General features: G+C 34.0%; 45 protein-coding genes and 1 tRNA gene (2 of these 46 only partly in view). 30 read left to right on the top strand and 16 right to left on the bottom strand.

The window, feature by feature from the left end; translation table 11 throughout:
- The 7 genes from HHX25_RS16025 to HHX25_RS15995 all read left to right on the top strand — a co-directional run.
- On the top strand, positions 1–164 hold the 3' end of the coding sequence (locus HHX25_RS16025; protein WP_169675582.1) for a hypothetical protein. The gene continues 277 nt to the left of window position 1, outside the view; 164 of the gene's 441 nt are visible here — the last part of the coding sequence; the start codon falls outside the window, past its left edge; it ends in the stop codon at positions 162–164.
- Positions 165–368: 204 nt separating this feature from the next.
- Positions 369–800, top strand: a complete 432-nt coding sequence (locus HHX25_RS16020; RefSeq protein WP_169675580.1) for a hypothetical protein — start codon at positions 369–371, stop codon at positions 798–800.
- Complete coding sequence (locus tag HHX25_RS16015; protein WP_169675578.1) at positions 800–1,108, top strand: hypothetical protein; 309 nt, start codon at positions 800–802, stop codon at positions 1,106–1,108. Before HHX25_RS16020 ends, HHX25_RS16015 begins: the two co-directional genes overlap by 1 nt.
- 131 nt (positions 1,109–1,239) lie before the next feature.
- On the top strand, positions 1,240–1,818 hold the full coding sequence (locus tag HHX25_RS16010; RefSeq protein ID WP_169675576.1) for a hypothetical protein: 579 nt from the start codon (positions 1,240–1,242) through the stop codon (positions 1,816–1,818).
- Between the two features lie 550 nt (positions 1,819–2,368).
- Complete coding sequence (locus HHX25_RS16005) at positions 2,369–2,965, top strand: SRPBCC family protein (RefSeq protein ID WP_169675574.1); 597 nt, start codon at positions 2,369–2,371, stop codon at positions 2,963–2,965.
- 17 nt (positions 2,966–2,982) lie between these two features.
- Positions 2,983–3,732, top strand: coding sequence for a DUF1330 domain-containing protein (locus tag HHX25_RS16000; RefSeq protein ID WP_169675572.1), 750 nt, complete (start codon positions 2,983–2,985; stop codon positions 3,730–3,732).
- Positions 3,733–3,762: 30 nt separating this feature from the next.
- Positions 3,763–4,593 carry a helix-turn-helix domain-containing protein gene (locus HHX25_RS15995; RefSeq protein ID WP_169675570.1) on the top strand — a complete coding sequence of 277 codons (831 nt, stop codon included), beginning with the start codon at positions 3,763–3,765 and terminating at the stop codon, positions 4,591–4,593.
- 210 nt (positions 4,594–4,803) lie between these two features.
- Here HHX25_RS15995 and HHX25_RS15990 read toward each other — a convergent pair whose 3' ends face one another.
- Positions 4,804–5,184 carry a Fur family transcriptional regulator gene (locus HHX25_RS15990; RefSeq protein ID WP_169675568.1) on the bottom strand — a complete coding sequence of 127 codons (381 nt, stop codon included), beginning with the start codon at positions 5,182–5,184 and terminating at the stop codon, positions 4,804–4,806.
- Between the two features lie 190 nt (positions 5,185–5,374).
- On the opposite strand from HHX25_RS15990, the gene HHX25_RS15985 reads away from it, so the two are divergent.
- The 4 genes from HHX25_RS15985 (at position 5,375) to HHX25_RS15970 (ending at position 10,775) form a co-directional block, all read left to right on the top strand.
- A complete protein-coding gene (locus tag HHX25_RS15985) occupies positions 5,375–6,283 on the top strand; it encodes an NAD(P)/FAD-dependent oxidoreductase (RefSeq protein ID WP_240964556.1) in 909 nt (302 codons plus the stop codon).
- A 271-nt stretch (positions 6,284–6,554) separates the two neighbouring features.
- Positions 6,555–7,022, top strand: coding sequence for a GyrI-like domain-containing protein (locus HHX25_RS15980; RefSeq protein WP_169675564.1), 468 nt, complete (start codon positions 6,555–6,557; stop codon positions 7,020–7,022).
- Positions 7,023–7,326: 304 nt separating this feature from the next.
- Entirely contained in the window at positions 7,327–9,522 is a 2,196-nt protein-coding gene (locus HHX25_RS15975; RefSeq protein ID WP_169675562.1) for an imm11 family protein, read from the top strand.
- A gap of 191 nt (positions 9,523–9,713) precedes the next feature.
- Positions 9,714–10,775 (top strand): carcinine hydrolase/isopenicillin-N N-acyltransferase family protein, encoded by a 1,062-nt coding sequence (locus HHX25_RS15970; protein ID WP_169675560.1) that lies wholly within the window; start codon positions 9,714–9,716, stop codon positions 10,773–10,775.
- Between the two features lie 96 nt (positions 10,776–10,871).
- Here HHX25_RS15970 and HHX25_RS15965 read toward each other — a convergent pair whose 3' ends face one another.
- Both HHX25_RS15965 and HHX25_RS15960 read right to left on the bottom strand, forming a co-directional pair.
- Positions 10,872–13,067 (bottom strand): SulP family inorganic anion transporter, encoded by a 2,196-nt coding sequence (locus HHX25_RS15965; protein ID WP_169675558.1) that lies wholly within the window; start codon positions 13,065–13,067, stop codon positions 10,872–10,874.
- On the bottom strand, positions 13,064–13,912 hold the full coding sequence (locus HHX25_RS15960) for a universal stress protein (RefSeq protein WP_169675556.1): 849 nt from the start codon (positions 13,910–13,912) through the stop codon (positions 13,064–13,066). Before HHX25_RS15960 ends, HHX25_RS15965 begins: the two co-directional genes overlap by 4 nt.
- Before the next feature lie 176 nt (positions 13,913–14,088).
- Between HHX25_RS15960 and HHX25_RS15955 the strand changes: the two genes are divergently transcribed.
- A complete protein-coding gene (locus tag HHX25_RS15955) occupies positions 14,089–15,918 on the top strand; it encodes a cation:proton antiporter (RefSeq protein WP_169675554.1) in 1,830 nt (609 codons plus the stop codon).
- Positions 15,919–16,018: 100 nt separating this feature from the next.
- Here HHX25_RS15955 and HHX25_RS15950 read toward each other — a convergent pair whose 3' ends face one another.
- The 4 genes from HHX25_RS15950 to HHX25_RS15935 all read right to left on the bottom strand — a co-directional run bounded on the left by HHX25_RS15950 (position 16,019) and on the right by HHX25_RS15935 (position 23,163).
- Positions 16,019–18,421, bottom strand: a complete 2,403-nt coding sequence (locus tag HHX25_RS15950) for a glycoside hydrolase family 31 protein (RefSeq protein WP_169675552.1) — start codon at positions 18,419–18,421, stop codon at positions 16,019–16,021.
- A gap of 141 nt (positions 18,422–18,562) precedes the next feature.
- Complete coding sequence (glgB, locus tag HHX25_RS15945) at positions 18,563–20,470, bottom strand: 1,4-alpha-glucan branching protein GlgB (RefSeq protein WP_169675550.1); 1,908 nt, start codon at positions 20,468–20,470, stop codon at positions 18,563–18,565.
- A 3-nt stretch (positions 20,471–20,473) separates the two neighbouring features.
- Complete coding sequence (locus HHX25_RS15940; RefSeq protein ID WP_169675548.1) at positions 20,474–21,736, bottom strand: glucose-1-phosphate adenylyltransferase; 1,263 nt, start codon at positions 21,734–21,736, stop codon at positions 20,474–20,476.
- A gap of 23 nt (positions 21,737–21,759) precedes the next feature.
- A complete protein-coding gene (locus tag HHX25_RS15935) occupies positions 21,760–23,163 on the bottom strand; it encodes a glycogen synthase (RefSeq protein WP_169675546.1) in 1,404 nt (467 codons plus the stop codon).
- 558 nt (positions 23,164–23,721) lie between these two features.
- Here HHX25_RS15935 and HHX25_RS15930 point away from each other — a divergent pair.
- Positions 23,722–25,656, top strand: coding sequence for a tetratricopeptide repeat-containing sensor histidine kinase (locus HHX25_RS15930; RefSeq protein ID WP_169675544.1), 1,935 nt, complete (start codon positions 23,722–23,724; stop codon positions 25,654–25,656).
- Between the two features lie 5 nt (positions 25,657–25,661).
- Entirely contained in the window at positions 25,662–26,327 is a 666-nt protein-coding gene (locus HHX25_RS15925; protein ID WP_169675542.1) for a response regulator, read from the top strand.
- Here the strand turns inward: HHX25_RS15925 and lepA are convergent.
- A complete protein-coding gene (gene lepA / locus HHX25_RS15920; RefSeq protein ID WP_169675540.1) occupies positions 26,324–28,120 on the bottom strand; it encodes a translation elongation factor 4 in 1,797 nt (598 codons plus the stop codon). The two genes, HHX25_RS15925 and lepA, sit on opposite strands and share 4 nt — an antisense overlap.
- Positions 28,121–28,289: 169 nt before the next feature.
- Here lepA and HHX25_RS15915 point away from each other — a divergent pair, with 169 nt between their 5' ends.
- Both HHX25_RS15915 and HHX25_RS15910 read left to right on the top strand, forming a co-directional pair.
- Positions 28,290–30,239, top strand: a complete 1,950-nt coding sequence (locus HHX25_RS15915) for a sensor histidine kinase (RefSeq protein WP_169675538.1) — start codon at positions 28,290–28,292, stop codon at positions 30,237–30,239.
- Positions 30,240–30,243: 4 nt separating this feature from the next.
- A complete protein-coding gene (locus HHX25_RS15910) occupies positions 30,244–31,005 on the top strand; it encodes a LytR/AlgR family response regulator transcription factor (protein WP_169675536.1) in 762 nt (253 codons plus the stop codon).
- 13 nt (positions 31,006–31,018) lie between these two features.
- Here the strand turns inward: HHX25_RS15910 and HHX25_RS15905 are convergent, their stop codons facing one another.
- The 3 genes from HHX25_RS15905 to HHX25_RS15895 form a co-directional block, all read right to left on the bottom strand.
- Positions 31,019–31,222, bottom strand: coding sequence for a hypothetical protein (locus tag HHX25_RS15905; protein ID WP_169675534.1), 204 nt, complete (start codon positions 31,220–31,222; stop codon positions 31,019–31,021).
- A gap of 210 nt (positions 31,223–31,432) precedes the next feature.
- On the bottom strand, positions 31,433–32,827 hold the full coding sequence (locus HHX25_RS15900; RefSeq protein WP_169675532.1) for a radical SAM protein: 1,395 nt from the start codon (positions 32,825–32,827) through the stop codon (positions 31,433–31,435).
- Entirely contained in the window at positions 32,817–33,560 is a 744-nt protein-coding gene (locus HHX25_RS15895; RefSeq protein ID WP_169675530.1) for a prolipoprotein diacylglyceryl transferase, read from the bottom strand. The genes HHX25_RS15900 and HHX25_RS15895 overlap by 11 nt, the downstream gene beginning before the upstream one ends.
- A 54-nt stretch (positions 33,561–33,614) precedes the next feature.
- Between HHX25_RS15895 and HHX25_RS15890 the strand changes: the two genes are divergently transcribed.
- Together HHX25_RS15890 and dusB are read left to right on the top strand one after the other, a co-directional pair.
- Entirely contained in the window at positions 33,615–34,733 is a 1,119-nt protein-coding gene (locus HHX25_RS15890) for a T9SS type A sorting domain-containing protein (RefSeq protein ID WP_169675528.1), read from the top strand.
- A gap of 88 nt (positions 34,734–34,821) precedes the next feature.
- Positions 34,822–35,817 (top strand): tRNA dihydrouridine synthase DusB, encoded by a 996-nt coding sequence (gene dusB / locus HHX25_RS15885; protein WP_169675525.1) that lies wholly within the window; start codon positions 34,822–34,824, stop codon positions 35,815–35,817.
- 23 nt (positions 35,818–35,840) lie between these two features.
- On the opposite strand, the gene HHX25_RS15880 is transcribed toward dusB, so the two are convergent.
- Together HHX25_RS15880 and rbfA are read right to left on the bottom strand one after the other, a co-directional pair.
- Positions 35,841–37,046 (bottom strand): ABC transporter permease, encoded by a 1,206-nt coding sequence (locus HHX25_RS15880; protein ID WP_169675523.1) that lies wholly within the window; start codon positions 37,044–37,046, stop codon positions 35,841–35,843.
- Positions 37,047–37,090: 44 nt separating this feature from the next.
- Complete coding sequence (gene rbfA, locus HHX25_RS15875; RefSeq protein WP_169675521.1) at positions 37,091–37,486, bottom strand: 30S ribosome-binding factor RbfA; 396 nt, start codon at positions 37,484–37,486, stop codon at positions 37,091–37,093.
- Between the two features lie 112 nt (positions 37,487–37,598).
- On the opposite strand from rbfA, the gene mce reads away from it, so the two are divergent.
- The 4 genes from mce to HHX25_RS15855 all read left to right on the top strand — a co-directional run bounded on the left by mce (position 37,599) and on the right by HHX25_RS15855 (position 42,543).
- Positions 37,599–38,003 carry a methylmalonyl-CoA epimerase gene (gene mce / locus HHX25_RS15870; protein ID WP_169675519.1) on the top strand — a complete coding sequence of 135 codons (405 nt, stop codon included), beginning with the start codon at positions 37,599–37,601 and terminating at the stop codon, positions 38,001–38,003.
- A gap of 49 nt (positions 38,004–38,052) precedes the next feature.
- Positions 38,053–38,126, top strand: a tRNA-Ile gene (locus HHX25_RS15865).
- 246 nt (positions 38,127–38,372) lie between these two features.
- Complete coding sequence (locus HHX25_RS15860) at positions 38,373–39,758, top strand: hypothetical protein (protein ID WP_169675518.1); 1,386 nt, start codon at positions 38,373–38,375, stop codon at positions 39,756–39,758.
- Positions 39,759–39,888: 130 nt separating this feature from the next.
- Positions 39,889–42,543: a DUF5916 domain-containing protein gene (locus tag HHX25_RS15855; protein WP_169675516.1), complete on the top strand. Its 2,655-nt coding sequence runs from the start codon at positions 39,889–39,891 to the stop codon at positions 42,541–42,543.
- 268 nt (positions 42,544–42,811) lie between these two features.
- Here the strand turns inward: HHX25_RS15855 and HHX25_RS15850 are convergent, their stop codons facing one another.
- The 3 genes from HHX25_RS15850 to HHX25_RS15840 all read right to left on the bottom strand — a co-directional run bounded on the left by HHX25_RS15850 (position 42,812) and on the right by HHX25_RS15840 (position 50,148).
- Positions 42,812–45,376: an Ig-like domain-containing protein gene (locus tag HHX25_RS15850; RefSeq protein WP_169675514.1), complete on the bottom strand. Its 2,565-nt coding sequence runs from the start codon at positions 45,374–45,376 to the stop codon at positions 42,812–42,814.
- 81 nt (positions 45,377–45,457) lie between these two features.
- Positions 45,458–47,050, bottom strand: a complete 1,593-nt coding sequence (locus HHX25_RS15845) for a T9SS type A sorting domain-containing protein (protein WP_169675511.1) — start codon at positions 47,048–47,050, stop codon at positions 45,458–45,460.
- Positions 47,051–47,295: 245 nt separating this feature from the next.
- Complete coding sequence (locus HHX25_RS15840; RefSeq protein ID WP_169675510.1) at positions 47,296–50,148, bottom strand: T9SS type A sorting domain-containing protein; 2,853 nt, start codon at positions 50,146–50,148, stop codon at positions 47,296–47,298.
- A gap of 302 nt (positions 50,149–50,450) precedes the next feature.
- Between HHX25_RS15840 and HHX25_RS21450 the strand changes: the two genes are divergently transcribed.
- The 8 genes from HHX25_RS21450 to HHX25_RS15800 form a co-directional block, all read left to right on the top strand.
- Positions 50,451–53,288, top strand: a complete 2,838-nt coding sequence (locus HHX25_RS21450) for a sensor histidine kinase (protein WP_169675508.1) — start codon at positions 50,451–50,453, stop codon at positions 53,286–53,288.
- A gap of 45 nt (positions 53,289–53,333) precedes the next feature.
- A complete protein-coding gene (locus HHX25_RS21445; RefSeq protein ID WP_317169100.1) occupies positions 53,334–53,960 on the top strand; it encodes a response regulator transcription factor in 627 nt (208 codons plus the stop codon).
- Between the two features lie 89 nt (positions 53,961–54,049).
- On the top strand, positions 54,050–54,742 hold the full coding sequence (locus HHX25_RS15825) for an NUDIX hydrolase (RefSeq protein WP_169675506.1): 693 nt from the start codon (positions 54,050–54,052) through the stop codon (positions 54,740–54,742).
- 62 nt (positions 54,743–54,804) lie between these two features.
- Positions 54,805–55,659 carry a ribose-phosphate diphosphokinase gene (prs, locus tag HHX25_RS15820; protein WP_169675504.1) on the top strand — a complete coding sequence of 285 codons (855 nt, stop codon included), beginning with the start codon at positions 54,805–54,807 and terminating at the stop codon, positions 55,657–55,659.
- Positions 55,640–56,272 (top strand): DUF4291 domain-containing protein, encoded by a 633-nt coding sequence (locus HHX25_RS15815; RefSeq protein WP_169675502.1) that lies wholly within the window; start codon positions 55,640–55,642, stop codon positions 56,270–56,272. Before prs ends, HHX25_RS15815 begins: the two co-directional genes overlap by 20 nt.
- The gene (locus HHX25_RS15810) at positions 56,269–57,135 is read left to right on the top strand and encodes an MBL fold metallo-hydrolase (protein ID WP_169675500.1); all 867 of its coding nucleotides are present in this window, start codon (positions 56,269–56,271) and stop codon (positions 57,133–57,135) included. Before HHX25_RS15815 ends, HHX25_RS15810 begins: the two co-directional genes overlap by 4 nt.
- Before the next feature lie 4 nt (positions 57,136–57,139).
- The gene (locus HHX25_RS15805) at positions 57,140–57,610 is read left to right on the top strand and encodes a macro domain-containing protein (protein WP_205958053.1); all 471 of its coding nucleotides are present in this window, start codon (positions 57,140–57,142) and stop codon (positions 57,608–57,610) included.
- 8 nt (positions 57,611–57,618) lie between these two features.
- On the top strand, positions 57,619–57,671 hold the 5' end (the start) of the coding sequence (locus tag HHX25_RS15800; protein WP_169675497.1) for an ADP-ribosylglycohydrolase family protein. It continues 919 nt past the right edge of the window; 53 of the gene's 972 nt are visible here — the first part of the coding sequence; the start codon lies at positions 57,619–57,621; its stop codon lies off the right edge, out of view.

Genomic DNA, 57,671 nt, shown 5'->3' with positions numbered 1-57,671 from the left:
ATCCCAATTGGCCAAATGAACTTGAAATCGGAAATCTTAAAATAATTAATGCAATTAAAAAAACTATAGATGGTAATAGAAAAAAATTTAGCCATATAAGAAAATTATACTTCCATTATGTAGACAATTTTGATTTTGTTAAAATTATAGATAAAGCAGCTTAAGCAAAATTATTTATTTAACTGATTTGGATAAAGAAAACACCTTATAACACTATGTAAAAATGCATTAAAACGCATTTTACATTAAACGTTAGCGACAATTAGGTACGTTAAACAAACAACAATCGACAAGGTTAGAAACTATTTAGTGTAAACACATAAGCTTTAACTTGTGTAAACTATGTATCTTAACGAACATTGCAAGAAATGAAAAAAACGGATATTTCTATAAAAAATATAACTATCGCTTCAATAAAGAGGCATACTACACAACCCTTTGATTTTAAGTATTCAGATATTTATGAAAATGATAAAGTCATCTTAAATGAAAGAGTGGGAAACCAGATTAATTTTGAAGATGGAGAAGAATTAATTTGTTCAACTATAATTAATGACTCAATCTGGAGTGTTTTAACTACTCGAAGAATCATAACGCTAGAAGGAGTTGGTAAAGTTGAACATTATTTAAGTGGATTAAAAAGAAGAGATGCAGGAGATTTCAAAGGATATTCCAAACAAGAATACACAAAAGGTTTTTTGCATTTCGATGACGATAAAATTATACCATATTTCATAGAAACAGGTAAAGCATCTATGATTATGATTTATGGGGTAAATACCACAACTCAACAATTATAATGGAAATTAAATATTGCTGGAGATGTAAGATGGAAGTTCCTATGCTGAACAAAGAAGAATTTACAGTTGCCTATGAACTTTATGGAAAAGGATTTAAAAACTTGAAAAAAGACAGGCAAGAAAGGTTCAAAGAATTACTAGATTACTATAATGACTTGACTGGATTTGGAGAAACTGAACTGAATGCAATAATGCATCATTCACTTGAACAAATTGGACCTGATTGCGAAAAATGTGGAAAACCATACAGAACTCCAAAAGCTAAATTATGTGCGGCTTGTGGAAATAAAAGAATATTAACTGAATAAAACGCACTACAACAATTTGTATATTGCATGTGCCGCCTTCGGCAGGCAAACGCAACATACACGAAACGTTGTTGCAATTAGGAGTATTAAAAGCATAAATGAAATCTAAACGCTATTAAAATATGGGAGGAATGCTTCACCCCACAACTAAAGGAATACTTGATGGACGAATAATTGGTTTGAACAGTTCCGTTCATATTACCTCATATATTTTAAAAAATGGAATAAAGGATCCAAAAACTCCTAATTGCTATACATCAAATCAAATTAAATATTATGTTGGATTTGGTACAGGGTATGAACTGGGGCAAAAAATAAAAGTATTGTTAGAAAATGATACCAGTAGCAAAATACCTTTAAACGAGAAAATAGAATGCTTTTCATTTTTATTAGAGAAGCAAGAAATATGTAGAGAAGATTTAACGCAATCATTTTTAGATAATATTGAACATTGGGAAGCATCCAATATTCCATTGAGCGTTATTGAAAATATAAAAACGCTATTAAAAGAAAATAAAATCCAAAGATCGGTTGATACACTATTTTTACATTTCAAGGAAAATTTTAACTTAAGACCTTTAATGGAATTTTATAGAGTTTACGACAGATTAAAAAAGATTAGACAAGAGAAAAAAAATAATAAAGCATATGTTGTCGCAGATGAATTAGAAAAAGTAAAAGTTGAGGTACAAAATTGGATTAGCAAATAGAAACTATATGAACGGATTATCTTTCGCCTTGGTATTGACACCTGTTTTCCACATGCATATTGTAATTATCTAATAAAATACTCAGAAAATAAGCATATATTAAGGCTCTCAGTAAAATAGTAGAAATTATAATTTTTACAATACCTGCAATTTATTTTTGGTCATCACCGATTTTAAAATATCTTTTTTCATTCTAGTTTTAGTAGTCTCTATAATAACTTTATTAAATTATTTCTTTTTTGGCTAGTGGTCTAAAAAAACTCTACAAGTTACTTTCCGAGATATGTAAATGAATTTCTTGATAATCGCTATGCTTTTATAGCCAGAAGCATTTTTTTAAATACAAACTGTTAGTAGCAATTCTATTGGTATAAAAATAAAAACTTCACGAGCTAATTAAAAATAATCTATAGCAGATTATTGCACCATATTTTTCAAAGCTCTACGGCTTATTTCTTATTTGACACAAAATGGGCAATGATTGGCAAGAAATGCAAAAATAATGGTCTAAACCATTCCTTTCTTTGTCATAATAAAAAAATAAATCACAATGATGAAAAAAAGTAAAGTCACTCTAATGGTTTTGGTGCTAATCATTAGCTGTATTAGCAATCAGACTTTTGGACAAAAAAAAGAAAAAGAAATGAAATTAATGAACATTACACAAGAGGTCGTAGTCAATATTGCTCCTCAAAAAGCCTGGGACATTTTATCAGACTATGGAAATGTAGGTGCTTTTCATTCTAGTTTGAAAAGCTCTAAACCACTAAACGGAAGTACAAATGAAGCGGTATTGGGCTGTGAAAGAGAATGTATTATCCCTAATGGTAAAAAAGAAATCATGGTAAGAGAAAAAATTATTAACCTAGTAGAAGGGCAGTATTATACCTACGATGTGTATGAGTGGAAAAATTTTCCCCTAAAGAAAATGCTTATTACCTATGGTGTAAAAACAAATAGTTTAGGCGAAACTATTATTTACCAAAACTCACAGTACCGCCTAAAGCCTAGGTTTTTAACATGGCTTATGAAAGGAAAATTAAAAAGTGGGTCTAGAGAATCTCTGCTTGCATATAAACATTACATGGAAACTGGAGAGAAAAATGTAGCTCTGAAAATTTTAAAGAAAAAATATAAGAACTCTTAATCAAAAAATTTAAGCAGATGAAAACAAGCGTAAAATGGATTGTAAAGAGCTTTACTATGTGCCTCATGTTTATTACTTACGGACAAACACCAACAAAAATGAAAAAGGAAGTCACCTTTAAGGAAGGACATGTAATCGAAGCCATATTATTTTCACCTAAAGAACATAAAAAAGAAGCATTGGCTAGCTATCTTACCTCGGTAACACCCATTGCAAAAGAATACGGTGCTAATATTTTGATAAAATTTAAAGTAGAAAATAGTGTTGTAGGAAACAAAGCCGCTACTATGATCGCATTTGAAGCGTGGCCAAGTCTAGACAAAAAAAGAGCTTTTGAACAGGATGAAAGATATATAAAACTTCGAAACGATAAAATCAATTTATTGCACTATGTGGAGTCGGGATTGTTTCAAATTGAAGAAACAGTAACCGTTACATTTCATCATGACAAAGCCTATGATATTGCTGGAGTTTGGTTAAAAAAAGATGAGACAAGCCTTAAAAAATTCCAGAAATACTACGGCACGGTTGTTCCAGCGGCCATGAAAAATCACCAATATAGGCCCGTTGTAGGCTTAAAGGCCATTCCTAATGTGTTCGATAAAACGTATCACTCTACTTTATTTGGTGTTGGTGAATGGCCAAGTAGAGAGGCATCTGTAAATTTTGCTAATAGCGAAGTGTACCAATCTATAGTGCACTTAAGAACCGAATCGGTGGCCAACTTAGATATTTTTTTGGTAAAGCCTATTCTAGCAGATTGGTAATACAGCCAATAATCGCATATATTTGGTACTATGGATTTTGAAATTAAAACACTAAACTATCGGGATAAGATTGTTTTTGAGAAGGTAAAAGTGCGTTCCTTTCAACGATTGCCCAAACTCTATAGGGCAAATGAAGCGTGTTTCATGTTTGTAGAGTCGGGCGATTTGGTCATACGAACACCTAAGGAAGTATTAGTATTCGAAAAAAACGATGGTTTTCTAGCGAAGTGTATCAATTATTTCATTGAAAACAATCAGGATGAAGATCAGCCACTGGAATTAATTGGGGTACTTCTTTATCCTGACATTGTAAGGGAACTTTTTCCTTATAAATCCTCTAAAAAGATAAATAACAGCTACAATATAAATAGAGTAATAGTTGGTTCGCTGTTAATGAGCTTTAAAGAGAGCATTAAACTTTTGATAGAAAACCCAGCCCTTGCGGATGAAGAGTTGATTAAAAATAAACTGATAGAATTCATTCTTCTAATTTCTAAAACCGTAAATTCTACTTCCGAATTGGATTTTCTAACCAATATTTTTAGTCCTGCAGAATATGACTTTAAAACGACTATAGAAGCCAATATCTATTCGGATTTATCTTTAAATGAATTGGCACATTTGTGCAATATGAGCCGTTCAACGTTTAATCGAAAATTTGAGATAATCTTCAAAGACAGCCCCAAAAACTATGTAACCAACAGAAAATTGGAAAAGGCTTGCAATTTGCTAAAAATGACCAATAATAGGATTGCAGATATTGCTTTTGATTGTGGCTTTGAGTCTACATCGACATTTAATCGTGCATTCCAAAAGCAATTAGAAATTTCACCAACCCAATATCGAAACGGCAGAGAATAGCAGGGTTTTGAGGGTAAACACTGTTGGAAGATATGTTTAATAAGAGAGAAAAAACTGTTGCCAATAAACCAATATACTTGCTCGTACCTTACAGAAATTTTGCATATTAGATCCGTTATAAAGCATTTCAGACATACTTTACTTGAGTTATTCCCCTTTATTTATACGCTACATTTCATAGACAAACTGTCAAACGTAATTTAGCTCCAACTAAGACTTGGCACAGTCTTTACAAATTCCAGTGATAACACAATTAACTCTTTTAACTACATAATCATTTGATAATGAAAAATGTACAGGTTCTGGTAAACATTCTATAGTTTCACATTTTTCGCAGCGAAAATGAAAATGGTGCAGAGGTTTTAGGTGCTCATCACATTTTATACAAACCGCAAAATATTGTCTTCCATCATCTGCAACAATCCTGTGCAAAACACCATCGTCACAATAACGATTTAAAACCCGGTAAATCGTCGCTCTATTAATATCAATACCTATTTTCTTTTCAATAGCACCTTGACTCATTGCTTTACCCGATGATTGTAAAACGGAGAGTACTGCTTCTTTTGTAGCCGTATTTCTTCTTTTCATTATAAAAAATATTTATTGCGACAATATTGCAATAATACAAAACATCCCTATATTTGCAAAATATATTATTGCGACAATGTTGCGTTAAAATGCACTAATGACTAGAAGAGAAGCATTAAAACAAGGAGGTATAGTTGCTTTAGCAATGGCACTTCCAATTTCAATAACTAGTTTTAAAAAATATAATGACATGAATACTACAAAAAATTTCGAAGTAATAATAATAGGAGGAAGCTATTCGGGTTTATCGGCAGCTATGGCGCTTGGGCGCTCATTGCGTAATGTCCTAATTATTGATAGTGGCTTGCCCTGTAACCGACAAACACCGCACTCACATAATTTTATAACTCAAGATGGAGCAACACCACACGAAATTTCGCAAAAAGCAAAATCTCAAGTTTTAAAATATGATACCGTAAACTTTATTGAAGACAAAGCAGTTAAAGCAAAAAAAACAGGCAATACTTTTCATGTTCTCACGGCATCTGGAAAAGAATTTGAAGCCAAAAAGTTGATTTTTGCCACTGGAATTAAAGATATCATGCCATCAATTAAAGGACTTCAGGATTGTTGGGGTATTTCAGTAGTTCATTGCCCGTATTGCCACGGATACGAAATAAAAAACAAAAAAACAGGAATCATTGCTAATGGAGAGTTGGCATTTCACTTAGCTCCCATGGTTAAAAACCTTACCAATAGCCTTACCATCTTAACTTCTGGAAAAGCAGATTTTAGTCCAGAACAAATTTCAAAACTCAAAAAAAACAACATCGAAATCATTGAAAAGGAAATTTTAGAAATAGAGCATTTAAATGGCCATATCAAAAATGTCGTTTTCGATGATAATAGTAAAGAACCTTTTGAGGCAACTTATGCAGCGCTTCCATTTAAACAGCACTCCGATATACCTGAATTGCTAGGTTGTGAACTAAATGAACAAGGATATATACAAGTAGATATGATGCATAAAACAACCGTAGAAGGTGTATTTGCGTGCGGAGATAACTGCACAAGACTACGTTCTGTAGCCAATGCTGTAGCATCAGGAAATATGGTTGGTGCAATAATTAATATGGAATTATCAAACGAACAGTTTTAGGTAGCTATTAAAATTATGATTGAAGTATTTAATTCAGATATAAAAAGACATGCTCAAACAAAAATAGAGTCAAAGCTTTTAAAAAAATATTTTTTGGATTGAAAATCGATTTTCACGCCAAAGACAAAATAAAGACTAAATTTTTAATTCTATATAGTGTATCATTTAAAAGCATTTTGAGTTCTACAAAAATGCGCTTCACCCCTGCCATGATTTGTCATAAGCGTATTCTAAATTTGTGGTATAATAACAATAAAAACCTCTTAAAACAATGAACAGACACATTATTCACAAATTTTACGTAATCGGTATTTCTACAAGAACCACTAATGAAAATGGACAATCTGCTGTAGATATTGAAGCCTTGTGGACCAAATTTTGGAACGAAGACATTCAAAAACAAATTCCGAACAAGGTCAATGATAATATTTACGCCGTGTATACAGATTATGAAACCGATTTTACAGGTCCATATACCACAATTATTGGATTGTCTGTAAGTTCGTTAGAAAATATTCCCGAAGGTTTTGTAGGAATAACAATTGAAGATGCAGCATACCAAAAATTTGTTTCAAAAGGTAAAATGCCAGAAGCCGTTGTTAATACCTGGATGGGAATATGGCAAAATAAAACCCTGAACCAGAACCGGGCTTATAAGGCAGACTTCACGATTCACGGAAAAAAGTATTATGATGGAGACCAAGCCGAGGTCGAAACGTTTATATCGGTAAAGGAATAAATAACAATTAACAAGGTTGGTTGGGAATTAGTTTAGTGTAAAGTCTAATCTTTAACTAGTGTAAACGATGCCTGCCCTTAACATATATCTAAAGATTTGATAAGGGTATTTATTGTCTACAAAACAGAGTATTTTCAGCAAGTTTCACGGAATACAGGGTAAATACCAAAATAGACATAGCATATTTTTACGAAATATCTAATTGTTTAGAATAACACAATATAGATTCATGGAAAGATAAGACTTAAAAGGTTATTTAACTCATAACTATTTTTGAAGTATAAACCCCATAATACGAAAACACATGAACAAAACAGATCAGTCAAATATTTCTGAAGAGCTAGAGACCAAGTATGAAATAGAATTACCTGAACGGCTTAAACAGTTTTATGATACGCTGGAATATAAGAAATATGAAGGTTTAAATACTTATGACATACCTACCCATTATGACAATGAAAATAAAAAGCACCTGGTCAAATTCAATAATAAATCATTCTTTGATAAATTTTATACTATCGGTAAAAAAATAAAAGCAGAAGACTGGGAGGGCATGTTTCCATTGTGTCCGTTGCCCAAAGATCAATTTTTAACGGTTAAAGATCAAATGCCTGAATATCCAGTATATGTAAGAAGTGACGGTGAGTTTAAGCTTTATAGAGAATCATTCGATGAATTTATAGAAAAGCTTTTGCCCAAAGGCGAAAAGACCCCTATACTAATCCTTATATCTAAATTCAAGAAAGTTGATCAACTATTTTCAGAAGAGAAATACCAAGAGATTATTAACCTGCTAATGCCAATAACAAATCAATTAAGACTGGGGCGCCATACGACATATACAAAATCTGTAGTTAGAGGACTTAATTACATAGGAGTAGCTTCTTTTAAGCTGGGGCTGTTAGATCAAGCATTTGCTTATTATGAAAAATGCAAAAAATGCTCAGTCAATGCTATATTTAGTATAAATATGCTTGACATTTGTATCCAGCAGAAAGACTTTAATAAAGCAGTAGAAGTGGCATTATGTGCTCTTAAAGAAGATTACTTGTTGCCCAATCAAGCTTTCAGGGTTCGTGAGTTTTTAGGAAAATCCTACATTGGCCTAAATGACCCCGATCGGGCTAAGGCTATATATCAAAAAATTTTAGATGAATGGTTAATTGCGGATACTAACAAGATTATTAAGGTTAGGGAAGATCTTATGAAATACATAAACGAACAAGGGTCTAATAAAACAATCGTTGAACAAATTTTGGCTTGGTTTAAACCTAAAAACCATGAAATATCAAATGGAGAAGAAGCATATAAAGAATGGTGGGATAATTTAGACAGTTTTGGGTTGTTTTGGAAAAAATATTTTAGGAAAGCAATAGCAATACCAAAAGGGCAGGAACCCACAATGCGAGATCTTTCTAAAATGTTTGAGATTGAGGAACTGGAACTTGGATTTGACGATTTAGTTACAGACCTAAGTTTATTTAAGAAATTTACTAAGCTAAAAAGATTTTGTTTTTTTGGGAAAGTAAACACCTTGAGTCACTTACAAGGGTGTGCACAGCTTGATTATCTTAGATATAATGGTCGAATTATAAAAAATTTACAACTACCCTTCGACAGCAGTGCCCTATTTGAAGCATGTGTCCAAGGGAAGGTTGATGTACTGTTAAAGGCATTGAAATCAGGTGTTTCAGCCAAAATTAAAGATGATGAAGATCACAACAGTCTATTAATTACCGCATTGAAAAACAAGCATTTGGATATGGCGTTACGTCTTATTACTTATGGTGCAGATCCATGGGCTCAGAATTTATTTGATAATGATGCCTTCTATTATTGTTATGGTGAAGACATAGAGAAAATGAAAGAACAGATAATGCAGGCAACCAAAAAAGCTGGATTGGTAAATAAACAGACGGTATTTAAAAGAGTTAAAAAGGACTGGAAATTATCGCACCCAGATTTTTTGAATCAAAAAATTGCTCGATTTGATGGTCTTACGAATGTTGATATTGCTTATAGAGACTTTATAGAAGGCATATCCCTATTGAGTACATTTCCAAAAGATGCTTACTACATGATGAGGAAACCAAAAAAATATAATAAGCTGGCTGATTGTTTTATGGATACTTTCCACATGGTGGTTTCTGAAAAAGTAAAAGATTTTCTTGATTCCAAAAAATTAAAATTTGTGGAGTATTTACCAGTAAATATCTTAAATCATAATGAAGACCAATGTGCCATCTATTATATTGTTAATATAACTAAATTGCATGATTGTATCGATTACGAAAAGTCTGAGCCCGAATACAGCCCTATTAATCCTGATGAAATAAGAGAAGTAAAACAATTAGTTATTGATGAATCGCGCTTAGATAAAGAAATACAGATGTTTCGATGTAAAAGATTTCCTTATGAATTACTATGGCGAACAGAATTTGCTGAAGAATTTCTAGCACAAGGTTTTTCGGGGGTGGTATTTAACGATCTTAAGCGATAGTATCAGCGTCATTAGTTTTACAGATGCGGGCGTATTATGTTATGCTATTAATTGTATGGTTGAAAAGCATTAGTTGGGTTTCGTTTCCTCTTGGTTATTTTATGTGTTACGTGTATTGTGTAATATTGTATATTCGAACATACACCTAGTGTTCGCTACAATAGCAGTAAATTTGTCACATAATTAAAAAGATGAAAAATAAATTCTTTACACTAACTGGAATTTTAGTTTTTTCTTCAATTTGGATAGTATTTCCTCAAATTACAAGCAAAAAAACGACAGATGATCCCGTACCAGGTTCCTGTACAATTTTTTCTGCATCTTTTGGAGACAAAGTCTTTTTTGGCAACAATGAGGATTATTACAAACCCAAAACCTATCTGTGGACCGATCCAGCTACCACCGAGAATTATGGCTGTGTCTATTTAGGGTTTAAGAACTACGCCCATCAAGGAGGCATTAATGAAAAAGGGCTTTGTTTTGACGCCAATGCGTTACCCGAATCAAAGTTAAATCCGCATTTTGAACTTGAACCTCCACCAGTTTATGAACCACCCTACGAGGATTATATAATATGGCTTCCTGTACTAATATTAAGAAAGGCTGCCACCGTTGAAGAAGCGATAGAAATTGCAGGTAAATACCAGCGAAAAAATTGGTATCCAGATTCTGGAGCGATAAGCTACCAACTAAACTTTGCCGATGCAAAAGGAGATGCCGTTGTTATTAGTGTTGACGAAAACGGAGAACTAGCGTTTACCAGAAAGAAAAAGGACGAAAACTATTTAATTTCGACTAACTATAATAAAGCAAATCCAGAAAATGCTTTGGAGTACCCTTGTCAGAGGTACAATAAAGCAGAAGAGATGCTAGAAGCCATAAGTAGTGAAAAGGAGCTGTCTGTAGATTATTTTAAATCAATTCTCGATTCGGTGCACGAAGAGGGAGTATTTAACAACACATTGTATTCAAATATTTTCGACTTAAAAAATGGTATTATTTACTTATACCATTGGCATCAATTCGATGAAGTAGCTGTGCTTAAAGTCAATGAAGAATTAGCAAAAGGGAGTATCAATATCAGGATAAAAGATTTGTTTTCTCAAGAAACTGCAAGAAATGCTTCAAGAGCCTATATCGTGTCCATTTTTCTATTATGCTTGAGTATCGTTGCCTCAACTGGAGCTATGGTTGCAGTAATACACTATATAAAAAAACGAAAACGTAAGACTAAAGTTGCTAATAATTTATAAACACTATAGATGCTATGGTGCAAAATAAAAGACTAGGCACCTCTATTCACTATTCAAAGTCAGTTTAACTCTTCAGTTATTGTATTTTATCCCTTATCAATGCGTAACAACCTCCTTTAAACGTTTTCCAAAATCAAATAGCGCCTTTATTTCTTTAACACTGGCTAAACGTTCTTTACCAAAAATCAATAATGACTCTCCATTGGATTCAATATGGTAATAAGGGTTGCTTTCAAAAAAATGAACCAGGTCATCGTTAAAAAAGGCACAGATCGCTTCTTCGTTATCACCTAATAGATAAAAGCGATTAGAGAAATCAGAATGGTTTTGAATAGGGATATCTTTAAAGCCAGCAAAGGCATAAACCTTTTCTAAAAAACCTTCTCTATCTAGAGTAAACTCAGGGATAGCACGATCTAGCTGTATATGAAGCATGGTAGATCGAACCACTTCTTTGGCTATAAATTCACCTTCTGAAAACTCAATATCAAATAAATTTATGGCATTATTTTTATACGATAATTGGTTGTAAATATGATTAATGCTTTTAGTATTAAAGAATAAAAAATGATTTAAAAAATCGACATTCCTTTGTTTTTCCGAGTTGTAGTTTAGCTCGTAATCTTCGGCCAGGCTTTCCATGCTTGTTTGGCGTCTGGTGAGGTTGTTTTTAATAATATTTGGCACAGGGAGCAATCGCCTTAAAGCAAACGGGTGTTTGGAATCTGTATCGTGCATATCCAGACCAATAACATCAAAATGACCATCACGTTTTTTAAACAGTTCCTGGTAGTTGTGCATGTTTTCCATAACGGTATGGTCTACAAAACTACACAGGGAAAAGTCAACAATAACATCTTTATCTTCGGGTACAGCGTCTAACTTATCTTTTAGCTTATAATAATTTAAAAAACTACAAAAATGTTTTACACTAACATAATAATTATCCTGGCCTCCTTCCTGGTACATTAAAACATTAGGTTTCATAACGTTTCTAACAAATAAGGAAACCGTTTTATTAATGACGATGTGTATAATTAAAGTGGTTAATACACCCGCAAGAATCCCTGTAATCAATCCTATTTTTAAGGTTATTAATAGTGTTGCAAAAAAGATGATAAGCTGTTCTTTTCCAATAGAGAATATTTTTTTAATAACGTTTGGAGATGCCAGCTTATACCCTGTATATACCAATATGGCCATTAGAGCAGGTAATGGTATTCGGGTTAATTGTGTACTAAACAAAACGATAAAAAGCACTAAAAATGTCGCGTGAAAAAAGTTAGAAGACCTGTTGCTTGCCCCATTGTTCACGTTAACAGAACTACGGGCAATAACGGTTACAACATTGAGTCCACCCAAAAGCCCACTACCCATAGTTGCCAGACCAAGTGCTTTAAGGTCTTTGTTTACGTTAGAACGTCTTTTTTCCGGGTCAAGTTTATCTACCGCCTTGATACTTAACAGGGATTCTATGCTGGCAATTAAGGTGATGGCCAGTACACTTGACCAAAAAGGAATGCTGCCAACACGGGAAAAATTAGGCAGATGCATATCTGCGATAATAGCTTGAATACTTGGAATTCCAGAAATCATATATTCTTTAGCAATAGGGTTTGCCTCATGTACTACAATCTCAAAATAGTAGCTAAAACCTATAGATAGTATAACGATCCACATAGGAGCAGGAATAAGCTGCAAATATTTGTTTCTAATTTTAGCATAAAACATCATGATTGCCAAACTTATCACACCTGCCAACGCAGCAAAGATGAGTCCTTTATTTTCATAATGTATGGCATCGTTAATGGTAAAAGGGATTTCAAACAGATAATCTAAAGTATCTTCACGTTTAATTTTATGAGCAAACATAATATGAAACTGTTTCCCCAGAATAATTAAACCAATGGCAGCTAACATACCCTGAATGGCAGACGATGGAAAAAAATCGGCTAATTTCCCCATTCTAAAAAAACCGAGTAAAAGTATGAGGAGGCCAGAACAGATAATCGCCGCATAAGCACTTTCTATCCCTAACGATGTAATTGCCACTAGAAGTACGCCAACCAAACCATTACCTGGTCCAGCAATAGTAACATGACTACCACCAAAAATAGAAACCACAATACCACCTACTACAGCAGCTATAATACCAGCAATAGGAGGGGCCTCACTGGCCATAGCGAGTCCTAAACCTAGCGGCAGGGCTATTAAACTTACAACAAAACCAGAAAATATATTTTTTGGTAATGCACTAAGAAAATCTTTTATCTTGTTTTTTCTTGGACTCATTGAAGGATTAGCACATCGGTTGGTAACTCTGTTAAAATATGTTCTATATCATGTGGGAATAAACGATCCCAAAAAGTCATTTTACTAGGCGCATTCATAACTAACAAATCGGCTCTGGAAATTTGAGCATAATGACCAATAGAATATCCCTGCTTACCAAAAATAGGTTGCAATTTGGTAACAATATTTTTGGTGTATTTTTCAGGAATATGTTCTAGAATTTCTTTAATTCTGGAGTTTTCTCTAAGCCTTATACGCTCTTTGATAATATTGGCCCTTCGCAAAGATTTATCGTCATCAACTTTTACCGAAACCTGTTCCTGTTTAATTTCTTCAACAATGGTAATTTTTTCTGCTTTAAGCTGTTTGCCAACATAAAAAGAAGCTTTAATTGTCTGTTCGGTTTTAGGGTCTTCTAAGCCATTTACGACAATGTGCTCGCATGGAACACGTTCTACTGATGGTTTAATTAATAGTAATACAGAACATTTTGCTTTACGGGTAATCTTTCTGGCAATAGAGCCTACATAATATTTTAAAAAACGTTCACGCTGTACAGCTCCAAGAATTAAGAGATCTATATTTTTTTCTTCGGTAGTAGATAGAATAACATCTACTGGATTTCCAGGCTTGTATACAACTTCATAATCTAGGTTGTCTTTTTCAAAAGGTTTTAAAAAAATTTTAAGCATTTTTACTTTGTCATCAGAAACCTCACCAACATGAATTAAAAACAGTTTAGACTTAAAGAAAAGAGAGAGCCTCGCTGCCTCATGAAGGTTTGCTTTTAAATTAGGCGAGAAGGCGGCGCCGATACCAATACTTTTAAATGGTTGTAAAGACACTTTAGTTGTTTAGATTACAAGAGCAGAAAGATAGTATTTTTTTTAAAACGTTAAACAGCCATAGCTAAAAACAATTATTGATTTTTGTGTTTATTGATTTTAACCATTGGAAACTAATAAAATATAATATAATCATCTGTTTTACTTAAATTAGTATTTTATATAGATTTTAAAATATGTTAGAATTAGCAGGAATCATTATTTTGGGAATATTGGCACAGTGGTTTGCTTGGAAATTTAAAATTCCAGCCATTTTACCCCTCATTCTTATAGGGTTGTTGGTTGGTCCAATTGCCGCCGAATTTTTAAGTGATGATGGCTCTAAATGGATCGAACCTATTTGGAATGGAAAGCAAGGTTTGTTTCCAGGAGAAGGTCTGTTTTATTTTGTGTCTCTGGCTATTAGCATTATTCTTTTTGAAGGTGGGCTTACATTAAAACGTTCTGAAATAAAAAATGTAGGTCCAGTTATTACCAAACTCATAACATTGGGTTCGGCCGTTACTTTTTTTGGTGCCGGGATTTTGGCGCGTTTCATTTTCGAATTAAGTTGGGAGTTGTCATTTTTGTTTTCGGGACTTATAATTGTTACAGGCCCAACAGTGATTACACCTATTTTAAGAAACATCCCTCTTAAAAAGGATATTTCAACCGTATTGAAATGGGAAGGTATTTTAATTGATCCCATAGGTGCCTTGGTTGCTGTATTGGTATTCGAATTTATTAGTGTAGAGGGCGACAGTGGTTTTACTAAAACAGCCTTGGTTGAGTTTGGAAAAATCCTTCTTTTTGGTATAACCTTCGGTTTTACCTTTGCTCATGCTCTGGCCTTTGCGATTAATAAAAAGCTAATTCCACACTATTTATTAAATGTGGTGTCGCTTTCTACAGTATTATTGGTTTTTGTCGAGTCGGAAGTTTTTGCACACGAATCGGGTTTATTGGCAGTTGTTGTTATGGGGATGGTTTTAGGAAACGGTAAATTGGAAAATATAAAAGAACTCCTCTATTTTAAGGAATCTCTAAGTGTTTTATTAATTTCAATTCTTTTTATTTTACTGGCAGCAAACATTAATATTGAAGATTTAATGCTGCTGTATAGTTGGAAGACAGCATTGCTTTTTGCAGCCGTTGTTTTTATTATAAGACCTTTAGCCGTATTTCTAAGCACCTCAAAATCTAAATTAAAAACCAACGAAAAGCTATTTATTAGCTGGGTTGGTCCCCGTGGGATCGTTGCTGCTGGAATTGCATCTCTTTTTGGGAGCAAGCTTATGAAACAAGGCGTTGAAGGTGCCGAATATATCACCCCTTTAGTATTTATGATTGTTCTTGGAACCGTTTTGTTGAACGCAACGACCGCGAGAATATTCGCTAAAGTTGTTGGTGTTTTTCTAAAAAAATCGGAAGGCATTTTAATATTGGGGGCCTCACAAGTTTCCAGACTAATAGGGCAATATTTGGTAGAGAACCAAAGACATGTTGTTTTAATTGATAGCAACCAAACGAACATTCAAACAGCTCAGGAATTAGGACTTGAAGCCATAAATACAGATGTTTATTCTGAGAGCTTAGGCGATAATATCGAGCTTAGCGATATTGGGTTTTTAATGGCACTAACTGGTAGTGCAGACATTAACGAATATGCTATTGATAAATTTGGAAAACAATTTGGAGAGAATGGCTCATTTAGATTGATAACAGCCGAAGAAGTTGATGACCCTAACAACAATCCGAAGGAAGGCTTGTTTTCTCATACAGACGATTTTAACACGCTTACCGAAGTAGCTCGCAAATACCCTGAAATTCATGAAGTTGAAATTAGTGATAGAGCACATTATGAAGACCTCATTGAAGCAACAGGTAAAGCGCATGAAACTATACCCTTGTTTGTTAAAGATAAAAAAGGTGTTTTAGAAATCATATCTTCGTATAATAAAGCTATCGAAAGGGTTGAAAAGGGGTATAAACTTGTGTATTTGGGAAAACCTTTAAAACAAAAATAGGCTATCTAAAATGTCAAAACGAGCGCAGTTGATATTTTTCGACTGCGCTCGGATGAACAGTTTAGAGGCTTTAATAGCCTCCTTATTTCTAATTTCGTCCCTAAGCCATGATGTGAAGCTCGGTAAACTCTTTGTTTAGAACTAAGGTATTATCTCCATTAAGTTTGATATCCTCAAAGAGGATTTCTTCGTTATCCACCTGAACTTTAGAAATTTTAAAAGGCAAGCCATGAAGGCTTAATTTAAACGTTTTATAGGTGGTTATAAACTTACCGGATTTGTGTTGCTGAATGATTAACTCATTATCCTTGCCTAACAGTTTAAAGTCCCTTAAACTGTATCGGCCTTTGATATAGTCGTAACCATCCGTAGCATCTTCATAAACCAAAGAATTTTCCTTGCCTAATTTGTAGTATACATCCAGTAATAACTCATCAATAACTTTCTCTCCTACGTATTGTTGTATGGGGTATTTAGGAATAATAGCGCCTTCTTTAACAAATATAGGCATGCTATCCAAGTCTGCATCCACCCATAATTCCTGACCTCCACTCACTATTTCATCTGTCCAGAAGTTATACCATTTTCCTCTAGGAATGTACATACGTCTTCCTTTTTGATTAGGACCCGTTACTGGGCAAGCCAATATTTTTTCTCCAAAAATAAACTCATCATTTCTATAGTGTGTTTGAGAATCTTCTTGATCATATAACACAAGCGATTTCAAAATTGGAATACCTTCTTCGGCATATCTCCAAAAAGCAGTATATAGATACGGAAGTAATTGATATCTTATTTCAATAAACTTTCTAACCACATTGGTTACGGTGTCACCAAAAGCCCATGGTTCTTGATCTCCGTGGTCTCCAGAAGAGTGTGTTCTACAAAATGGATGGAAAATTCCTAACTGAATCCAACGCGCATATAATTCACCATTTGGCTGTTCGGCAAATCCGCCAATATCAGATCCTATAAACGAGAACCCAGACATACACATACGCTGCGCTTGTAGGTTTGCGATATTTAAATGATCCCATGTTGCGACATTGTCACCAGTCCAGCTTGATGTATAACGCTGGGTACCAGAATAAGCAGCTCTTGTAATAACAAAAGGCCTTTTCGGGTAAGCGAATTTTTTTAACCCTTGGTAAGTGGCACGTGCCATTTGCATACCGTAAACGTTATGTGCTTTTTTATGGCTACAAGGGTTTCCATCATAATCGTGGCGTACATCTGGAGGGAATGTTTTACCAGGAACGTCCATCACGGCAGGCTCGTTCATATCGTTCCAAACACCTTTTACACCAATGTCTTCAATAAGCTCTTTAAATAATCCAGCCCACCATTCTCTTACTTCTGGTCTGGTGAAATCTGGGAAATAGCATTCCCCAGGCCATACTTTACCTTTCATATAAGGGCCATCGGCGCGTTTACAGAAATAATCTTTTTCAAGACCTTCTTTAAACACCGAGTAATCCATATCTATTTTAATCCCTGGATCTATAATAACAATGGTTTTAAAACCATCATCTGCCAATTCCTTAACCATTCTTTTAGGATCTGGAAAATGCTCTTTGCTCCAGGTAAAACATCTAAAACCTTCCATATAATCGATGTCTAAATAAATCGCATCACATGGAATTTGTAATTCTCTAAACTTAGCGGTAATTTCTTTTACATTCGATTCAGGATAATAACTCCATTTACATTGGTGATAACCTAAAGTCCAAAGCGCTGGTAGCTGATGAGGTTTTCCTGTTAAATCTGTATAGTTTACAACAACATCAGACATTTTTGGACCGTAAATAAAATAGTAATTCATTTCGCCTCCTTGAGCCCAAAAACTTGTTATGTTACGGCGTTCATTACAAAAATCGAAAAACGAACGGAAAGTATTGTCAAAAAATATCCCGTAAGATTTTTTATTGTGCAAGCCTGTATAAAAAGGAATTGTTTTATAAATAGGATCGGTATCTCTACCATAGGCATAAGAATCTGTTACCCAATTCTCAAAACGTTTTCCTTTAAGGTTATTATCTACAGGCTTATCCCCTAAACCGTAGTAACTTTCACCAGGTTGAGCTGTTTTGGACATTTTAACAATATCGCCACCGTGTTCATAACTTTCTTCCCAGTGGAAACCAAGTTCGTCTTCGCAGATTAAGGTATTGTCTTTAGCATCAAAAATAGAAGCTCGTAAGTCTAATTTTGAAATATGGCAAATAAGTTTTGTTGTTGTTATAATGTAGTTATCGTCATTTTCTGTAACTTCAAGATGGTTGTAACCTCTACTTGCATATTTTGTTATGGCATAAGAGAAATCATTTTCAAAAATACCTGTGGTGGTAAATCTAAATCGTAGAATACTGTCACGACGTACAGTCACTTCCAATATAACACCATTTTCTGTTGTGAATGAGAGAACGTTTAGGTTTTTTTCGTACGAAACTATTTTAGAAGGAAATAGGTTTCCTTTATATTCTAATTCAGTATTTAAAATCATAAGAGTGTGCGCAATTTATTAAATGCCGAAATTACTAAATTTAGCAGGCATTTGTGGTCTGTTTTTATTAAAAAAACATTAAGATTATTTCATAAAACACAAATAATCAGTAAGATAATTAAGGAAATCTCAAATAAGCAATTATTTAAATTGAAACACAACCATACCTAAAGGAGGGAGTGTTATTTCAACCGAAAAATCTCTACCGTTCCAGGGATCTTTTTTCGCCGCAATTTGTTTTTTATTTATAACGCCACTTCCTCCAAAGTCTTTGGCATCACTATTGAAAATTTCTTTGATTTTTGATTTTATAGGAACTCCAATTTTATAGTTTTCCCTAATAGTTGGTGTTAAATTACAAACTACAATAACATTATATTTGGAGTCATAACCCTTTCTTATATAAGACAAGACACAGTTTTCATGGTCATCATAACTAATCCACTCAAACCCTTCGCCACTAAACCCTTTTTCATATAAAGCAGGGGTTGTTTTATAGAGTTTATTTAATGCTTTGTAATAATTTTGAAGGTTTTTATGTGGCTCGAATTCCAATAGATTCCAATCTAGGCTTTTTTGGAAATCCCACTCGTTATATTGTCCAAATTCACCACCCATAAACAGTAGTTTGGTTCCTGGGTGTGTAAACATATAGCCATATAACAAACGAAGGTTTGCAAAGCGTTGCCATTCATCACCAGGCATTCTTCCTAAAATGGAATTTTTGCCATAAACAACTTCATCGTGAGACAGTGGTAACATAAAGTTTTCGGTGAAGGCATAAGCTAAACTAAATGTGATGTCATTTTGATGGTATTTACGGTGAATGGGGTCTTTGCCAAAATACTCTAATGTATCATGCATCCAACCCATCATCCATTTCATTCCGAAGCCCAACCCACCAGAAAAAACAGGTTTGGAAACCATAGGAAATGCCGTAGATTCTTCTGCAATGGTTTGAACATCTGGGAAGGATCTATAAACTTCTTTATTTAATTCTTTTAAAAAGCTTATTACAGCAAGATTTTCCCTGCCACCATACATATTTGGTTCCCACTCGCCTTCTTCTCGGGAGTAATCTAAAAACAACATAGATGCAACGGCATCAACACGCAATCCATCAGCATGAAATTGTTCCATCCAAAAAATAGCATTACTTATCAGGAAAGCTCTCACTTCATTACGTTCGTAATTAAAAATAAGACTTTTCCAATCTTGATGATACCCTTTTCTTCTATCTGGGTGTTCATACAAGTGTGAGCCATCAAAAAAGCCAAGACCATGTGCATCTTCAGGGAAGTGGGATGGTACCCAGTCTAGAATAATACCAATATCATTTTGATGGAGTTTGTCAACCAAATACTTGAATTCTTCAGGGTAGCCAAAACGTGATGTTGGTGCAAAATACCCTGTTAATTGATAGCCCCAGGAAGGATCATAGGGGTGTTCCATAACAGGCATGAGTTCTACATGTGTAAAATTCATTTCTTTTACATAGTTTACCAAATTATCGGCTAATTCAAAATAAGATAGGAATCGATCTTCTTCTAAATGTTTTTTCCAAGATCCTAAATGGACTTCGTAAACAGAAAAAGGCGCATCGATAGCATTGTGTTTTTTGCGCTTTTTCATCCAATCCTCATCTTTCCAGCGATAGTTATCGTGCCATACTATGGATGCTGTTTTTGGCGGATGTTCGCAACGCCTTGCATAGGGGTCGGCTTTTTCGGTGGTTATACTACCATTATAACTTTCAATATGATATTTATAAACGGTGCCTTTTCCAATTAAAGGGATAAAGCCTTCCCAGATACCACTGGAGTCCCAGCGAACATTTAATTGATGATCTCCTGCTTTCCAATAATTAAAATCGCCAATAACAGATACCGATTTGGCACTAGGGGCCCAAACAGAAAAATAAGTACCCTCAATACCATCAATAATGGTTAAGTGCGATCCAAATTTTTCATAAAGGCGATAATGTGTTCCAGATTTAAAAAGATAGATGTCTAGCTCTGTAAATAGACTATAGGGTTTTACTTGTGCCATATATTATATTACGAAACCATTAGGGATTATGGCTCCTTTTTTAATTACTACAATACCATCTTTAACAGCGTAAGAATCTGTTTCGATAGGTTCTAAGTGTAAGCCACCATTAATTCTTACGTCATCACCGATACAACAATTTTTGTCTAGGATGGCATTTTTTATAAAGCAACGTGCTCCAATGCCTATTGAGTTTATCTTGGGGTTTGTAATGTCTTCTAGTGTTTGGTAATGATCGCTACCCATCATATAGGTATTTATTACGGTTGATTCGTCTCCAATTCTGGAACGAATACCGATGACCGATTTTTCAATTTTTGCCGCGCTAATTATACAACCTTCTGCCACGACGGTTTTGTTAAGTGTTGTTCCAGATACTTTTGTTGTAGGAAGCATTCTGGCCCTGGTATAAATACGTTTGGATTTATCGTATAAATCGAAATCTGGAATATCTGCCGTTAAACCAATATTGGCTTCAAAGAAGGAGTCTATATTTCCTATATCTGTCCAATACCCTTCATATTGATAACTTAAAGTTTTGTATTTATCAACACTTTGAGGAATAATTTCTTTACCAAAATCGATGGTGCTCGTGTCGTCCATTAATTTTATTAATAGGTCTCTATTAAAAATATAAATCCCCATAGATGCTAAATAATTTCGACCCGCTCCTTTCATTTCATCACTTACTTCGGAGGTCCATTCTGGTAACAAACTGGCATCTGGTTTTTCGATAAATGAGGTTATCACATTTTTATCATTGGCTTTCAAAATACCAAAAGAGGTTGCGTCTTTGGCATTCACAGGGATCGTAGCAATAGATATTTTCGCTTTGCTCTTGATATGTGCATCAATCATTAATTCATAATCCATCTGGTATAATTGATCTCCGGAAAGAATTAATACATAATCGAATTCATGCCTTACAAAATGATGCATACTTTGCCGAACCGCATCTGCAGTACCTTGAAACCAACCTTTGTTGCCAGGTGTTTGCTCTGCAGCCAATACATCAACAAAAGCAGAACTAAAAAAACTAAAGTGATAGGTGTTTTTTATATGACGATTTAGTGAAGCCGAATTGAATTGTGTTAAAACGAACATACGTTTTATGTTTGAATTAATACAATTTGAAATGGGAATATCTACTAATCTATATTTTCCCGCAATAGGAACGGCTGGTTTAGACCTCGTTTCTGTTAATGGATATAATCTTGAACCTTGACCGCCGCCTAATATAATGGCTAGAACTTTATCGTTAATCATATTTTTGTTATTAGTTTAATTAGTTAAATAGATTTGTATAATTTAATATATGCATTTGCAGACGCATCCCAGGAGTGGTTAATTCCCATAATTTGTTTACTTAGTTTTTTATAAATGCTGTTATTTTTATAAAGATCAACTCCTCTATCAATAGCGTTTGTGATGTCTGAAACCGTTACGTGCGGATGACAAATGCCAAACCCGTTATTTTCTGAAATATCTATCACAGTATCTTTAAGGCCACCAATGCTCCTTACTATGGGTATGGTACCATATCTTAATGCGTACATCTGGTTAAGACCACAAGGTTCTACCCGCGATGGCATAAGTAAAAAGTCTGCGCCAGCATAAATAACATGCGACAAGGCTTCATCATACCCTATAAAAGCATTATAGGAGCCTTTATAGTCGTTTTTAAGCGCTTCTAGCTGGGTTTCTGTCTCATCATGTCCAGAGCCCAATAATAAGATGGAGGCGTCTCCCTTTTCAAGGATGTTTTTAAATGTTTCAGGAAACAGATCAGATCCTTTTTCTCCCACCAATCGACCAATAAAAGCGAAGAGTGGTTTTTTAAAATCTAAATTAAAGGTATCACATAAATGTTTTTTGTTTGCTTTTTTTCCAGAAACGACTGTTTTATCAGTGTAATTAGAGACAAGGTAGTTATCGGTTTCTGGGTTCCATACGTTCCAGTCGATACCATTAAGAATCCCAGAGCATTTTGCGCTTTCGTGATTTAGCAGGTCTTCTAGTCCGTTGGCAGATTTTTTTAATTCTTCCATGTAGCTAGGGGATACCGTGGTAACCCTCCAGGCACATTTTATTGCTGCTGCTAATGGATTTATACTACTGCCCCAATCTAAAAGCCCCACATTATCAAAATTAAAAGGTGGAATGAGGTTTACTTTATTATGGGGGAACCAGCCTTGGTATTGTGCGTTATGTATGGTTAAAATATTTGGTATCTTTCTGAAAGACTTATATTTAAAACTTTCTTGTAGCATGAATGGTATAAGCCCTGTATGGTGGTCGTGGCAGTGTATATAATCGGGAAATGTTTCCCAGGTTAGCATCCAGTCTAAAGCGGCTATTTGAAAGGCTAAGAATCGCTCGGTATCATCATTAGAGTATACATATTCTTTGAACAGAAGTTCGGGAACATCGACAAAAAAGATCTCAAAGTCTAAAAGGGCTTTTTTTAGTGTTAATATTTTAAAAGGGAATGATGCGTCTCCTAAATTTAATTCAGACTCATAAATGGTGTTAAATGCGTGAGCCTTAGTAAACTTGTTATCATAAAAAGGCATGATAACCTGAGATGAAACTGTGGCACTATTTTGATATTTTGGTAAGGCGCCAACAACATCTGCCAACCCGCCTACTTTGGCTACTGGATAGCATTCTGCGCTTATGTGTACTACGTTCATATTTAATTTTGCTATCTCATAAACTTACAAAATTATTGTCTAAAATTTTTGACAGATTTTATTTTTAAGGAAAATAATGCATATACGAGATTAATTAAGATTATTAATAACAAAAATTGAAAAAAGGGTACAAATACTTTCAATTTTTCAATGAATCCATTTAAGCTTTTTGCGCTTAAGCGAAAATCGAACATTTTTTGACCATTTGAAGCCTTTTTTTAAGTTGCATAGCAGAGCTATGAAAGAAGAAAAGACAAAAAATGGGTGGAAGAGGATTATTTTTAGCAAATGGAAAAAGTTTAAATGGGTTCATTAATAAAAGAAGAAATCTTAGAAAATTAATTAGTATCGTTGCGGATAAAAAATCGTTAATGGGGTTAAAGATAAATTCTATATTTGTTTTCGCTATTATAAAAACGATTCTTTAATATGTTTAAAAGTATTGTCCCTCTCATATACCTTCTTCTTTTTTGTTCAAGCTTTTGTGCACAAACCAATTCCTTTAAAAAACAACTTGATAGTATACAAGAATTAAGGCTTTTATCTAAAAATAGTAAATTGGATATAGAAACTAGGATACGATATGCCGAAAGGGCTAGTGAGTTGTCTTCTGAAACAGAGGTTGATTCGATTATTTTAAATTCGGATGGTAACTTTGCTTGTGTTTATTTAGAAAATGAAAAGTATTTTCGACAGTCTATAAGCTTAAATCATAAAAATTTAAAATTAGCCATAAAGCTCAATGACTCAATGAGTCTGGCACATATATATAATCATTTAGGGTATATTTATCAAACTTTTGAGATAATGAATGATAGTGCTTATTATTATTATAACAAATCTTTAAGGGTTTATCAAAAATGCAAGACTTTAAAAAGAGATAAAGATAAGCTTAGCCAAGCTAAAATATATGGAAGTATTGCTTTAATGCAGAGAAATGAATATGATTATATAGGTGGTCAATCCAATATAATAAGAGCAATTAATTTAACACTTGCTATGCCAAAAACAAAGGAAAGCCTTGATGAGTTGTACACATTATATAATATTTTAGGACTGATTTCTGTAGGTCTCGAAGAGTATGATGAAGCTTTAAATTATTATGAAAAAGCTCTTAGTATTAATGATGAATTTCTAGTAGATTATTTTGTAAATACATTGCACACTAAAATCAATATAGCTGAACTTTATAGAAAAAGAGGAGATTATGACGAAGCATTGGCGGTTTATAATGGATTACTCAAAGATATTACTATAAATGACAAAGACCCTGCTTCTTATGGTGCTATATTGAACAATTTGGCTTATACCATGTTTTTGGCTAAACACAAGGAAGAGTATAAAATAGATTCTTTATTTACTAAGGCGTATAAAATTTTTAATGATTTAGATTTGCAGTATGAAACTTCTACTGCTGGTAATGATATGGCGGAGTTTTATTATGAAACGAACCAAAAAGCCAAAGCCTTATATTATGTAGAATGTTCTTATAAAACTGGATTAGATATTAAAGAATTTAAAGAAGTCTTACGGTCTTTAAAAATGCTTTCAAAGCTAAAAGAAGGTGATTCTGGAAAGGCCTATTTATATGAATATATAAGATTAAAGGATAGTTTTGTTGATAGCGAACGAGCCAACAGAAACAAATTTGCCCGAATACAATTCGAAACCGACCAATATATAAAAGAAACCGAGCGTTTAAATACCCAGAACATTTTAATTTCTGTTATAGGCGGGGTACTGCTATTGGTTTTAGGGCTTTTGTATTTTATAAAGGTGCAACGCTCAAAAAATAAAGCCCTGAGGTTTAGTAGTGAGCAAGAAAAAGCCAATCAGGAAATATACAAGTTGATGCTGCAACAGCAAACCAAACAAGAGGAAGGACGCTTACAAGAGCGGCATAGAATAGCGGAAGATTTACATGATAGTGTCTTAGGCAGGTTGTTTGGTACAAGGATGGCCATGGGCTTTTTAGATCTAAAAGGAGGTAAAACCACTTTAAATGAGTACAAGAGCCATATAGAAAATTTGCAGGATATAGAAAGGGAAGTAAGAGATATATCGCATGCGCTTAAAAATGATGAAAAACTATCAAAAACGAGCTTAGAATCTATTATAGAACAACATATTGACAACCAAAGCGTTATAGGTGGTTTTAAGTACGAGATTAAAAAGGAGACCCCTTTAAATTTTGAGTTGTTAAGTGAGGGGGGCAGAGTAGAAATTTACCGTATTATTCAAGAAGCGATTCAAAATATTATAAAGCATGCCCAATCGGATTATATGCTTGTTTCTTATGCTTTAAGGGATACTGTTTTAGAAATCAAGATAATAGATCATGGCATAGGGTTTGATGCCCATAAAAATTATAAAGGTATCGGCCTAAAGAATATCGCATCTAGAGTGGCTAAACTTCGAGGTCATTATCAAATAACCTCAAACCCGAATAAAGGAACTGAATTAACTATAAATATACCATTTAAAAGCGTTTAAAACATATGAACATATTGATTGTAGAAGATCATCCATTAATTAGTGACGCCTATGAAAATGCCTTGAAGCAGGTAAGTTCTAATCATACAGGTTTAGAGTTTAACATAGATAAGGTTACTAATTGCGATGATGCTTATTTTAAAATAAAAAATACTTCAAAACCCCAAACGATCGATATGGTTTTTTTAGATATTAAACTACCACCGTCTCAGGATGGGAAAATTATTTCGGGAGAAGATCTAGGTGTTAAAATAAGGTTGCTTTTACCAAACACCAAGATCGTTATAGTAACCACGTATAACGATAACTATAGAATGAATAGTATTTTTAAAAGCGTAGACCCCGATGGGTTTTTAATAAAAAATGACTTAAGTCCCAATGAGCTTATTTTGGCTATTGAAAGTGTTATACAAGGCGATCCTTATTATAGTAAATCTGTCATTAAATTAATGCGAAAACAAAGTTCTAATAATTTAATGGTAGATGCTATTGATAGAAAGCTATTGTACGAGTTGTCCCGTGGTACAAAGATGAATGAATTGCCAGAAATCATACCACTTTCTAAAGCTGCTATAGAAAGAAGAAAGCGCCTATTAAAAGAAATTTTTAACGTTAATAATAAAAGCGACAGGGCATTGCTCGAAGTCGCAGAACAGAAAGGCTTTATTTAGTCATTCAGTTTTAAAACAGCCATAAAAGCCTCTTGCGGAATTTCTACATTACCCACCTGACGCATACGCTTTTTTCCTTTTTTCTGTTTTTCAAGAAGCTTACGTTTACGAGAAATATCTCCCCCATAACATTTAGCGGTAACATCTTTACGCAAGGCTTTCGTCGTTTCCCTGGAAATAATTTTAGCGCCAATAGCTGCTTGAATAGGAATATCGAATTGCTGGCGCGGGATAAGTTCTTTTAATTTCTCACACATCTTTTTACCTATACTTGCTGCATTATCTGCATGAATTAATGCGGAAAGCGCATCCACTGGTTGGGCGTTTAATAAAATATCGACACGAACTAATTTTGATTGCTTCATGCCTATAGGATGGTAATCAAAAGAGGCATAACCTTTGGATACTGTTTTTAAACGATCGTAAAAATCGAATACAATTTCGGCCAGCGGCATATCGAATGATAATTCAACCCGCTCGGTCGTTAAATAAGTCTGATTGGTAATCTGACCACGTTTTTCAATACAAAGCGACATGACATTACCAACAAAATCTGCCTTTGTAATAATAGTTGCTTTGATATAAGGTTCTTCAACACGATCTAAACCTGAAGGTTCTGGTAAATCGGAAGGATTATTAACAATAATAATCTGGTCTGGATATTTTTTAGTAAAAGCGTGATAGGAAACGTTAGGAACCGTCGTAATCACGGTCATATTAAACTCGCGTTCTAAACGTTCCTGAATAATTTCCATGTGTAGCATCCCTAAGAAGCCACAACGGAAACCAAAGCCTAAAGCGGCTGAGCTTTCTGGAGCAAATACTAATGATGCATCATTTAGTTGGAGTTTTTCCATCGAGGCACGAAGCTCTTCGTAATCTTCGGTATCTACAGGGTAAATACCTGCAAAAACCATAGGCTTTACATCTTCAAATCCAGCAATGGCATTGGTTGTTGGATTTTTGGCATCGGTAATCGTATCACCTACTTTTACTTCTTTAGCCTCTTTAATACCCGTAATAACATAACCAACATCACCAGCTTTTATTTCCTGTTTAGGGAGCTGCTTGAGTTTTAAAGTGCCTACTTCGTCTGCGAAATAATTTTTATCGGTGGCTATGAATTTAATGTTTTGTCCTTTTTTAATAGAGCCGTTTATCACTCTAAAATAAGTTTCTACACCACGAAACGGATTGTAAACCGAGTCAAATATTAAGGCCTGTAAGGGTTCGTCTATTTGACCCTCTGGTGCGGGAACACGTTCAATAATAGCCGCTAAGACATTATCGACTCCAAAGCCTGTTTTTCCACTGGCATGAATGACTTCTTCGGGGTCACAGCCCAAAAGGTCTACGATGTCATCAGTAACTTCTTCGGGGTTGGCACTTGGTAAGTCTACTTTATTAAGTACTGGGATAATTTCCAGATCGTTTTCTAGTGCTAAATACAGATTAGAAATGGTTTGTGCCTGAATACTTTGGGCAGCATCTACTATAAGTAAAGCACCTTCGCAAGCAGCAATAGAACGGGATACTTCATAAGAGAAATCAACGTGGCCAGGGGTATCAATTAAATTTAAAACATACTCCTCACCTTTGTAGGTATACTCCATTTGTATGGCATGCGACTTTATGGTAATACCACGTTCGCGCTCTAAATCCATGCTGTCCAGAAGCTGATCCTGCTTTTCTCTAGCGGTCACAGCGCCTGTATAATCCAACAAACGGTCTGCGAGTGTACTCTTACCGTGATCTATATGTGCAATAATGCAAAAGTTTCTAATGTGCTTCATAGTCAAAAATCTCCATAAAAAAGATTTTGCAAATATAGATGTTTTTTAAGTGAGCATGAAAAATTGAATAGATGTAATTTATATCTTCTAATTGCAGTTCAACCGAAATTGGTTTTTTCGAAACGTCTTTTAAAGTTTATTTGTGGCATAAATATTTAAATTTACTGTGATGAAAAAACTTATTCTGCTTATACTTATTTCGGCTATTCCTACTATAATATTAATTTCTTCAAATTATTATAATCATATTTCAGAAATATATTCTGTTAAATTCGATCCAAGATCTAAGTATCCTAAAGATGTACATTGGGAGTATATTAAAGAAAGGTTATTTGATAAAAATGGAGATAATAAAGGAATATCTCCAAAAAAGTTTACAGGTCCAATATTTTTTGATTTAAAAGGCGCTCAACATCAGGATAGTATTGTACTAGCTAGCGTGATTCAGGAATTGAAGCTTTTAATCCCTAACAAAGTTATAGGTTTCTTGGGAGCGGGAAATGAATTGGACGATTATTATGAGAAAAACAAATTAGAGCTAGGAAGGTATTATCGACCAATGTCGTCAACGATAAACCTTGTTTTTTATGAAAAACGTAAAAGTATAGTTAATCATGGCTCACAACTTATTTTTTCTTATTTGAAGGACGGTAATGTTATTTCTAGAAATAGAAGAATAAACTCCTTTTTCCCATCTTTCAACTATACGAGAATCAGTTTTTATTTAAATAAAGAGACTTCCTTTGACAGAAGAAAACAATATGTTCGATATGAAATCTTGAGAAGTTTGTGTCATATTAAAGAAAATACCGGCATATATAGTTCTTATGAAGCTAAAGGTATTTATAACCGAAAAGAATTCAACCCTGATGATTATAGGTTTACAGAAGCAGACAAATTTTTATTACATAAACTTTATGCGAACGATTTTTTAGAGCAATTTAAAGGCTATTTGTATACTGCTTACTCGTGGCGGTTTGCTAATGTTTTTTTGAATAAAAGTTTCGCTAAAAAACAAGCTTTAATTATTGTTTTTTTTATAGGACTTTTAGCTTTTGTTTTACTTTTTAGTTTTTTTCAAAATAGAAAGTTTGAATATTTATTCTTAAGTTATTTTTTTCCATCATTACTAGTATGGTCATATTATATTTATCTACAATCAATTTATAAACATTTAACGACGATACCCTATTATGGAATCAACAAAGTGATGCAGATAGATGCTGTATTCGATGTTTTCATATTTGCTTTAATAACATCTCTATTATTATGGGTGTTAGAAAAAAGGTGTATAAAAAAGAATATGAATTTTAGTTTTACTTTGTTGTTAAAAGTGTGTTTTACTTTTTTAGCATTTAGTGCACCAGTAATTACTATATTTTTTATAAAAGGAGGAAGAGAAGCGGTAGATGAATTCTTTTTTCCAATTGTTTTTTTCTGGGTATTTTTAGCATTGGGAAGAGGTGTATTAATTTATCTAAATCATGTTTCAGACTCTCTAGTAAAAGAAAAAGACGTAGAATTAAGCCGATTAAAAACATTAAATGCAAAATCAGAATTAAAATTATTGCAATCGCATATTAATCCTCATTTTTTGTACAATGCTTTAAACTCCATTGCTGGATTAGCACATAATAACCCAAATAAAACAGAAAAAATGGCATTGTCACTCTCTAATTTGTTTCGCTATTCTATAAACAAAAAAGGACAAAAAATGAGTACTGTAGAAGAAGAGGTTCTGATGGTACAAAACTATTTAGAAATTGAAAAAATTCGTTTTGGGGAACGCTTAAAGTTTACAACACATATTGATGAAGCATTAACAGAAGAAGAAATTCCTATGTACATCTTACAACCGTTAGTAGAGAATGCTATTAAGCATGGTATTTCCAAAATAAGAGGGGAGGGACATATTACTTTGGAGATAAAAAAAATCTTAGAATTGTTCTTAATAATTGTTAGCGATAATGGCCCTGATTTTCCAAATGGTTTAGTAAGTGGGCATGGGTTGCAAACGGTTTATGATTTGCTAAGGTTGAGTTATGGCAATAGAGCCTCTTTAAAATGGGAGAATACACCTAAAAAACATATTACAATTTCAATTAAACCAACAGCATAGAGGAATGAATAAAGTGTACAAGACTATTGTTATAGATGATGAACCGCCAGCAAGGATAAGATTGTTAAAATTACTTGAAAATTTCCCAGACATATTTGAAATAATAGGTGTTGCAGAAGATGCTATAGAAGCTCAGGGAAAAATAGAAGATTTAAAACCAGATCTTATTTTTTTAGATATTGAAATGCCAGAATTATCAGGTTTTGAAATGCTTGAGCGTTTAAAAAATATACCTATTGTTATATTTTGTACGGCATACGATCAATATTCTTTAAAAGCTTTTGAAACGAATAGCATCGATTATTTATTGAAACCGATAAGTTTAGAACGTTTACAACAATCGGTCGATAAATTAAGATTATTCAGTGAAAAGACAACTTCCCAAAATATCTTAGAGTTGTTAAAAGAATTATCTTCTCAAAAAGAAGCTAAAAAAATGACATCTATAACCGTAAAGCGAGGAGGTAAACTCATTTTTATAAAGTTGGAAAATATTAGTCATTTTAAAGCTGATGAGCGATATGTTTCAATACACTCAAAAGGTGAGACCTACTTAACCCAAGAGCCTCTATCTCGATTAGAGCAAAAACTGCCTGATAATTTTTTAAGAGTACATAGAGGCATAATTATCAACAAAGATTATGTGAATGATATTCAAAAGTATTTTAATAGTAGATATGTAATTGCTCTAAGAGATAAAAAAAACACAAATATTACAACAGGAAGGCGTTATAATGATGTGATTAAAGCATGGATAGATATTTGATTAGAGGTCTTTATTAAGCGATCATACCCCCACAAATACCGAAGCTTACAATAACATAAACAGCTGCCAGAATAAACAATATTTTGGCGGCTTTTTTGTTTTTATTGCGAACAATGAGTCCAATAATGGCTAATAAGACAGCTGGTCCTAACATAATAGCTAGGATTAAGTATATTAAACCATCTAAATTCATATTTCCTTCTAAAAAATAGAACATAATTAAGTTTTTATATCATCATACTTCCACAAACACCAAGGCTTATTAAAAGATAAACCACAGATAGTATTATAAGTACTTTTGATGTTTTTCGATTTTTTGATCTCATAGCTAATCCAATAATTAGTAGAATCAATGAAGGTAAAAACATAATGGCTAAAACCAGTAAAAATACCCCCAGATAATTCCCACCTTCAATTAAAAGTATATTCATAATATCTCGTTTCTAAGTTCTTCTAATCGTGCTTTTTTATCATCCCTGTAAAACAAATTCATGGTTTCAAATGGAATGATTTTATTGTTTTTATCTACAATATGAACGCAGGATTTTTTAATGGCACGTACATCAAAATTATAAGCATCAATAAATTGCATGATAATAACCCGAAATAAATTATCGTAGCCCAAATTTGGCGCATCAATATTTGGCAAGCAACACATAATGGACTTTAAATTTTCTTCGGCAACTTCTACAGAGTTTCCAGTACTAAAAAGCTCTATCATCTTGCCCTGGAGATTTTCGTCTTGCTCGTAAATAATCGTGTTTTTGCTATTATCCAATAAGTCATTGGGGTTTATATATCTGGTTAAGGGAAATACCTCACCACCTAATTTAAGGGCATAGCCCATGACTAAAGCATCTGGATTGCAGGGTACAGGGAGTAAGTCGTCCGGGTTAAAAATAGTGGTCTGTTCCAGAATTTTTCGGCGTACTTCTGTGAGCGTCATTCTATCGGTTTCTGGATTAAAATGTTCTAATCTACCAGCAATCTGTGTGGGCTGAAACGTCACCCCTCGAACACATTTTTGCTTTAAGGCAAAGTCTATTATTTTGCCTATTTCATGATCGTTTAGCCCTTTTTGAAGGGTGACCACTAAGGTAGTCGATAAATTGAGCTTGTTTAGATTTTCAAGAGCCTGTTTTCTTATGTCATTTAAATCGGCACCACGAAGTTCTTGCAATACGCTATTTTCAAACGAATCAAATTGAAGATAAATTTCAAAGTCTGGTGCATACGTTTTTAATTTTTCCGCGAAAGCAAAATCCTTGGCAATTTTAATCCCGTTGGTATTCAACATTAAATGTCGAATGGGAAGTGATTTGGCGTAATCTAGAATTTCAAAAAAATTGGGATGGATAGTGGGTTCGCCGCCGCTAATTTGCACCACATCGGGTTCTTTTTCATTAGCAACTATGGTGTCCAACATGGTTTTTACTTCTTCTAAAGTGCGATGTCTTCCATAGGTTGGCGACGATCCGGCATAACAGGTTGGACAGGTTAAATTACAACGGTCTGTTACTTCAACAACAGTTAAGCAAGAGTGTTGCTCATGATCTGGACATAAACCGCAGTCGTATGGACAGCCATAATCGGTTTTTGTATTGAACTTATAAGGTGTTTCAGAAGGTTTGTTATAGTTTCTTATGTTTTTATAGTAGTCGATGTCGTCGGCAATCAATACTTTAGAGTTACCATGTTCGTTGCAGCGTTTTAGCATATAAACATGGTTGTTTTCAAACACGATTTTAGCGTCTACACGTTTTAAACATTCTGGACAAAGACTTAAAGTAAAATCGTAGTAGGTATATTTTCTAACGGGCATTTTTAAAAATGTTTAAAACGGTTTTGTGGTAATAAAGCAAACAAATTAGACATAATATTTGAATCGTACTCAATCCAAAGACATAAAATACGTTGGGTTTAAAAAACTCTATGAAGAACCTGAATGTAAAATAAACAATCATAAACCATTGAAACAGTTCTCCATTTTTTAGAATTACCTTATTTTTGATGCGTTTCAAGCCTATAAAAAGAACCACTAGAAAGATCAATTCATACAAGGCGACAGGGTGGCGATTGAGACCATCTCCTAAATTCATTCCCAATATGGAAGTAGTTTCTATACCATAGGTAAATTCGTTTATCCCAGAAAGGAAGCACCCGATTCTACCAATAAAAATACCCAGAATAATAGGGAATACAAACAAATCGCCAGATGACTGGGTTTCGCCGATACGTTTTTTTGCGATTTCCACGCCAAGCAACCCGCCAAACAAACCGCCCATAATGGTTTTTGTATTGAGTAATTGAATGATATTTTCCTGTGAGATGCTTGCCAAAGGGTTTTCCAAAAAACCGACCAGCCTGGAACCAATTAAGGCGCCTAGCGCTGCGCCTAAAATAATAGACAGTCTGTTGTTTGATGAAATAACATCGTTGTTTTTTCTCCTTAAAAGGACATAATACCGAAAGGCTATAAAGAATGCCAGGTATTCTAAAACCAGATGTATATTTATTTTATAATCAAATAATTGAGGCTCAAAAGGAATCTGCAAAAGATAAATTTTTTATAAATATAGTTAACTTTGTTGTTTGGAAGGGCCTGGCCTATGAAAATTGTAATTTCAATACTAGTTCTTATTTTAGGTACATTCGATGCTACAAGTCAGATAAATGCTGCTGTAGAGAAATTTGCATTGCCAAATGATTTAATGGAGTCTTCTGGAGCTATTTTTTTTAATAATAAGCTAATTACTCATAATGATTCTGGCGGAGAAAACAAGCTTTTCGAATTAGATACTATTTCTGGTTTGGTTACAAGGACTGTTACCATTACTAATGCGACAAATGTAGATTGGGAAGATATGACTCAAGACGAAACGAGCATATATATTGGAGATATAGGAAACAATAGCGGTAACAGGGCAGATTTGAAAATTTATAAAATCAGCAAAACCGATTTTGTAAATAATACAAGTATAATCGCTGAAACGATTGCTTTTAATTATGTCTCTCAAATAGATTTTACGGCGAATCCAAATAATACAGATTGGGATGCGGAAGCGCTTGTTTCTTTTAATGAAACTAACTTGATGTTATTTAGTAAAAATTGGATTGATGGCATAACAAAAGTGTATGTGATTCCAAAAGCCCCTGGCACTTATGCTTTATCCGAGCTGAATACCACTTTGAATAGTGGAGGGCTAATTTCGGGAGGTACTTATAACCCATTAACCAAGAAACTTTTTTTAGTAGGATATACAGAGATTTTACAGCCCTTTGTCTGGGTTAGTGAAAATTTTAAGGGAAACGATATTTTTTCAGGCACCAATACGCAAACAGCACTTTCTTCATTTGATTTTGAACAAACTGAAGCAATTGCATTTGTTAACGAGAATCGATATTTTATAACGTCAGAAACCTTTAAACTCTCTCTCTTTTCAGATTATGCCAAACTAATTTCGTTCTCAACCAACGATATGGCTTTGACTTTAGAGTCTGTTATTACTGAAAATAAAATGCTGTTGTATCCAAATCCTGTGGATACGTTTTTACATGTAAAAAATAGACATGTAGCTACTATTGAGATTTATGATACTAAACTGGTTCTCCTTTATAAAGGAAGTAATATAAGTGTAGATATGCATGTTTTTAACCCAGGCATTTATATTGTTAAAATTAATTTAAAAAATGACACTTCACAGATAAAAAAAATTATCAAGCGGTGATTTTTTGCAATAAGATCCTGTAATTACTTTATTTTTAGGATTGTTTCTGTTTGATTAAAAAACAGTAATTTTGCCCAAAATTTACAACATGGTAAAAATAGACAACATAGAGCTTCCTGATTTCCCTTTGCTTTTGGCACCTATGGAAGATGTAAGCGATCCGCCATTTCGAGCTTTGTGCAAGGAACAAGGAGCAGATGTTGTGTATACCGAATTTGTATCTAGTGAAGGTTTAATTCGTAATGCTGCAAAAAGTGTTATGAAGTTAGATATTTATGAAAAAGAGCGCCCTGTGGGGATTCAGATTTTTGGAGCGAATCTGGACAGTATGTTACAAACCATCGATATTGTTTCGGCTTCTAAACCAGACATCATCGATATTAATTTTGGGTGTCCTGTAAAAAAGGTAGTGAGTAAAGGAGCTGGGGCTGGTATTTTAAAGGATATCTGTTTGATGGAGAAACTCACGGCCGAAATGGTGAAACGTTCCGATATTCCTATAACAGTAAAAACTCGTTTGGGCTGGGATCACGACTCCATAAAAATTGTTGAGGTTGCAGAAAGATTGCAAGATGTAGGTTGCAAAGCCATTGCAATACATGGGCGCACCCGGGCACAAATGTATAAAGGCCATGCGGATTGGAAACCAATTGCTGCGGTAAAAAATAATCCACGTATGCATATTCCCGTTTTTGGTAACGGCGATGTGGATACCCCAGAAAAAGCTGTAGAAATGCGTGATAGCTACGGACTTGATGGTGCCATGATTGGGCGTGCAAGTATTGGGAATCCGTGGTTTTTTAAACAGGTAAAGCATTATTTTAAAACAGGTAAGCATTTAGCGCCTATTTCTTTGGCAGAGCGTGTTGAAGCGGCGCGTAGACATTTACAGATGTCTATTGACTGGAAAGGTGAGGTATTAGGCGTTTTTGAAACACGCAGACATTATACCAATTATTTTAAGGGCATTCCACATTTTAAAGAATACCGCATGAAAATGGTAACTAGCGACCATTCGGCAGATGTGTTTGCTGCTTTTGATGAGGTGTTGGAAAAATTTTCGGATTATCAGTTTACGGAATAATTCCTTTGAGGAACTCGTTCTAATTAGTAGTTCTTTACTAACGATTTTGAAATTCTTACAGATGCAATTTTAGAGGCAACACTCCCTAAAACCGAAATAGTTATAAATACAATAAAGAAGTTTTCAACTTTTATGGTCATAGGATAAGCTAACGAGGGTGTTATCATAATCAAACCAAATACTTTTTGAAGCACCGTAACTATTAATGCGACCCCCAAACCTATAAAACCACCTATAATGCTCATCAAACTCCCTTGTAAAAAGAAAATTTTACGAATGTCTTTTATAGTCGCTCCCATATTAAATAGTGTGCTTAAGCTTCTCTTCTTATCCAGCATCATCATAATTAAAGACCCAATAACATTAAAAAAGGCAATGATTAATACCAAAGTAAAAATTAAATAAACAGCGAGGTTTTCGGTGTTTAGCATTTTATAAAGGGCATCGTTTAGCTGTGCTCTGTTTTTTATTACAACTTTAGGGCCTAAGGCTTCTCGAATTTTTTGCTTGGCAATGGCCTCATCAACACCTTCCTTAAGTTTAAATTCTACTGCAGATACTTGATTAGGACTGTAATCCAGAAGGTTTTTTGCCAGATCTAAGGAGGCATATGCATAGGTGTCGTTTAATGTTTCGTTTATATAAAACACGCCAACATTAACAGCCTTAACAGTATTGAATGCTTTTTTATAAGACGTTATTTGCCCTTTTCCAGGTTTAGGGACATAGATGTTTATGGTTTTTGATAAATCTAAAACACCCAGCGATAAATTATTTGAAATGCCCCAGCCTACAACAATATGGTTGGACTTTTGACTTAACCAGTTACCATGATCTATTTTTGACTCAATATTAACAACGCTCTTAAAGTTGCCATCAACGCCTTTAATAGTTGCTAAATAGTTTTTATCATTACAGGTAATCGCAACACGTTCTTCAATAGTTTTTGAGAACAGATCGATTTCTTCTAAGTTGTTTAACTTGGAAATATCCTCTTCGGTTAAAATAAATGATTTACCAACTGAAGATTCGGCTTTTAAATCAGGGTCGACAATGCTTGAAAATTCTAGCGTAAAATCCTTTAGACCAGCAAAACCAGATAGCACAATAAATAACGATGCAGCACCTAGTATAACCCCTATAATGGCAATAATACTTATAAAGTTAATAGCATTGTTAGTGCTTTTAGAGCGTAAATAACGCTTTGCTATGTATAGTGGAAAATGCATGGTGATACTAAGTAACGAAAAATAGGTCTTAATTTAAAGGTTGATTAGGATTTTTTTCTTTTATCTAAACTGTTGGGGTCTTTAATAGGATTTTCTTGCCTTTTTAGAGATTTTTCTATTTGATCGATATATTCTAAAGAGTCGTCTATAAAAAATTCTAAATTGGGCATACGTCTTAATTGGTGTTTGGTACGTTGTGCTAATTCATGTCTAATTAAAGGGGTATTCGACTTAATGCCTTCAAGGAGTTCTTTAGCTTTATTATTGGGAAAGATACTTAAATAGACTTTAGCAACCGATAAATCTACTGTGACTTTTACTTTAGATACCGATATTAATACACCCTGCATACCACCCTGTGTCGCTGCACCTTGCAGTACTTCAACCAGATCGCGCTGTAAAACGGATCCTATTTTTTTTTGTCTTTGGCTTTCCTCCATAATGCAAAAATAATGGATATTTAAAGATTATCTTACTTTTGGTTTACATAATTTGTATCTTGACTATAAATGAAGATTTCCTGCTACAGGGGAATGACAAAAAAACATGACAATGAATAAAATTGAACATATAGGAATTGCTGTAAAAAGCCTTGAAAACTCTAATGAATTGTTTTCTAAACTGTTTGGTGAATCTCATTATAAAATAGAGGCCGTAGAAAAAGAAGGTGTTAATACCTCTTTTTTTAAGGTTGGTGAGAATAAGATCGAATTATTAGAAGCCACCAATGAAGACAGCCCGATTGCAAAATTTATAAATAAAAAAGGCGAAGGCATTCATCATATTGCTTTTGATGTTACTGATATTGAAGCAGAAATAAAACGTCTTAAAAATGAAGGTTTTAAGGTTTTAAACGATATTCCGAAAAAAGGAGCAGATAACAAATTGGTCGTTTTTTTACATCCAAAATCTTCAAATGGGGTTTTAATCGAGTTATGTCAAGAGATAAAGGACTAATTTTTCTTGCTAAGAAATAAAATAAGTAGTAATATTGCACTCCAATTTCGGTCCCATAGCTCAGCTGGTTAGAGCACCTGACTCATAATCAGGGGGTCCTTGGTTCGAGCCCAAGTGGGACCACGCTTAAAACCCTTCTAAAAAGAAGGGTTTTTTGTTTGATATATTCTAGGCGATAAGCCTGTATCGAGCGTAGTCGAGATGAACCCAAGTTGGACCATTTTGTGGAGAAGCTGTTTCTTTTTCAAGAAGTGGCTTTTTTATTTAGTTTACATTATAACCTCTATAAATATTTTGACTCCTTATTTGCGGCATGTCTTTTGTGGTTTAGTTTTTTGATCTGAAACTGTTAACAATAACGAATCCTCTATGAAATCCAGCATTATAGTATTTTGTGTTTGTTTTTTGAGTGTTGTAAAAATCAGCTTAGCTCAGAACAACATAGAATGTAAAACAAAGCTCTCGTTTTTTCATGAATATGTTAAAGCAAAAAATTTTGATAGAGCTTACGAGCCTTGGGAATTTGTTAGAGACAGTTGTCCAGAACAGAGTATTGCCATTTATACAGATGGTGAAAAAATATTAAAGCATAAGATAAAAAACGTTAATAATGGTAAACAGAAAGAGTTCATTGAAGTACTTTTAAAACTATGGGAAAAGCGTAAAGACTATTTCTCAAGCCAAACCCCGAAAGGCGTATATTCTGTTAAAGCTTTTCAGCTAATGTATGATTACAGGAAAATGCTTCAAAAAACTAATGATGAATTATACCATGGGTTTGACAGTGCCTTTAAATTAGATAAAGAAGCATTTACCAATCCGAAAAGCCTTTACACCTATTTTTCGTTACTTGTAGAGTTACATGTTGAAGGAAAAAAAACTCTAAAAGAAGTTTTTGATAAATACGATGATATAAATGAAAAAATAGAAACAGAGGTTAAGAATTATTCCCTTAAACTGAATAAACTAATTGAAAAGGAAAATGATAGCTTAATTTTAACGCATAAAGAAAAGCAACGAAAGGCGTCTTATGAAAGTTATCTGAAAAATTACGATTTGATTTCAAATAACTTAAGCAAAATAATTGATGAAAAAGCTGATTGTTTAAATTTAATTCCACTATATAATAAAGATTTTGAGGTTAAAAAGACAGATTCTGTTTGGTTAAAACGAGCAGTAAACAGGTTGTATTATAAAGAATGTGCCAGAGACCCCTTGTATGAAAAGTTAGTTAAGGCATATGATAGAGTTGCTCCATCTGCGGAAACCAAAATTTATGTAGTAACGGTTTTAATCAAAAACGGAAAAACAAAAGAGGTAGATAAGTATTTAGCTCAGGCATATAATTTAGAAACGGATGTATTTAAAAAATCGCGATTAGCTTATAAAATTGGTTTAATCTTGAAGAAAAAAAGAAGTTACGCGCAAGCCAGAAGTTATTTTAGGCGATCTCTAAAATTAAACCCTTCAAATGGAAAGCCCCATTTGGCTATAGCTGCAATGTATGCGGCTAGTGCTAATGAATGCGGCAATGATAATTTTAATAAAAGGGCAGTTTATTGGTTGGCCGCTAAAGAGGCTAAAAAAGCGTCTAGAATAGATCCAACACTTAAAAGGGTTACACAACAATTTGTTTCAAGGTACTTCGCTTTAGCTCCAAGTAAGGAACAAATATTTATCTGCACTTGTTCTGGTAAAGAAATTAAAATTCCGTGTTGGATAAATAAATCGATAACGGTGCCTAAAATAAATTAAAATCCTAAAGCCCAAATTATATAAGGAGTTTAGACTTTTTTTGTTAAAAAAACAATAAAATGCACGTAAAACCGTAACAGTCCCCTTAAATTTAAGTCTTTAAGCGGTAGCATCAATCAGAACCAATCACATGAAAACAAGTTTATTAGCAATTTGCGCTATTTTTGCTGTTCAAGCATTTTTGGCTGCTCAAGATTCTACGGCTGTTATAGTTCAAAAAAAAAGATACACGACAAAAGCATTATATAATCATGAAGCTCCAGTAATAGACGGTCTTTTAAATGATGCTTCGTGGGACATTGTAGACTGGGCAGGAGATTATATTGAACATGAGCCCGATGAAAATACCCCGCCAACCTTTCAGACAAGGTTTAAAATAGTTTATGATCAGAAGTTTTTATACATAGGCGTACGCTGTTATGATGATGCGCCCGATAAAATTGTAAAACGACTATCTAGACGTGATGGTTTTGAAGGAGATTGGATCGAGTTTAATTTTGATAGTTATCACGATCAACGCAGTGCTTTTTCCTTTAATATCTCTGCTGCTGGTGTAAAAGGAGATGAATTTGTCTCTAATAATGGAAATAATTGGGACGCCAGTTGGAATCCTATTTGGTATGCAAAAACAAACATAGACTCTGAAGGCTGGACCGCAGAATTTAAAATTCCTTTGAGTCAATTTAAGTTTGGGAAATTAGATAAACAAATATGGGGTTTGCAATCTATAAGGCGCATTTTTAGAAAAGAAGAACGCTCCTTATGGCAGAGAAAACCTGTAGACATGTCTGGTTGGGTTAGTGCTTATGGAGAATTACACGGTTTAATAAATTTAGAGCCTCAGAAACAATTAGAAATTCAGCCATATTTTGTAGTTAAAGGAGAAACTTATGAACCAGAAGCAGGAAACCCTTTTAAAAGTGGAAGTAGTAGTGAAGTAACAGCGGGCTTGGATGCCAAAATAGGGATTACGAACGATTTAACATTAGATCTTACTGTAAACCCCGATTTTGGACAAGTAGAAGCAGACCCATCGGCTATCGCTCTTGATGGTTTTCAGGTTTTTTTTAGAGAGCAGCGACCATTTTTTGTGGAGAACAAGAATATTTTTAATTACAGAATATCTCAATCGCAGGCAGGTAATACTTTTGGTTCTGACAACCTTTTTTATTCAAGGCGTATAGGCCGTAGTCCTCAAGGATCCGTCGATTCAAGTGATGATGAGTTTGTGGATCAACCAGAAAACACACCTATATTAGGTGCTGCAAAATTTAGTGGAAAAACCAAATCTGGGTGGTCTATTGGCGTATTAGAGAGTCTTACCGCCAAGAGGCATGCTATTATAGACAATAATGGTGTTAGAAGAAATGAAACCGTAGAGCCTTTAACTAATTATTTTGTTGGTCGAGTCCAAAAAGATTTTAATGAAGGAAAAACGTTTGTTGGAGGTATTTTTACTGCTACTAATAGAGATGATTTAACTGAAGAATTAGATTTTTTGCACACATCGGCTTATAGTGGAGGTCTGGACTTTAAGCACCAATGGCATGACCGAGATTGGTATGTTGGAGGGAATCTTATTTGGAGTCATGTACTAGGTAGTGAAGAAGCGATTCAAAACACGCAAGAATCCATTACGCATTTGTTTCAAAGAGTAGATGCAGACCATGTGTCTTTGGATTCAAACAAAACGTCTCTTACGGGGTCTGGTGGTAATTTACAGATTGGGAAAGTGGGTGATGGTCATTGGAAATTTGAATCTGGCACCACATGGCGATCTCCAGAATTAGAATTGAACGATATTGGATTTCAAAGACAATCGGATGATATTCGCCATTATACTTGGGTTGGATATCAAACACTAAAGCCCGATAAAACTTTTAGAAGGGTTGGTATAAATTATAATCATTGGAGTGTTTGGGATTTTGGAGGTAATCATAATACCTTGCGATTTAATGTTAATAGCTGGCAACGATGGAAAAGTAATTGGTTTAGTAATATTGGATTTAATTATACACCCGTTAATTTTTCTAATTTTGCTTTACGGGGCGGGCCAAGGTTACGTATTTCTCCAGAAATTAGTCATTGGAATAGTATAAGAACAGATGACCGCAAAAAGGTGCGTTTTAATATTTTTCACAATAGAAATTATAGTACAGATGGCTCATACAGGTCAAATCATTTAGAATTAGGACTTAGATACCGTCCCATTAATGCTTTAAGTCTTTCTGTTTCTCCTTCCTATAGCGTTAATAAAGATAAGCTTCAGTATATTGATAATATTGATTTTAATGGAGATACCCGTTATTTAAACGGAACCATAGCTCAACAGACTTTGAGACTTTCGTTAAGAATCAATTATAATATTAATCCGAATTTTACGGTGCAGTATTGGGGGCAACCTTTTATTTCTAGAGGTAGGTATTCTAATTTTAAGTATATTAATAATTCATTGGCAAGTAATTTTGATGCGCGTTTTTCTGAGTATAACATGAATCAGCTTTCTTTAATAGATGATGTTTATGAAGTTGATGACGATTTGAATGGTACAGCAGATTTTGCTTTTGATAATCCGGACTTCTCTTTTATTCAATTTCGATCTAATTTGGTTTTGCGTTGGGAGTATATTCCTGGATCTGAAATTTTCTTGGTATGGTCTCAAGATATTTCGCAATCAGGAAACCCACAAGAAGGTCTTTTTAAAAGTTTGGGCAATAATGTTTTTGGAGAAGAAAAACCTCAGAATATTTTTCTTTTAAAGGCTACTTATAGATTTCTTTTATAGTTACACAATTCATCTCTATTGGGTACTGTTCCTTTGGTAGGCTAAGCCTGAAGAGGGTTAAAGACTATTTTAAAACACCCCACTTACTAGCGGGGTGTTGCTTGTTATCCAATATCTCATATTTTTTTGACTCAAAATAATCAACTACATTAAAGGATAGAATTAATCAAAGACTGCCTTATGAGGTCTTTAAGTAATGGTATAACGATGTGGTTACTTGTAGCTATTTTTACGAAAGACTGTTTATTGGTCATAGGCAATTAAACAGCTATTCCTTGATAATTTTCTTTACTACAAAACCAATATGTAAATAGTAAATACCATTAGAGAGTGTGTTTAGATTAATTTGAGAGGCGCTTCCTGATTGTATTTCTGTGCCAAACGTATTAAAAAGTTTCCAAAACTTACCTTGTGGAAGATGTATAATCCCATTGGTTGGATTAGGATAAATATGAATCCCGTCCTTTTCATTTTGCCCAAGAACTCCGTCATGGCTGGCAGTGTTTAGTACAGAAAATTCGATTTCCTTTTCCTCTAACAACAAATTTTCTTGATAAGCCTTGATCCTTAAACGATATGAGCCATCTTCAACGTCCCAGGGTTTCAAAATACCATTACGATCTCCAAATAATGCGTAAGGAGGGACACCTTCAGACCTAGTATGATTCTGTTTGCCAGATAATTTAAAATGAACTCGTGATGCACCAATCACATCTGCTTTAATGGTGACATTAGAGGCATCAAGACCTTTTAGGTCTATGGTATTATCTTGGCTTATTTCTGCAATAGTAATAGCGCTTCTTGTATCAACGAGTAATACGTCCTTAATTACACTCGATGGGTTAACACCCGTTCCGGTAAGATCGATATCATAAATTGATTCTTCGGTATTAGAATGTATGGTCAATACATTATTGATTGTTTTAGATGTAGTTGGCGTAAAGGTCACTGTTATTTTCTTGGTTTCTCCAGGGTTGATATTGGATAAACTCCAATCTGCTTTGAAATCTGAAGGCGCTATTATATCCGAAATAATAACTGTTTCCTCTCCTATATTCCTGATTGATATGTCCAAACTGGACGAAGAACCAACCGTAACTGTTCCAAAAGCCAATGTTTCTGTAATTTCCATTTTAGGCATATTCGTTTTAATGAACTCGTAAGCTCCTATATCAGGGGCTTTTCCATAATAAGTTAGATTAACAGGATCTCCAGATTTCCAACTTATTTGTTTTGAAAGCACAACTTCGTTTTTTTCATAATTAATGTCTATAATGGATATGGGGTCATTGTTCCCTACTTGTATTTGATCTCCTGCTAACATACCGTATCCATCGAAAAAATAACCTGAGTCTTCTAAGATCAAAACTTTTCCCGAACCAGAATTCACGGTAAATGTGAGATGTTCCCCTTTGTCAATGGCCTGGCTCCCTTCTTTTAAATAAAAATCTTCATCCGAGTCAATATCTGGAGATGCGTTTGAGAAACTTGGGGAAAACTCATAATTATGAGTTACATATTGTGGATGCTCGTTTTCATAATAAGATATAGAAGCTTTTTTACCCGCATTTTTTACAAATAATGTTGAAGGCTCTCCAGATGTCTTGTTAAATATATTGCCGTTAATCTTATTGTCACGGAAGGGATCCTTTTGGTTTAACCAAATTAGCCAAAAAATCACGTCACTATCCTTTTGTTTTGTCCCTTTCCTATTGTAAGGGTCTGACCCATTGTTATAAAAAATGTTATTCTTAAAAACATTGCTGGAAATGGACCTGCCTTGTTTTTCAAAATCTCTTAAAAACACCCCACTCCAAGTGTTGTTGTATATAATATTGTTATATATCTTATTCTTGCTGCTGTAAGGGTGTTCATCTCTGGTAGACATAGAGAGACCATTGCCAATATTATTGCCTATCCTGTTAAATCTAAAAATCTGATTAACCCCAAATAGCTTTACAGCCAAGTTCTGGATATTATCTGGAAACCATCCTGTATTTTTGAAAATATTATATTCTATGACATTGAACCCCCCAGAATCTTTTTCAAGTGTTCCTCCTCCAGAACAGTTTTTATTTACTCTGGCAGAGAACGATGCAGCTCTACTTCCTATCTTTCTGCCGCCCCAATCGCTCCAATCGCCATCAAAAACATTCTTCCTTATAATGTTAAAACTAGCATCGACTACTAAAATATCGTGCCCACCGTGTTTCATGGTATTGCCTTCAATTAAGTTGTATTTACCGCATTTAAGATAAAACAAATCACCACTATCATCTCCTCCTCCAATAGGGTCGCTAGGTGAATGGCTCCAACTGCCACAATAATCAAAATAGTTATTTAGAAATGAATTGTAAGAGCTTCCTTTGTCCACAAGAATACCGTGCCAACCTCTAGAGTATTTAAAGTTTGCATTTTTAATAGTACAATAATGGGCATTCTCTAATGTAGCCCAATGTTTTACGGTGGATTTATCTCCTACTTTCCCACCATTGATATGAATTCCTTCAATAATTATGTACGACCGGTTCACTAATTTTATAGCCGTATTTATACGGGTTAAAACTGGTATTTCAGACTGATAGGGTTTATAAGTAATAACAGCATCCTTGGTACCCGATTGTTCTGGAAAAATGGATTGCTGCTTATAGGTTCCTCCCAAAAGATAAATGATGTCTCCTGGTTTTGCCAGGGTATTAGCTTGATTTAAGTCCATAGGGTTTTGTAAACTACCATCACCATTCCCATTAGGGGATACGTAATATGTAGAGGACATTGCAAGTTTTGTTGTTAGGTAGATTAATAAAAAAATTGAAATTTTAATGATTTTCATGATTTTATTTTTAGGGGTTATGATTTCTTTGTCGAGCTTGAATACACGTGTAAAAAAATCACACATCTATTCATAATGAAATTATTGTTTAATAAGTTTAAAAAACTGATTTTCATCTTTTATACTAATGATATATATGCCTTTGTCAAGAGAAGAAATATCCACATCTTTTCTTAACGGAAGTAAAGTTGTTTGAAATAGTTTTTTACCTGTTATTGTCGATATTATGATTTCTATTTTTTTTGATACTTGGTCAAAAATTATTTTTTCTGAAGCAGGATTCGGGTACATTTTAAAGTGCTTTTTTGTCGATGAAACAGCATTGATATTTAAAAGAGGCTTATACTCATAGGCCCCTTGATCAAACGGGCTCTTGTTTATATCTCTAATTTTATCTTCGTAATCAAAAGTGACCCCAAAACCAGAAAGATTCATTCCTGAGTCTATTGCAGGAGAGTTCTCTTTTAAACTATAATCCCCATTTACAGCATCTGTAAATTTAATTTGGTCTAAATCATTTACTTGAGAATTGTTTGAGGCATTGACACGGGATGGGCTAAATGAAAAAGGTTGCCTTCTAGGGTTAACGACAATATTATTGGCCAACAAGTTATTGCTATTATTGGTGAACGCCATGGAGAAATGAATCCCATGCGATCCCGTGTTTACAATGGTATTGTTGAAAGCTCTATAATATGAATTGCTATCTATGTGGCCTTTATCGTTAGTATATATCCCGTTTCCTTTGGTATTTATAATGATGTTATTATAAATGGTCGAATGACCCCGACCTATGTCGATGATACCATTTCCGCCAATGCCCTGACCATTAGTGATTTTGTTGTTGTACCAATCTCCTGTAGTTCCAGCTCCAATCTGCATGCCGTTGTCCTGGGCACTTCGTTTTTCCAAACCATACATATCTATTTGATTATGGTGCACTTTAATATTTGCAACTCCCGATCCTATTTGGAGGCCATCCCATCCAGTATGCGTGATGGTATTATGATGGATATCCACATTTTGTACACTATGAGGGTAAAAAGTTGTAGTAGTGCCAGAACAAGTAACTTCTCTGGACGGATACCAGGAATATCCAATATAGATGCCTTCTCCTTCGACATCATGAATGTAATTATCGTGCAATAGTACCTCCTCCATCACAAAAGACCGTAAATCCTTATTCTCACAACTCGGATCAGTTTTTGCTATAATACCCGCAAACCCTGTATTACTAATCTCAATATTGTTAATCTCAAAATGAGATGACAATCCAGTTACATTGATTCCCATGAGGTTTGTTCGCTTGATATAAATGCCATATGTGTCATTTGCGCCAGTACCAGATAGATGAAAATGTTTGCTTTTTGTAAATAGTATTCCATAATTAGCTTGTGACTCGATAATCACTCTAGTATCGCAATTGCTAATAATAATTGGATTGTCTTTGGTTCCATTTACGTTATCAAACCGTAATTCTTTTCTATGCCCTCCTTCGATACATATTTTTTCTCCTGGGTTGACAGCAGAAGCATTGTATGCTGTACTTTCGGGCGTTACGACATAATCGCAATTACAAGTGTTTTCTATATTTGGATTATTAGCAAATAAAAAGCTGACGACAAATAGGCACGTAATCAAAAAGGAATATTCTTTTGTGCTAATCTTGTACATTTTCTGTTTTTTTTAAAAAAGTTGATAAACAATAATCATATAACATTGTTATGTAGCTAAACAAAAAATCCCTCTTGTATTCTTTTTAATTATGATGAGAGCAGATAAGCTAATAGAGTTTTTTATTGCATTCTTGAGATAAAAAACTTTTATAATCTTATCCTTTTTGAAAAAACGTATTTAAAGAATAAAGAAGGACTTTTTGTGTTGATTTAATAATTCTTTTCCAAAAAGAATTAAACCGCCTATTCTATTATAAACTGTTCTGTTATAACCTGACCGTTAATTCTTAATTTGATGATGTAATTACCTTTAACCATATTACCTGTATGAATCGTTTTTGAGACGTCAAAGGCTTCGATGGATCTGTATATTAATATTCCCAGAAAGTTATAGATAGATACGTCGTCTATAACATCTTCCGCTTTACGTTTTTTGATGGTTATTGATTCTTTTGCAGGTACTGGATATAACGAGAACGGTTTGGTAATATCTAAAACTAATCCAGTTACTCTACTATCTGGATTTGCTATAAGTTCTAGTTTATCCACTAACGCCCAGTTTTTCAAAGCCTTTATTTCGATAGAATTAGTACCAGCCCTTAGTGAAACACTATTTTCAGAAACTAAATCGCCCCAATAGGCAATTCCAAAATTGCGATCTCTTTCAGATATACTTTCGACATCCCCAAAAAAGGCTCTTTCGACATTATTTATTTTTACCTGATATCCATTAGAAAAATATGAATCTTTTCTGCTTCTATCACCAGATCGAACACGAATTCTTATCTGGTAATCTCCTGCATTGATACCCTCTAGTTTTAGATTAATAACATCTCCCAAGTCATATAGTTTCACGGCTTTTAGATTGCTTAACAAAGGGGATGTATCTTGAGCTACAGATGGTGATGAATGAGTTCCTGTGTCGATCACGGGCTCATATATGTCTTCTGCTTCTAAGACCAAGTTACCTGATGTGTTTGATACATTAACAACCTCAAGATAGTCAACCATACCCCAGGCTTGAGATGCCTCAACATCCAGCGTGTGGTTTCCTGCTTCAAGTTCTATATTTTCAAATTGTAACGATCCCCAATACGATATTCCAAAAGCACTATCTTCTTCAGAAATGCCTTTAATAGCATTATAAGTTTTTAAGGTTTCATCAATCTGTACCTTATACCCATTAGGCAGATAACTTTGTGCGTTTTGTCTATCGCCAACCCTTACCCTAAGGTTTATGTTGTATAAACCGTTTTTTTCTACAGCAAATGGGATTCTAAGTTTGTCACCTCTATCATAAATTTTCACACCTTTTTCCTGACTCAGTAAAGAATTTACTTGCTCCACACTGGCAACATCACCTAGTGTACCTGCATTTACCAAGGCTATATAGTGGTCTTCTGCTTCAATAAATGGGGTATTAGGGTCTGGATTAGGATTTGGGCCTGGATCTTCAGTGCTATAGGGCCATACTTTCCCTTCCATTTGACCAAACATAAATAAAGTGCCTGGGTGGCTTCCCCATGAACCCAGATTAATATCGTAGCTGCCCGCTTTGGTTGGATTGGAGTGGTAAGGAACAGTGCCTGTTTGGGTTCTTGTGTATATGGTTGTCCAATCTGATTTTTTGTAATATAGATTCGCTAAGGAAACCCATCTTTCAGATTCCACAATCTTTACAAAAGCACCGTTAGGATAAGAGTGTCCATTAATTGGGTAGTTCCCCCATTTTCTGGAACGTCCATAACTTCCGTCAAAATGTTTAAGCAAGGAACTTATTACTGTTTCCAAGCCTTTTGATCCTGAAGAAAATACTAAGCTATTTCTCCAAGGCCTTTCCTCCGTTGCCGCAGGGAAATATTTATTGTATTCATCAGAGCCCGAAACAACTTTCCAATCATAAAAACTTTCAAATGAAGGGTCATTATGCATGACGCGTTCATAGGCATCTGCAAAATCAACTACAGCTCCTATGGCTATAGTAGCATATTGCAATCCTGTTTGTGGTTGAGAGGGTTTGCCTCTATGAAAGTCTACGTGTGTCCCATCTGCATAAGTACCATAGATTACCCATTCCTTAAACCATCGGTGAGCATCCTTTACAATGTCTTTTGCTTTGCTGCCATATACAGTATGATCCTTTAAGAATAATGCAGCTCTTGAGGCAAATCTCCAGTTTACAGTACTGCGATTGGCAAAGAATTCGTTAAACCCATAAGATGTGTATGGAGCTCCTTCCCATGCCGCGCCTAATTTTCGATCAATCCACCCACCAATTGTCACACTGCCGTAATCTCCGCTTTCATAGTTTGTAAAGGGGCTACTCATAACAGAATACATTAATGAGTGGTAAAAAACCATAGCATGGTATAACCACTTTTCAATATCTGCCCTATCGGTTGAAGTGTATACGCTACTCGATTTGGTATAGTCGTAAGCATTCAGCATGGAGTTTAGCCAGCAAGCGATAAAAAACCCTGGGTTTCTATCGTTAAACCCTCCTGACCTGGATGGAACCCAACGTCTTGTATTAGAAAAATCTAACCATGGGTTTTTGGCATACCATACCAATTCGTTTTTTACTGCATGGGCATATTCGCTTCCAGAGATGCCATCAACTTTTTGATCATCACCTCCTGCCAATAAGTATACAAAACCAGCATGCATTACAGATAAGGCTGCATAATCATTTCCACTAATACCAGGGCGAGGTTCTTTCGCGTCGATATGTGGGATTCGATCTGGCCAGGTATTGTTAGGCACCCAAGGGGAGTTTAATTCTGTAATAGGGCTTTGTAATCCTCGACTATCATCATAATTAGTATACCGATCATTATCGGAATCATTAACACAACTTTTGGCATCTGCCAAAATACGGCTCCAATCTCCTGGACTATTTGTACTTACATCTCCTTTAGTGTGATACATCTGTTGTCCAGAAACCAATCCAGCTCTTGCTCTCCAAATTTCTATTTCTTCTGGACTATATTGTAGTCCTCTTTGGGCTTGTAATGAAAAGTATAAAAATACGAACAACACAAATAATGAAACCTTTTTATACTTTTTTAATGTAAAAGACAATCTGTTTTTTTTCATAAGTAGGGTTTTATAAAATTGATTTGTAGATATGTTTTAATAAATATTTCACATAGTTTTATTAATTAAGCTATTAGCGGTTTTTAGTTATAATTTTAAAAAGATCGATTATCCAAAACCTATAAGATTGTTCACCACAAATGTCACTATTTTAAGATACTGCCTCATCACCCTTCTAGGGTGATTTTTTTACTTTTAGACCCATTAGAAAATAAGAACGAACAAGATTCGTTTATAAAGGAAAGAAGTGAAACCGTGAATTGCTGTTTGACCAAGACAATACCCTAACAATTTTATATTTTGTGAAAAAACACATATGCACCATTTGGGTAGTGATAATTTACAATCTGTGTTATGGACAGCATAATTTTACTTCTTACAACAGTTCTAATGGTCTTCCGCATGACTTAACATATGGTTTACATCAGGATGATACTGGTATTATTTGGATGGGAACCGATGCTGGTCTGGTTCGTTACAACGGAAAGGATTTTGACCTATTGACTCTAACCGAGGGCTTAAGGAGTAATTATGTTATTGATATCAAACCCATTGGGGCTCATAAAAAAATAATTGCTACCTGGGGTGGGGGGCTGCATATTTTGGATGAAGAAAATAGAATTCATCGATTGACTATAGAAGATAGTTTATCGAAGCTAACGAATGTCATTCCTTTCAAAAATGATTTTATATGTAAATTTTTTGGAGACCGTTTTTTTTATTACAAGAAAGTAAACAAAAGCTATTTGCCTATGCAGCTTTCGCTTTACAAAGATTTTGGAATACTTTCCTCAAAGAACAGAACTAATGATATAAGGCCTGATATAAAATTTAAAAAAATTTCTGAAAGGGTATTTGCTTACGATATTAACAGGACTGGAAACCCAATGTACGAAATACACAATAATACATCGGTTACAGAGGTTTTTTCTTTCCTTAAAAAATATGATTTGTGTGATTTTGGCCTATATAGGCCAGGGGTACTATTTGGGCTGACCAAAAAAAAATTACTTCTATTCACTGAAAAAGATGGGGTTATTGATGAAATCCTGTACGATGACAATCATTTGCCTTTTTTAAGGTTTTACAAAAAAGACCATTTAGAGGTTTTCCTTGTTAAGGCAGCTAATGATACCCAGCAACTACTTGTCGTGGATAACACAACCAAAAAGACTTTTGTAGTTGATGAAAAAGCTCTGAAATTCAAAAAAATCAGTGATATCTTAATAGACAGGGATTATAATATTTGGGTAAGCACTTATGGAAACGGCATCCTAAAGATCCAAAGAGAAACCTGTTCTCCTTTTATTGAGCTATTTAAAGAAAAAATGTTTTTAGATGTTGTAGAAGATGACACTTATTTTTACTTATTGAGCCAAGATAAAATTTGTATGATGGATCCTAAGCTATCATCTTTGGAGTGTATCCCTATCCCAGAAAGTTATGATATTGCTAAAAGAAAAGACCAAATACTTATTTTCAATAAAAAACTGATAGAGAAAGATACGTTTCATTTTAATGGAAAATTATTTCGGCTTACAGAAGATTACCATCTTATTTCCCATCAGAAAGATTCGATTTTTCACAATGCGAACACCTTGAAAATTAGAAGAAATGGTAAGACGACCTTGTTGCTATCTGAGGTTCAAAAAGAAGAATATAAAAATATTGATATAAACGATGTTGAAGTATTTTCTGGACATTTATGGTGCGCTTCAAACTTGGGGATATTTGTTTTTAATATAAAAACCTACGCATTGGAAAAAAGGATAACCACTGCCAATGGTCTTTCTCATAACTTGGTTATTGATTTGGAAGTAGATGGCAACACTATTTGGGCGGCAACTATCAATGGGCTAGATCAGATAAACGATAATCATATAACTCCTTTTGATAAAAAATGGCGGACACATTCTAAACAGGTAAACTCCCTTTATAAAGATAAGTTTGGTCAACTCTGGTTGGGGACGCAGTGTGGGCTTTCTATGTATAATGGTCAGGAATTATATCATTTTGATGAAAAAAATGGATTGTCCTCTTCTTCTGTAATGAAAATAAAAACCGATACTCAAGATCGATTGTGGATAATAGGCAATAACGGGATAGATATTTTAGAAAATCAATCTAAATTTAGCCCCTGTACTTCGGGGAAACTAATGATAACTCAATCCCAATCAAAGTTTGATATAGAATTAGTAGATTATTCAGGAAGGTTTAATCTCATAGAGTACAGTCTAAATAATACTACCTGGAAAGAAGTTAGTGATAAGAATTTGGATTTTAAAAATTATCAATATGATAGGTATTCTATCGTATTTAGAACCAGAAAGCCAGATAGTAATTGGACGTATTCTAACACCTATAATTTTGCGATTACAAGACCCTGGTATAAAAGTTGGTTTTTTATTACAAGTATCATTATGTTATTGGTGTTACTAGGTTCCTTTTTTGTACATCATCGACTTAAAAAATTGAAAGAAAGAAATATGATGTTAAAAAGGACAATCAACCAATCTGAATCGTTAAAAAGAGAACTGGACCATGCTAGAGAAAATATCGCCAAGGATTTTCATGATGAATTGGGCAATAAGATTGCTGGAATTGTTTTATTATCTGAGTTAGCGGCCCAGGAAGTGAGAATAAAAAATCAGCCTCAATTATTTAAAAGACTTCAGAGAATTCAAGAAGATGCCAGTTCTCTCTATACAGGTATTAAAGACTTTATATGGAGCATTGATCACAAAAGCGATAACCTGCAAGAACTCATTTATTATTTAAAGGATTTCGGAGAAGATTTATTTTCACATAATAATATTAATTTTTTTGTTTATGCAGATATCGATTATTTATCAATAAAATTACCATATTACTGGTCCAAACACCTTCTCTTGATATTCAAAGAAGCGATGACCAATACATTGAAACATTCTAAAGCGAACAGAGTAGAGTTCAAGGTTGAGTTTAATGGCAATAATTTATGTATGATACTTTCTGACAACGGAAAAGGATTTGACCAAAAAAAAATAAAACGCACCTATGGTTTAGTAAATATGAAAAAAAGGGCGGTGCTGATTGGAGTAAAAATAAGTATAGAGTCAAAAAACGGTACCCGTATAATCCTTAACGGTGTAATACCTTAATCTCATTCCAAATTTATAATTAACCCCAATAATCATAAACTTAAAGTGAAGAAGAAAAAAAAGATTGTAATTATAGAAGATTATAAACTTATTCGAGAAACCTATCAACAGATCATAAATAGTACAGAAGCGTATGAAGTGATTGGTAGTTATGAAAGTTGTGAAACTGCATTTAAAAAAATTAAAAATACCATACCTGATATTATACTTATTGATATTTCATTACCTGGTATGAACGGAGTAGAAGGTATCAGGTTTTTTAAACATCTCTTTCCTGATATTCAAATCATTGTAATTACCGTGCACGAGCGATCAGATTATATATTTGATGCACTGTGCGCAGGAGCCATAGGGTACCTTACAAAAACTGGGGGCGAAAAACAAATACTAGAAGCTTTACACCAGTTAAAAACAGGAGGGGCTCCTATGAGTAGTTGTATAGCGAGGCGGGTCGTGCAGTCATTCCAAACCAAGAAATTGGAAGACTTAAGTTATAGGGAAAATGAAGTGTTAAACCAATTATCAAAAGGAAAAAGCTATGCTTCCATTTCAGAAACTTTATTCATTAGCATAAATACGGTAAAAACCCATATTAAAAACATTTATGAAAAACTTCAGGTGACCAACAGAGAAGATGCTATTAAGTTATATGATGATAAACGCCTCCGTTAACGTTCTTGTACCAGAAATTATTTTATTTTTTGCGCATACCACTGGTTGGTTTTATTAGTATTGTATCTTTGTGTTAAACATACGCATAAATGAAAATCAAACAAGATATAAAGGTAGCAATTGATGCGGTCGTTTTTGGCTATGAGTCTAAAAACAGTCTTTCTGTTTTATTAATTAAAAGAGGAATTGAGCCTTTTAAGGATGAATGGGCTTTACCTGGAGGATTGGTTTTAAATGACGAATCATTAGAAGATGCTGTTGAAAGAGAGCTTAAAGAAGAAACAGGGGTAACTATAGATTACTTAGAGCAGTTATATACGTTTGGCTCGCCCAATAGAGACCCTAGAAACAGGGTGTTAGCTGTGAGCTATTTTGGTTTGGTAAAACCCAATCATTTCAAAATTAAAGCAGACACCGATGCAGTAGATGTACAATGGTTTCATCTAAGCGAATTACCAAAATTGGCTTTCGATCATCAACAGATTTTAGACATGGCACATAAACGTCTAAAAGCAAAATTGAGTTATGAACCCATTGGTTTTGACTTGCTGAATGACGAATTTCCATTCTCAGACTTAGAGAATTTATATATGACTATTTTAGAAAAAGAAATAGATCGAAGAAATTTTAGAAAAAAAATGTTAAGCTTTGGTATTATTGAAGAAACCAATAAAATAGAAAAAATTGGTAGTGGACGACCAGCAAAGCTCTTTAAATTCAATAAAAAGAAATTCCAACAACTTATTGTAAATGATTTCCATTTCGAAATAAAGTTTGTGTAAATATTACACAAAATTTTGTTATATCGTTTTCTCTTCTTACATTTGCGTAAAATAAACGCAATATGATCTTGAACCTAGACCTTAATTTCAACCCTTTCAGCAAGGAAAAAACTATTGATTATGAAAGTTTCACGTTTTCAGGAGGCGAACCACATATCAAAATTTTAACACCAATAAACGAAGGTCAAAATGTAATGGTAACCCATAGGGTACAGTCTTTTGATGATTTTGGATTATTGTTATTAGCTATCGATGCATTGCAGAGAATGGGGATTAAAAATATAGATGTGTTTGTTCCTTATTTCCCTGCCGCCAGACAGGATCGGGTTATGGTATCAGGAGAACCGTTATCTGTAAAAGTGTATGCCGAAATATTAAATGCTTTGAATTTGAACAGTGTAACGGTTTATGATCCACATTCCGAAGTAACCCCTGCTCTTTTGAATAATAGCAAGGTGATTTCCAATCATAACTTTATTAAAGAAGTGATTGAAGATATAAATGAAGAGATCATTCTTATTTCGCCAGATGGAGGCGCTTTAAAGAAGATTTACAAATTATCCAGTGCATTAGGGGGTATCGATGTTGTAGAATGCTCAAAATCAAGAGACGTAAAAACAGGACAGATATCAGATTTTAAAGTATATGTCGACGATTTAAAAGGAAAACCCTGTTTAATAGTTGATGATATATGTGACGGAGGAGGCACTTTTATGGGTTTGGCAAATGAGCTTAAAAATAAGAATGCAGGGAAATTATACCTAGCCGTTAGTCACGGTATTTTTAGCAAGGGATTAACGGAGCTTAGTAAGTATTTTGATAAGATATATTGTACGGATTCGTTTAGGAGTATAGAACATACTGAAGGCTTCATTCAAGTTCAATTAAAAGAAAAAAATGAAACTAAAATTATATAAAGAACAAATTAAAGAGTGGCCTTATAAAGGGCATCATATTATGGCTCAATATAATGATGACCAAATAATAGTGTATCAATCATACAGACCAGAGATAGGATATTTTGCTGTAAAGCATCAATATTTTGGAGGTAATTTTAGCTTGAATCGAATGACATGGGTTAAACCTAATTTTTTATGGATGATGTATCGAAATGGTTGGGGAACTAAGGAAGGTCAGGAAGTTGTTTTGGCTATTCATTTAAAGCGAGAAGCTTTTGAACGTTATTTAGATGCAGCTGTTCATTCTAGTTTTCAAAATAGCATATATGGTAATAGAAAGGAATGGGAGGAAGCTGTGAAAACCTCTAATATCCGCTTACAATGGGATCCAGACCATGACCCCTATGGAGCAAAACAAGAAAGAAGAGCCATACAAATTGGTATTAGAAATGAGGAGATTAAGAGATTTTCAAAAGATGATATCTTAGAAATACATGATATTTCCAGTTTTGTCAGTGATCAATATCAATATGTTTTGAAGAAAGATTTGGATAAATTACTTATACCCGAAGAAAAGCCATATATACCGAGTAGTATTCAGGTGTGTGAAAAATTAAAAATAGTATTATGAATTTAACGATACACGGTTATTCAACCGCATTATTTTCTACTTGGTATGCTATAGAGGAATTAGGTGTTTTATTTGATGCAGGTGATGGCTTAACAGCTAATTTACTTGGAAAAAGTGGTAAAATAAAACATGTTTTTATTTCTCATGCAGATCGAGATCATTTAACAGGTCTTTTACAATATAATCAGTTATTTGGATATTTAAAACCAACTATTTATTTCCCAAAGGATGCGGGATCGTTTAAATTTTTACAATCGTTTTTCGAAGACTTTGATCCGCATCAAAAAGGAACAAAATGGGTCGCACTTAAAAACGAAACAGAGATAAAAACAAAACGAAATATTATAGTTAAGGCTATTGAAAACAAACATATTGATGTTAAAGGAGCTATAAAAAGCTTATCATATAAAGTTTATGAAGAAAAAAACAAGTTAAAAGCAGAATTCCTAAGGCTTTCACCAAATGAACTTATACACTTAAAAAAGAATAAGGGAGATAGTTTTATTAGGGAAATAAAAAGAAATAATATTTTGACATATTCAGGAGACACGCCAATTTATGATATTTCTGTTTACGATAATTGTGAGGTGTTAGTACATGAAGCCACATTTTTAAGAAAGGATGAGGTTAACTTAAAGGCAAATAAAAACAAACATAGTTCTTTAGAAGAAGTAATGGAAATGGTGTCTCAAATACATGTTCAAAAATTAATACTTGGTCACTTCTCTTCAAGATATGACCAAACAGAAATAGATAGTGAAATCAAACGTTTAATAAAACTCTATAACATAAAAATACCGGTATATAGAATTCCTGTTGGAGCCTGCGTAAAAGATATATTGAATACTAATACTGTGAATTAGAATTATGGAAATAAAATATATAAAAGGAGACGCAACCCAACCCAATTGCGATGGTAATAAAATCATAGTCCATATCTGTAATGATATTGGAGGATGGGGAAAGGGGTTTGTAATGGCTATTTCTAGCAGGTGGTCACTGCCTGAAGCTTCTTATAGAGCATGGCATAAATCACAAAATAATTTTGAATTAGGCAACGTACAATTTGTACAAGTTGAAAATGATTTATGGGTGGCCAATATAATAGGACAACATAAAATAAAAAAGGATGAACGAGGTAATCCACCAATTAGATATGAAGCTGTTGAAACGGGCATAAAAGAAGTTTTAAAAAAAGCAAAAGATTTAGGAGCTTCGGTACACATGCCAAGAATTGGTTGTGGTTTAGCAGGAGGAAAATGGCAGAAAATAGAACCTATTTTATTATATAATTTAGTCAATAAAGGGATCAAAACAGTGGTTTATGATTTCGAGTAAAAAGAAAAATGAGAAAAAATAAAATAAACTCGGCGTTATTTGGATTAGCGGTAGGCGATGC

Source organism: Flavivirga algicola, from assembly GCF_012910715.1.
In the GTDB taxonomy this organism is placed as follows: domain Bacteria; phylum Bacteroidota; class Bacteroidia; order Flavobacteriales; family Flavobacteriaceae; genus Flavivirga; species Flavivirga algicola.
The sequence above is the reverse complement of the archived record's forward strand: the minus strand, read 5'-3'. Positions and strand labels throughout refer to the sequence as shown.

What these genes read in the sequence shown, in the direction of transcription:
- dusB (WP_169675525.1), top strand. Translation starts at nt 34,822, where the DNA reads ATGGTAAAAATAGACAACATAGAGCTTCCTGATTTCCCTTTGCTTTTG.
- HHX25_RS16005 (WP_169675574.1), top strand. Translation starts at nt 2,369, where the DNA reads ATGATGAAAAAAAGTAAAGTCACTCTAATGGTTTTGGTGCTAATCATT.
- HHX25_RS15855 (WP_169675516.1), top strand. Translation starts at nt 39,889, where the DNA reads ATGAAAACAAGTTTATTAGCAATTTGCGCTATTTTTGCTGTTCAAGCA.
- HHX25_RS15860 (WP_169675518.1), top strand. Translation starts at nt 38,373, where the DNA reads ATGAAATCCAGCATTATAGTATTTTGTGTTTGTTTTTTGAGTGTTGTA.
- HHX25_RS15810 (WP_169675500.1), top strand. Translation starts at nt 56,269, where the DNA reads ATGAATTTAACGATACACGGTTATTCAACCGCATTATTTTCTACTTGG.
- HHX25_RS15805 (WP_205958053.1), top strand. Translation starts at nt 57,140, where the DNA reads ATGGAAATAAAATATATAAAAGGAGACGCAACCCAACCCAATTGCGAT.
- HHX25_RS15965 (WP_169675558.1), bottom strand. Translation starts at nt 13,067, where the DNA reads ATGAGTCCAAGAAAAAACAAGATAAAAGATTTTCTTAGTGCATTACCA.
- HHX25_RS15825 (WP_169675506.1), top strand. Translation starts at nt 54,050, where the DNA reads ATGAAAATCAAACAAGATATAAAGGTAGCAATTGATGCGGTCGTTTTT.
- HHX25_RS15995 (WP_169675570.1), top strand. Translation starts at nt 3,763, where the DNA reads ATGGATTTTGAAATTAAAACACTAAACTATCGGGATAAGATTGTTTTT.
- HHX25_RS15840 (WP_169675510.1), bottom strand. Translation starts at nt 50,148, where the DNA reads ATGAAAAAAAACAGATTGTCTTTTACATTAAAAAAGTATAAAAAGGTT.
- HHX25_RS15970 (WP_169675560.1), top strand. Translation starts at nt 9,714, where the DNA reads ATGAAAAATAAATTCTTTACACTAACTGGAATTTTAGTTTTTTCTTCA.
- HHX25_RS16010 (WP_169675576.1), top strand. Translation starts at nt 1,240, where the DNA reads ATGCTTCACCCCACAACTAAAGGAATACTTGATGGACGAATAATTGGT.
- HHX25_RS15975 (WP_169675562.1), top strand. Translation starts at nt 7,327, where the DNA reads ATGAACAAAACAGATCAGTCAAATATTTCTGAAGAGCTAGAGACCAAG.
- HHX25_RS15950 (WP_169675552.1), bottom strand. Translation starts at nt 18,421, where the DNA reads ATGATTTTAAATACTGAATTAGAATATAAAGGAAACCTATTTCCTTCT.
- lepA (WP_169675540.1), bottom strand. Translation starts at nt 28,120, where the DNA reads ATGAAGCACATTAGAAACTTTTGCATTATTGCACATATAGATCACGGT.
- HHX25_RS15900 (WP_169675532.1), bottom strand. Translation starts at nt 32,827, where the DNA reads ATGCCCGTTAGAAAATATACCTACTACGATTTTACTTTAAGTCTTTGT.
- HHX25_RS15990 (WP_169675568.1), bottom strand. Translation starts at nt 5,184, where the DNA reads ATGAAAAGAAGAAATACGGCTACAAAAGAAGCAGTACTCTCCGTTTTA.
- HHX25_RS15845 (WP_169675511.1), bottom strand. Translation starts at nt 47,050, where the DNA reads ATGTACAAGATTAGCACAAAAGAATATTCCTTTTTGATTACGTGCCTA.
- glgB (WP_169675550.1), bottom strand. Translation starts at nt 20,470, where the DNA reads ATGGCACAAGTAAAACCCTATAGTCTATTTACAGAGCTAGACATCTAT.
- rbfA (WP_169675521.1), bottom strand. Translation starts at nt 37,486, where the DNA reads ATGGAGGAAAGCCAAAGACAAAAAAAAATAGGATCCGTTTTACAGCGC.
- HHX25_RS15940 (WP_169675548.1), bottom strand. Translation starts at nt 21,736, where the DNA reads ATGATTAACGATAAAGTTCTAGCCATTATATTAGGCGGCGGTCAAGGT.
- HHX25_RS15935 (WP_169675546.1), bottom strand. Translation starts at nt 23,163, where the DNA reads ATGAACGTAGTACACATAAGCGCAGAATGCTATCCAGTAGCCAAAGTA.
- HHX25_RS15910 (WP_169675536.1), top strand. Translation starts at nt 30,244, where the DNA reads ATGAATAAAGTGTACAAGACTATTGTTATAGATGATGAACCGCCAGCA.
- HHX25_RS15980 (WP_169675564.1), top strand. Translation starts at nt 6,555, where the DNA reads ATGAACAGACACATTATTCACAAATTTTACGTAATCGGTATTTCTACA.
- HHX25_RS16020 (WP_169675580.1), top strand. Translation starts at nt 369, where the DNA reads ATGAAAAAAACGGATATTTCTATAAAAAATATAACTATCGCTTCAATA.
- HHX25_RS15850 (WP_169675514.1), bottom strand. Translation starts at nt 45,376, where the DNA reads ATGAAAATCATTAAAATTTCAATTTTTTTATTAATCTACCTAACAACA.
- HHX25_RS15955 (WP_169675554.1), top strand. Translation starts at nt 14,089, where the DNA reads ATGTTAGAATTAGCAGGAATCATTATTTTGGGAATATTGGCACAGTGG.
- HHX25_RS16015 (WP_169675578.1), top strand. Translation starts at nt 800, where the DNA reads ATGGAAATTAAATATTGCTGGAGATGTAAGATGGAAGTTCCTATGCTG.
- HHX25_RS15915 (WP_169675538.1), top strand. Translation starts at nt 28,290, where the DNA reads ATGAAAAAACTTATTCTGCTTATACTTATTTCGGCTATTCCTACTATA.
- HHX25_RS15880 (WP_169675523.1), bottom strand. Translation starts at nt 37,046, where the DNA reads ATGCATTTTCCACTATACATAGCAAAGCGTTATTTACGCTCTAAAAGC.
- HHX25_RS15905 (WP_169675534.1), bottom strand. Translation starts at nt 31,222, where the DNA reads ATGTTCTATTTTTTAGAAGGAAATATGAATTTAGATGGTTTAATATAC.
- HHX25_RS16000 (WP_169675572.1), top strand. Translation starts at nt 2,983, where the DNA reads ATGAAAACAAGCGTAAAATGGATTGTAAAGAGCTTTACTATGTGCCTC.
- HHX25_RS15890 (WP_169675528.1), top strand. Translation starts at nt 33,615, where the DNA reads ATGAAAATTGTAATTTCAATACTAGTTCTTATTTTAGGTACATTCGAT.
- prs (WP_169675504.1), top strand. Translation starts at nt 54,805, where the DNA reads ATGATCTTGAACCTAGACCTTAATTTCAACCCTTTCAGCAAGGAAAAA.
- HHX25_RS15925 (WP_169675542.1), top strand. Translation starts at nt 25,662, where the DNA reads ATGAACATATTGATTGTAGAAGATCATCCATTAATTAGTGACGCCTAT.
- HHX25_RS15815 (WP_169675502.1), top strand. Translation starts at nt 55,640, where the DNA reads ATGAAACTAAAATTATATAAAGAACAAATTAAAGAGTGGCCTTATAAA.
- mce (WP_169675519.1), top strand. Translation starts at nt 37,599, where the DNA reads ATGAATAAAATTGAACATATAGGAATTGCTGTAAAAAGCCTTGAAAAC.
- HHX25_RS15985 (WP_240964556.1), top strand. Translation starts at nt 5,375, where the DNA reads ATGAATACTACAAAAAATTTCGAAGTAATAATAATAGGAGGAAGCTAT.